The organism is Pseudoduganella sp. R-31 (assembly GCF_049913235.1).
Lineage (GTDB): Bacteria > Pseudomonadota > Gammaproteobacteria > Burkholderiales > Burkholderiaceae_D > Rugamonas.
Window position 1 is genome coordinate 3,056,869 of sequence record NZ_CP183986.1, and the last position, 57,671, is coordinate 3,114,539.

General features: G+C 64.0%; 44 protein-coding genes (2 of these 44 only partly in view). 31 read left to right on the forward strand and 13 right to left on the reverse strand.

From position 1 onward, the window contains the following. The 5 genes from ACN9MY_RS14110 to ACN9MY_RS14130 all read left to right on the forward strand — a co-directional run. On the forward strand, nucleotides 1–2,451 hold the 3' portion of the coding sequence (locus tag ACN9MY_RS14110) for a TonB-dependent receptor (RefSeq protein ID WP_426337493.1). The gene continues 708 nt to the left of window position 1, outside the view; 2,451 of the gene's 3,159 nt are visible here — the last part of the coding sequence; its start codon lies off the left edge, out of view; it ends in the stop codon at nucleotides 2,449–2,451. 50 nt (nucleotides 2,452–2,501) lie between these two features. Further along, nucleotides 2,502–2,864: a hypothetical protein gene (locus tag ACN9MY_RS14115; protein ID WP_426337494.1), complete on the forward strand. Its 363-nt coding sequence runs from the start codon at nucleotides 2,502–2,504 to the stop codon at nucleotides 2,862–2,864. Further along, complete coding sequence (gene lldD / locus ACN9MY_RS14120; protein ID WP_426337495.1) at nucleotides 2,864–3,994, forward strand: FMN-dependent L-lactate dehydrogenase LldD; 1,131 nt, start codon at nucleotides 2,864–2,866, stop codon at nucleotides 3,992–3,994. The genes ACN9MY_RS14115 and lldD overlap by 1 nt, the downstream gene beginning before the upstream one ends. 81 nt (nucleotides 3,995–4,075) lie before the next feature. Beyond that, nucleotides 4,076–5,713: an alpha-L-fucosidase gene (locus tag ACN9MY_RS14125; RefSeq protein ID WP_426337496.1), complete on the forward strand. Its 1,638-nt coding sequence runs from the start codon at nucleotides 4,076–4,078 to the stop codon at nucleotides 5,711–5,713. A 9-nt stretch (nucleotides 5,714–5,722) separates the two neighbouring features. Further along, nucleotides 5,723–7,078, forward strand: a complete 1,356-nt coding sequence (locus tag ACN9MY_RS14130; protein WP_426337497.1) for an alpha-L-fucosidase — start codon at nucleotides 5,723–5,725, stop codon at nucleotides 7,076–7,078. 3 nt (nucleotides 7,079–7,081) lie between these two features. Here ACN9MY_RS14130 and ACN9MY_RS14135 read toward each other — a convergent pair whose 3' ends face one another. From ACN9MY_RS14135 to ACN9MY_RS14155, 5 genes are read right to left on the reverse strand one after another with little or no spacing between them, the layout of a single operon-like run. Then, complete coding sequence (locus ACN9MY_RS14135; RefSeq protein WP_426323126.1) at nucleotides 7,082–7,783, reverse strand: FadR/GntR family transcriptional regulator; 702 nt, start codon at nucleotides 7,781–7,783, stop codon at nucleotides 7,082–7,084. Next, nucleotides 7,780–8,622 carry an amidohydrolase family protein gene (locus ACN9MY_RS14140; protein ID WP_426323128.1) on the reverse strand — a complete coding sequence of 281 codons (843 nt, stop codon included), beginning with the start codon at nucleotides 8,620–8,622 and terminating at the stop codon, nucleotides 7,780–7,782. Before ACN9MY_RS14140 ends, ACN9MY_RS14135 begins: the two co-directional genes overlap by 4 nt. Further along, entirely contained in the window at nucleotides 8,619–9,560 is a 942-nt protein-coding gene (locus ACN9MY_RS14145; RefSeq protein WP_426323130.1) for a sugar kinase, read from the reverse strand. Before ACN9MY_RS14145 ends, ACN9MY_RS14140 begins: the two co-directional genes overlap by 4 nt. Next, nucleotides 9,557–10,705, reverse strand: a complete 1,149-nt coding sequence (locus ACN9MY_RS14150) for a mannitol dehydrogenase family protein (protein WP_426337498.1) — start codon at nucleotides 10,703–10,705, stop codon at nucleotides 9,557–9,559. Before ACN9MY_RS14150 ends, ACN9MY_RS14145 begins: the two co-directional genes overlap by 4 nt. A gap of 3 nt (nucleotides 10,706–10,708) precedes the next feature. Continuing rightward, on the reverse strand, nucleotides 10,709–11,719 hold the full coding sequence (locus ACN9MY_RS14155) for a zinc-binding alcohol dehydrogenase family protein (RefSeq protein ID WP_426323754.1): 1,011 nt from the start codon (nucleotides 11,717–11,719) through the stop codon (nucleotides 10,709–10,711). A 115-nt stretch (nucleotides 11,720–11,834) separates the two neighbouring features. Here ACN9MY_RS14155 and ACN9MY_RS14160 point away from each other — a divergent pair, with 115 nt between their 5' ends. From ACN9MY_RS14160 to ACN9MY_RS14185, 6 genes are read left to right on the forward strand one after another with little or no spacing between them, the layout of a single operon-like run. Continuing rightward, on the forward strand, nucleotides 11,835–12,167 hold the full coding sequence (locus ACN9MY_RS14160; RefSeq protein WP_426323134.1) for a UxaA family hydrolase: 333 nt from the start codon (nucleotides 11,835–11,837) through the stop codon (nucleotides 12,165–12,167). Beyond that, entirely contained in the window at nucleotides 12,167–13,387 is a 1,221-nt protein-coding gene (locus ACN9MY_RS14165) for a UxaA family hydrolase (RefSeq protein ID WP_426323136.1), read from the forward strand. The genes ACN9MY_RS14160 and ACN9MY_RS14165 overlap by 1 nt, the downstream gene beginning before the upstream one ends. Before the next feature lies 1 nt (nucleotide 13,388). Then, the gene (locus ACN9MY_RS14170) at nucleotides 13,389–14,402 is read left to right on the forward strand and encodes an aldo/keto reductase (RefSeq protein WP_426337499.1); all 1,014 of its coding nucleotides are present in this window, start codon (nucleotides 13,389–13,391) and stop codon (nucleotides 14,400–14,402) included. 29 nt (nucleotides 14,403–14,431) lie between these two features. Beyond that, nucleotides 14,432–15,298, forward strand: a complete 867-nt coding sequence (locus ACN9MY_RS14175; RefSeq protein WP_426337500.1) for a fumarylacetoacetate hydrolase family protein — start codon at nucleotides 14,432–14,434, stop codon at nucleotides 15,296–15,298. 59 nt (nucleotides 15,299–15,357) lie between these two features. Beyond that, nucleotides 15,358–16,677 carry an L-fucose:H+ symporter permease gene (fucP, locus tag ACN9MY_RS14180; protein WP_426337501.1) on the forward strand — a complete coding sequence of 440 codons (1,320 nt, stop codon included), beginning with the start codon at nucleotides 15,358–15,360 and terminating at the stop codon, nucleotides 16,675–16,677. Continuing rightward, nucleotides 16,665–17,429 carry an SDR family NAD(P)-dependent oxidoreductase gene (locus ACN9MY_RS14185; protein ID WP_426337502.1) on the forward strand — a complete coding sequence of 255 codons (765 nt, stop codon included), beginning with the start codon at nucleotides 16,665–16,667 and terminating at the stop codon, nucleotides 17,427–17,429. The genes fucP and ACN9MY_RS14185 overlap by 13 nt, the downstream gene beginning before the upstream one ends. Nucleotides 17,430–17,441: 12 nt before the next feature. On the opposite strand, the gene ACN9MY_RS14190 is transcribed toward ACN9MY_RS14185, so the two are convergent. Next, entirely contained in the window at nucleotides 17,442–18,356 is a 915-nt protein-coding gene (locus tag ACN9MY_RS14190) for an FCD domain-containing protein (RefSeq protein WP_426171551.1), read from the reverse strand. A gap of 78 nt (nucleotides 18,357–18,434) precedes the next feature. Here ACN9MY_RS14190 and ACN9MY_RS14195 point away from each other — a divergent pair, with 78 nt between their 5' ends. Together ACN9MY_RS14195 and ACN9MY_RS14200 are read left to right on the forward strand one after the other, a co-directional pair. After that, a complete protein-coding gene (locus tag ACN9MY_RS14195; protein WP_426171552.1) occupies nucleotides 18,435–18,764 on the forward strand; it encodes an L-rhamnose mutarotase in 330 nt (109 codons plus the stop codon). 81 nt (nucleotides 18,765–18,845) lie between these two features. Next, nucleotides 18,846–19,604: a substrate-binding periplasmic protein gene (locus ACN9MY_RS14200; RefSeq protein ID WP_426171554.1), complete on the forward strand. Its 759-nt coding sequence runs from the start codon at nucleotides 18,846–18,848 to the stop codon at nucleotides 19,602–19,604. 81 nt (nucleotides 19,605–19,685) lie between these two features. On the opposite strand, the gene ACN9MY_RS14205 is transcribed toward ACN9MY_RS14200, so the two are convergent. Next, the gene (locus ACN9MY_RS14205) at nucleotides 19,686–22,055 is read right to left on the reverse strand and encodes a hypothetical protein (RefSeq protein ID WP_426323165.1); all 2,370 of its coding nucleotides are present in this window, start codon (nucleotides 22,053–22,055) and stop codon (nucleotides 19,686–19,688) included. 231 nt (nucleotides 22,056–22,286) lie between these two features. Here ACN9MY_RS14205 and ACN9MY_RS14210 point away from each other — a divergent pair, with 231 nt between their 5' ends. The 4 genes from ACN9MY_RS14210 (at nucleotide 22,287) to ACN9MY_RS14225 (ending at nucleotide 26,055) form a co-directional block, all read left to right on the forward strand. Next, on the forward strand, nucleotides 22,287–23,588 hold the full coding sequence (locus ACN9MY_RS14210) for a GDSL-type esterase/lipase family protein (RefSeq protein ID WP_426337503.1): 1,302 nt from the start codon (nucleotides 22,287–22,289) through the stop codon (nucleotides 23,586–23,588). A gap of 4 nt (nucleotides 23,589–23,592) precedes the next feature. Beyond that, complete coding sequence (locus ACN9MY_RS14215; RefSeq protein ID WP_426171559.1) at nucleotides 23,593–24,339, forward strand: GDSL-type esterase/lipase family protein; 747 nt, start codon at nucleotides 23,593–23,595, stop codon at nucleotides 24,337–24,339. Continuing rightward, nucleotides 24,336–25,259 (forward strand): alpha/beta hydrolase, encoded by a 924-nt coding sequence (locus ACN9MY_RS14220; RefSeq protein ID WP_426337504.1) that lies wholly within the window; start codon nucleotides 24,336–24,338, stop codon nucleotides 25,257–25,259. Before ACN9MY_RS14215 ends, ACN9MY_RS14220 begins: the two co-directional genes overlap by 4 nt. A 115-nt stretch (nucleotides 25,260–25,374) precedes the next feature. Continuing rightward, entirely contained in the window at nucleotides 25,375–26,055 is a 681-nt protein-coding gene (locus ACN9MY_RS14225; RefSeq protein WP_426337505.1) for a DsbA family protein, read from the forward strand. A gap of 1 nt (nucleotide 26,056) precedes the next feature. On the opposite strand, the gene ACN9MY_RS14230 is transcribed toward ACN9MY_RS14225, so the two are convergent. Further along, entirely contained in the window at nucleotides 26,057–28,189 is a 2,133-nt protein-coding gene (locus tag ACN9MY_RS14230; RefSeq protein ID WP_426323173.1) for a beta-galactosidase, read from the reverse strand. A 233-nt stretch (nucleotides 28,190–28,422) separates the two neighbouring features. Here ACN9MY_RS14230 and ACN9MY_RS14235 point away from each other — a divergent pair, with 233 nt between their 5' ends. From ACN9MY_RS14235 to ACN9MY_RS14265, 7 genes are all read left to right on the forward strand, one after another. Further along, entirely contained in the window at nucleotides 28,423–29,832 is a 1,410-nt protein-coding gene (locus ACN9MY_RS14235; protein WP_426323175.1) for a cellulase family glycosylhydrolase, read from the forward strand. Continuing rightward, nucleotides 29,829–30,929: an acyltransferase family protein gene (locus tag ACN9MY_RS14240; protein ID WP_426337506.1), complete on the forward strand. Its 1,101-nt coding sequence runs from the start codon at nucleotides 29,829–29,831 to the stop codon at nucleotides 30,927–30,929. The genes ACN9MY_RS14235 and ACN9MY_RS14240 overlap by 4 nt, the downstream gene beginning before the upstream one ends. A 70-nt stretch (nucleotides 30,930–30,999) precedes the next feature. Further along, nucleotides 31,000–33,249 (forward strand): glycoside hydrolase family 3 C-terminal domain-containing protein, encoded by a 2,250-nt coding sequence (locus ACN9MY_RS14245; RefSeq protein ID WP_426337507.1) that lies wholly within the window; start codon nucleotides 31,000–31,002, stop codon nucleotides 33,247–33,249. A 108-nt stretch (nucleotides 33,250–33,357) separates the two neighbouring features. Next, nucleotides 33,358–34,566 (forward strand): helix-turn-helix domain-containing protein, encoded by a 1,209-nt coding sequence (locus ACN9MY_RS14250; protein WP_426337508.1) that lies wholly within the window; start codon nucleotides 33,358–33,360, stop codon nucleotides 34,564–34,566. Nucleotides 34,567–34,884: 318 nt separating this feature from the next. Then, nucleotides 34,885–36,072, forward strand: a complete 1,188-nt coding sequence (locus tag ACN9MY_RS14255) for a XylR family transcriptional regulator (protein ID WP_426323183.1) — start codon at nucleotides 34,885–34,887, stop codon at nucleotides 36,070–36,072. 51 nt (nucleotides 36,073–36,123) lie between these two features. Continuing rightward, nucleotides 36,124–38,505 carry a VPS10 domain-containing protein gene (locus ACN9MY_RS14260; protein ID WP_426337509.1) on the forward strand — a complete coding sequence of 794 codons (2,382 nt, stop codon included), beginning with the start codon at nucleotides 36,124–36,126 and terminating at the stop codon, nucleotides 38,503–38,505. Nucleotides 38,506–38,697: 192 nt separating this feature from the next. Further along, nucleotides 38,698–41,046: a dockerin gene (locus ACN9MY_RS14265; protein ID WP_426337510.1), complete on the forward strand. Its 2,349-nt coding sequence runs from the start codon at nucleotides 38,698–38,700 to the stop codon at nucleotides 41,044–41,046. Nucleotides 41,047–41,057: 11 nt separating this feature from the next. Here the strand turns inward: ACN9MY_RS14265 and ACN9MY_RS14270 are convergent, their stop codons facing one another. Beyond that, nucleotides 41,058–42,614 carry a methyl-accepting chemotaxis protein gene (locus ACN9MY_RS14270; protein ID WP_426337511.1) on the reverse strand — a complete coding sequence of 519 codons (1,557 nt, stop codon included), beginning with the start codon at nucleotides 42,612–42,614 and terminating at the stop codon, nucleotides 41,058–41,060. Nucleotides 42,615–42,865: 251 nt separating this feature from the next. On the opposite strand from ACN9MY_RS14270, the gene ACN9MY_RS14275 reads away from it, so the two are divergent. Next, nucleotides 42,866–43,807: a substrate-binding domain-containing protein gene (locus tag ACN9MY_RS14275; RefSeq protein ID WP_426172197.1), complete on the forward strand. Its 942-nt coding sequence runs from the start codon at nucleotides 42,866–42,868 to the stop codon at nucleotides 43,805–43,807. A gap of 59 nt (nucleotides 43,808–43,866) precedes the next feature. Here ACN9MY_RS14275 and ACN9MY_RS14280 read toward each other — a convergent pair whose 3' ends face one another. Beyond that, nucleotides 43,867–45,546 (reverse strand): sodium:solute symporter family transporter, encoded by a 1,680-nt coding sequence (locus ACN9MY_RS14280; RefSeq protein WP_426171578.1) that lies wholly within the window; start codon nucleotides 45,544–45,546, stop codon nucleotides 43,867–43,869. Between the two features lie 341 nt (nucleotides 45,547–45,887). On the opposite strand from ACN9MY_RS14280, the gene ACN9MY_RS14285 reads away from it, so the two are divergent. Continuing rightward, nucleotides 45,888–46,721: a galactose-1-epimerase gene (locus ACN9MY_RS14285; RefSeq protein ID WP_426323193.1), complete on the forward strand. Its 834-nt coding sequence runs from the start codon at nucleotides 45,888–45,890 to the stop codon at nucleotides 46,719–46,721. Here the strand turns inward: ACN9MY_RS14285 and ACN9MY_RS14290 are convergent. Genes ACN9MY_RS14290 through ACN9MY_RS14300 form a run of 3 tightly spaced genes read right to left on the reverse strand, consistent with a single transcriptional unit; the run spans nucleotide 46,718 to nucleotide 51,577 of the window. Then, nucleotides 46,718–48,313: a family 43 glycosylhydrolase gene (locus ACN9MY_RS14290; protein ID WP_426337512.1), complete on the reverse strand. Its 1,596-nt coding sequence runs from the start codon at nucleotides 48,311–48,313 to the stop codon at nucleotides 46,718–46,720. The genes ACN9MY_RS14285 and ACN9MY_RS14290 overlap by 4 nt on opposite strands. Then, nucleotides 48,310–50,658 (reverse strand): TIM-barrel domain-containing protein, encoded by a 2,349-nt coding sequence (locus ACN9MY_RS14295; protein ID WP_426337513.1) that lies wholly within the window; start codon nucleotides 50,656–50,658, stop codon nucleotides 48,310–48,312. Before ACN9MY_RS14295 ends, ACN9MY_RS14290 begins: the two co-directional genes overlap by 4 nt. A 22-nt stretch (nucleotides 50,659–50,680) precedes the next feature. Next, on the reverse strand, nucleotides 50,681–51,577 hold the full coding sequence (locus ACN9MY_RS14300) for an alpha/beta hydrolase (RefSeq protein ID WP_426337514.1): 897 nt from the start codon (nucleotides 51,575–51,577) through the stop codon (nucleotides 50,681–50,683). A gap of 182 nt (nucleotides 51,578–51,759) precedes the next feature. Between ACN9MY_RS14300 and ACN9MY_RS14305 the strand changes: the two genes are divergently transcribed. The 5 genes in view from ACN9MY_RS14305 to ACN9MY_RS14325 are tightly spaced (at most 24 nt apart) and all read left to right on the forward strand, a layout consistent with a single transcriptional unit that may run on beyond the window. Next, the gene (locus ACN9MY_RS14305; RefSeq protein ID WP_426171583.1) at nucleotides 51,760–53,328 is read left to right on the forward strand and encodes a GH39 family glycosyl hydrolase; all 1,569 of its coding nucleotides are present in this window, start codon (nucleotides 51,760–51,762) and stop codon (nucleotides 53,326–53,328) included. Beyond that, on the forward strand, nucleotides 53,321–54,685 hold the full coding sequence (locus tag ACN9MY_RS14310; RefSeq protein ID WP_426337515.1) for a glycoside hydrolase family 27 protein: 1,365 nt from the start codon (nucleotides 53,321–53,323) through the stop codon (nucleotides 54,683–54,685). The genes ACN9MY_RS14305 and ACN9MY_RS14310 overlap by 8 nt, the downstream gene beginning before the upstream one ends. Next, nucleotides 54,685–56,649 (forward strand): sialate O-acetylesterase, encoded by a 1,965-nt coding sequence (locus ACN9MY_RS14315; protein WP_426337516.1) that lies wholly within the window; start codon nucleotides 54,685–54,687, stop codon nucleotides 56,647–56,649. The genes ACN9MY_RS14310 and ACN9MY_RS14315 overlap by 1 nt, the downstream gene beginning before the upstream one ends. Continuing rightward, complete coding sequence (locus ACN9MY_RS14320; RefSeq protein WP_426337517.1) at nucleotides 56,646–57,395, forward strand: polysaccharide deacetylase family protein; 750 nt, start codon at nucleotides 56,646–56,648, stop codon at nucleotides 57,393–57,395. Before ACN9MY_RS14315 ends, ACN9MY_RS14320 begins: the two co-directional genes overlap by 4 nt. 24 nt (nucleotides 57,396–57,419) lie before the next feature. Further along, nucleotides 57,420–57,671, forward strand: the start of a protein-coding gene (locus ACN9MY_RS14325) for a glycoside hydrolase family 97 catalytic domain-containing protein (protein WP_426171587.1). It continues 1,647 nt past the right edge of the window; only the first 252 of its 1,899 coding nucleotides appear in the window; the start codon lies at nucleotides 57,420–57,422; its stop codon lies off the right edge, out of view.

Genomic DNA, 57,671 nt, shown 5'->3' on the forward strand with positions numbered 1-57,671 from the left:
GCGCTGGTGGATCTGTCGTACGGCAAGACCACCAGCCGTTACGACTCGATCGACCAATCCGTCTATTACCCGAGGAGCAACCTGGTTCCCGGCCGGACTGTGTGGGTGCCGGTGGGCGCGTCCTGGGGCACCAGCACAGGCGAGACTGAACGCAAGGGCTTCTACGGCGCCCTGCAGTGGAAAAAGAACGGCAAGGAATCGTCGCTGACCTATTTCGACTCTGCGTTTCGTTCCACGAACTTCGGCAACAATATTTTTACCGGGGGCGAAGATCCCTACCTGACGAAATATGCGGACGCCAAGTACGACAGCAATGGCGTCTTCCAGTCCGGCATCCTGAGCTATCCGATCGGCGGCAAGGGCGCAAACCAGTTCGCCGAGGGCGGCCTGCGCATGGGCACTACCCGCAATTACAGCGACGTGAAAGGGCGCACGCGCGAGCTGGCCTGGAACTTCAAGTGGCAGGCCAACGAGCGCTGGTCGTTCCAGAACGACCTGCAGTGGGTCCACTCCACCAATTCGGGCGATTTCGGCATGATCAATCTTGGCACCTTCGTGCCGAGCATGGGTGTGGACGTTTCCGGTGCGCGGCCTGCGTTCAATTTCGATGAGAAGGCGCGCAACTTCCTGGCCGATCCCGCCAATTATTACTGGGACATTTCGCAGCCTGACGTCAACAAGGCCAAGGCGGACCTGTATGCGTGGAAGGTGGACGGCAAATATGTCTTCGACCACCCGGTCCTGCGCGACGTGCGCTTCGGCATGCGCCTGACCAAGCGCTCTTCCAGGAAAGACAAGAACGCCGGGACCGGCTGGAAGTCCTTCTCCGAGGAATGGGGCGTAGCGACCACCAAGGTGGCGGGGCAATTGCCCAACCCGGCCGACCTGGGCTGGCAGCGCAGCAACTTCGGCTACCTGAGCGACCCGCGCTATGCGGCGCTCGGCAGCGTCGAAACCTTCGCTTTCCCGAACTTCTTCAATGGCCGCATGAGCTCACCGCCGACGATCGTGGTGCCGACCCGGGCCCTGATCCAGGACAAGCCGGCCGCCTACCAGAAATTGTTGACCGCCCTGCGCTATAACTGCGAGGACGCCAATGCGATCAAGGGCACCAGCACCGATTGCTCGCAGATGGGCAGCGATTGGGTACGCGATAGCTTCAGCGACGAGCCGAAGTACGTCAGTGAGCACAGCGAAGGCACGCAAGCGCTGTATGGCAGCCTGCGCTTCGGCTTCGACGACTGGAAATATCCGGTGGAAGGCAATGCCGGCGTGCGCGTGATCCGTACCAACACGGTGGCGCATGGCTATACGGTGTTCAAGCCTAGTTATAGCGATTCGACCCCGCCAAGCCTGCCGCGCTTCGGCACGATCGACGAGCCGATGGACCTCAAGTCGAATCACATCGACGTGGTGCCGAGCCTGAACCTGAAAGCCAACCTGACGGACAAGCTGCAATCGCGCTTGGCGCTGTCGCGCGGTATCTACCGCCCCGGCTTCGACCAGCTGCAGGAGTACATCACCCTGAGCCAGAACGTCACCATGGACAGCGGCGGCAAGAACATCAGCATGGTCACCTACACCGGCAAGAACGATGGCAACGTGAAGCTGAAGCCGCTCAAGGCGAACAACGTCGACCTTTCGCTGGAATGGTACCCTCAGAACGGGCAGGCGCTGACCGGCGTGGTGTTCTACAAGAACGTCAGGGACATCATCATGTCCGAGACTTACACCCGGACGATCAAGGATACGGCCGGCAACGAGCAGGACTTCGAGATCACGGGACCGGCCAATGCCGCCAAGCTCTGGCTTGCCGGCGTCGAGATCGCGGGCCTGACCTACCTGGACAAGCTTCCCGTCCTGGCCGAGCGCTTGCCGGAGTGGGCGAAAGGGTTTGGCGTATCTGCCAACTTCACCTACACGCACGGCAAGCAGGAGCTGTATCACCCCTTCAATATGCCTTATTGCAATGCAGGCAGCCTGTCGATCGGCGGCAACCTGTATGGCTGCGACACCAACGGCTTGCCGTTCAAGGACTTGCCGGTGCCATACATGTCGAAGCGCGCCTTCAACGCGGCATTCATGTACGACCGCGGGCCGATCTCGGCGCGCCTGGCGTACAGCTGGCGTGACCGCACGCTGCTGGCAACCGGTGTGTACGGCGCTTCGGGCGACAAGGGCACCAGCGCCGATCCGGTGCGCATTGCCGCCAACGGCGGTGTCGCGCCGACGGACGTGGGCTGGGGCCTGCCGGTCTGGCAGGAGGCCGTGGGCCAGTGGGATGCCGGTATCAACTACCGCTTCGGCGAGCACTTGTGGGCCAGCTTCAACGTCAGCAACCTGACCAATGTCGTGACGCGGCAGACCAACCAGCAGGCCCCGGGCAACATGGGCCGCTCCTGGTACGACCCGGGCCGCAGCTATCGGGTGTCGGCAGGTTATACTTTCTGACGCTGATCGCCGCGCCGCCCTGGGCCGGCGCGGCTTCGAAAGGACACCTCATGAAAATTCGCACCTCGATGATCGCATTGGCCGCTGGTATTGGAGCGCTGGCCTGCAATGCCCAGGCAGCAGAAAAGGCGGGCAAGCAGGTTGCCGCTGCCGATAGCCAGGCATATTGCTTCTACCAGGACCAGAAGTTCTCGGAGGGTGCGGTGTTCAACGGGCGTGTGTGCAGCCGTTCGAGTGGCGGTAAAACAGCGGATCTCGTGTGGTTGCCGCAGGAGGGGACTGAATTGTCCGGCATGCTGCGCGAGCTTGATCAGGCCCGGTTGCAGACGCAGCTGCTGCAGTCCCGGACCATCCTGGCCGAGACAGAGGCGCGGTATAACGAAGCGGTCGTCAAACTGTCCGGCAAGAAGTGATGATCATTTCTTCTGCTACCGATTACCGGGAAGCGGCGCGGCGCAAACTGCCGCCGTTCCTTTTCCACTACCTTGACGGCGGCGCCGGCACCGAAACCACGTTGCGGGCGAACGTCGGCGACCTGCAGCAGGTGAACCTGCGCCAGCGCGTGCTGAAAGGCTCGGAGGAACTTGACCTGTCCACCGAATGGTTCGGCGTGAAGCAGGACTTGCCTCTGGCGCTGGCGCCGGTCGGCCTCACCGGCATGTATGCCCGGCGCGGGGAAGTGCAGGCGGCCCGGGTGGCGGCGGAACGCAATATTCCCTTTATCCAGTCCACGGTTTCGGTCTGTCCCTTGAAGGAAGTGGCGGAACAGTCTTCCAGGCCGCTGTGGTGCCAGTTGTACGTGCTGAAAGACCGCGGCTTCATGCGCGATTACCTGCAACGGGCGCGTGACCTGGGCATCAAGACCCTGGTGTTCACCGTCGACATGCCGGTGCCCGGTGCGCGCTACCGCGATGCGCATTCCGGCATGAGCGGCCGCAACGGCCCGCTGCGCCAGGTGCTGCAGGCCATGCTGCATCCGCGCTGGGCGCTGGACGTGGGCCTGCTGGGCAAGCCGCATGACCTGGGCAATATTTCGGCCTATCGCGGCAATCCCACCGGCCTCGCCGATTACCTGGGCTGGCTGGCCGCAAACTTCGATCCGGGCATCGACTGGAATGACCTGCAATGGATCCGCGACGAGTGGCAGGGGCCGATGGTCATCAAGGGCATTCTCGACGCGCAGGATGCGCGCGACGCCAGGTCCTTCGGCGCCGATGGCATCGTCGTCTCGAACCATGGGGGGCGGCAGCTCGATGGCGCCCTCTCGACGGCGCGGGCGTTGCCGGCCATCGCCGAAGCGGTAAAAGGGGACCTGACCATCTTCGCCGATTCCGGGGTGCGCACCGGCCTTGATGTGGTGCGCCTGCTTGCGCTCGGGGCGGACGGGGTACTCATTGGCCGTGCTTTCGTCTACGCGCTGGCGACCAGCGGTGCAGCGGGCGTGCGCAACCTGCTTGCCATCCTCGAGAAAGACATCCGTACCAGCATGGTGCTCACCGGCGTGAAGTCGGTGCGCGATATCGGCGCCGACATTCTCGCCTGAAGCGAAGCTGATTTGGCCGGCGTTGCTTTTTCACGAGTTGCGTTGTACAGTATATATGCAAAACATAATCCAGGAGGAATAGTGAAGAGACGGGAAATACTGAAACACCTGGGCGCGGCCATTCCCGCATTGGCCGTGGCGCGCTACGGCCAGGCGGCGGCTGGCAGTGCACCGCAACATGAAGCCATGGCGCGCGGACCCTTCAAGCCCGACTGGGATTCGCTGGCTGCCTACCGCACGCCGGACTGGTTCAGGAACGCGAAGTTCGGTATCTGGGCGCACTGGGGGCCGCAATGCGAGCCCGAATTCGGCGACTGGTATGCGCGCGGCATGTACGAAGAAGGCAGCGATGCCTACAAATATCACCTGAAGAAGTACGGTCATCCATCGCAGTTCGGCTTCAAGGACGTCATCCACCAGTGGAAGGCGGAGCGCTGGGACCCGGACGCGCTGGTTTCCCTTTACAAGCAGGCCGGCGCCAGATATTTTGTGGCGCTGGCTAACCATCACGACAATTTCGACCTGTATGCCAGCAAGCACCAGCCGCAGTGGAATTCGACCCGGCTGGGTCCGAAGAAGGACCTGATCGCGGGCTGGGGCGCGGCTGCCAGGCGCCACGGCTTGCGCTTCGGCGTCAGTGTGCACGCGGCGCATGCCTGGACCTGGTACGAAACTGCGCAGGGCGCCGATAAAACCGGCCCATATGCCGGCGTCCCCTACGACGGCAAATTGGCTAAAGCGGACGGCAAGGGCAAGTGGTGGCAGGGACTGGACCCGCAAGCCTTGTACGCGCAGAACCATGCTTTGAGCAAGACCCGCCATACCCACGAACTGTGGGATTGGGGGAACGGCGCCTCGGTTCCCGACCAGGCTTACTGCGAGAAACTGTATGACCGCACCGTTGAACTGATCAACAACTACGACCCCGACCTGGTGTACTACGACGACAGCAAGCTGCCGCTCTGGCCGGTCAGCGATGTCGGCCTGCGCATGGCGGCGCATATGTATAACCGCAGCATCGCCAGGAAGGGCAAGCTGGACGCCGTCGTCAACGGCAAGATACTCGATGAACAGCAGCGCAAGACCATGGTGTGGGACATCGAACGGGGCCAGAGCAATGTGATCGAGCCGTTGCCCTGGCAGACCTGCACCTGCATCGGTAGCTGGCATTACGATCGGCGCGTGTACGACAACAAGGCTTACAAGAGCGCGCAAACCGTGGTGCATACCCTGATCGATGTGGTCAGCAAGAACGGCAATTTGCTGCTGAGCGTTCCGGTGCGCGGCGACGGCACGATCGACGAACTGGAACGCGCCATCGTCGAGGAGATCGGCCGCTGGCTCGCAGTCAATGGCGAGGCGATCTACGACACGCGGCCATGGTCGGTGTTTGGCGAAGGGCCGTCGCTGGCCGAGTCGTCGCCGCTCAGCGGGCCTGGCTTCAATGAAGGCAAGAACAAGCCGTTCACTTCGGACGATATCCGCTTCACGACCAAGGGCGATGCGGTGTATGCCATCGTTATGGGCTGGCCGGCCAGCGGCAAGGTCGCCATCAAAGGCATGCAAAGCGGCAGCCCGCAGATGACGAAGGCGGTATCGCAGGTTGAACTGGTGGGCGGGAGCGCGCTGGCCTTCACGCAAGGGCCGGATGGTTTGCAGGTAGCCTTGCCGGCCAATGCGTCGGCGCTGCCATATGCCTTCGCGCTGAAAATTACCTGAAGGGGAGGTATGAAGAAAGGTCTATTGGCTGCGGCTTGCCTGCTGTCGCTGCATTGTGCGCAGGGCTTGGCCCAGCAGGCGCCTGCGAACGCCACGGATGAAGAGCGCTCGGCGCTGAAGTCGAAGTCCGATTCGGGCAAGTTGGCTCCGGAATTGCGGCTGCCTGCGGAAGACATGCGCTGGTGGCAGGATGCGAAGTTCGGCATCTTCATTCACTGGGGGCTGTACGCCATTCCGGCCAAAGGGGAATGGCATATGCACAACGACAAGGTCGATCCCCAGGAATATGCCAGGCTGGCGAATCAATTCAAGCCAAAGCATTTCAATGCGGACAGCTGGGCACAGCTGGCCAAGGATGCGGGCGCGCAGTACATGGTGATGACGGCGCGGCACCACGACGGCTTCGCCATGTTCGCCAGCAAAACGAGCTACCGGAATTACGACTCCGGCCACTCGGCAGCGCACAAGGACTTCATCGCCGACTATGTCGCAGCGGTGCGGCGGCGGGGCATGCGTGTCGGCATCTATTATTCGCCCATGGACTGGCGCTTCCCCGGCTATTTCGATCCCAAGGGATTGCCGGACAACGCGGCCCTGATGAAGAAGCAGGGGTATGGCCAGGTGCGCGAATTGATGTCCAACTACGGCAAGATCGACATCCTCTGGTACGACGGGGGCTGGCTGGCGCATCGCGGCAGCGATGCCGATGCGGCCTGGTTCTGGCAGCCGGAGATCCTGAATGCGCAAGTGCGCAAGCTGCAGCCCAAGGTCGTGATCAATCCGCGTTCGGGGTGGCAGGGCGACTTCGATACCGAAGAAGGCGGCCAGCCGGTCACCGGACCGATACGCAAGAAACCCTGGGAGAAGACATTCTCGATCGGGCCGGCATGGGGTTACGTGCCGGGCGATGCAATGGAGCCGGGCCAGGTGATCCGCCTGGTGGTAGACGCCGTGGTAAGGAATGGCAATGCCCTGGTCAATATCGGGCCTGATGCGGACGGCCGGATTCCGGACAACCAGGCGCGGACGCTGCAAGGCATCGGCGTCTGGATGCGCGTCAACGGGGAGAGCATCTACAACACGCGGCCGGGACCTTTCCAGCCTGTTGACGGCGTCTATGGCTCGACCATGCGCGGCAAGAACGTCTATGTCCACGTGCTGTCCTGGCCTGGCGAGAGCCTGAAGCTTCCTCCTTTGCCAGGAAAGGTGGTTTCGGCCAGCACCCTGGCTGGTGCGCCGGTTCGCTTCAGCCAGAGCGGCAGCGGCATCGTCGTCAGCATGGACGCCGCCAGGCGCGATGCTGTCGATACCGTCATCAAGCTGGAAACCGATGCCGAGCCTGGCATGGTCGCCGGCGCCGACTGACGATCAGGCGCTGCTGCCGGCGAAGGTGCGGCTCACCCGTTGCAGGTGCGTGCGCATGGCCTTGCGCGCATCTGCGGCATCGCGCGCGGCGATGGCGTCGAAGATGGCGCGGTGGTCGAGCAGGGTGGCTTTGCGCAGTTCTTCGGTTCGGTAGTGTTCCTTGAGGCGATGCCACAGGTTGCTGCGCTGGCGCCAAAGATAATCGATGACGCCGACCAGCGCTGCATTGCCGCTGGCGCGCGCAATCGCAAGGTGGAAGTTGCGGTCCGCCTGTTCGTTGGTGGCGCGGTCTTCGTGGCTGCGCTCCATCTCCAGCATGGCGGCCAGGATGGCATCGAGCGCCGCCGCGCTGGCGTTCTTCGCCGCCATGGCGGCCACTTCGGTTTCGATGACGCTGCGGGCGGACAGCACCTCGAATGGTCCCGGGCCGGCTTCCGGTACGGCGGCCGGCGATGCCGCATCCTGGTTGACGTAGACGCCCGAGCCGCCGCGCACTTCGACTACGCCGCCCAGTTCCAGGGCAATCAGCGCCTCGCGCAGGGACGCGCGGCTGACTAGCAGCATGGCGGCCAGCTCGCGCTCGGGAGGCAGGCGTGCTCCGGCGGCGATACCCTGTTGCCGGATCAGTTCCTGGATGCGTTCGGCGACCACCCGATACATGCGGGTTTCCGGCTGGCGCGACGTCGATGGCTGCATGTCGGTCATGTCTTCATTCCTTCGATTCGGTAGAAGCGGCGGGCGTTGTTGCCGAACACCGCTGCCCGCTGCCGTTCATCCAGGCCGGACAGCAAGGTTTCGCTGGCGTCGACCCAGGCCGCATAGTCGGTTGCCAGCCGCAGCACCGGCCAGTCGCTGCCCCACATCACGCGCTCCGCGCCGAACACCTGCAGCGCGTGGTTCGCATAGGGTTGCAGCTGCTGCACGGTCCAGCCCGGGCCGGCTTCGGTGACCATGCCGGACAGTTTGCACTCGACTTGCGCCAGGACGGCCAGGCGGGCCAGGTCGCGCAGCCATTGCGCATCCGGCATGCCGTCCATGGCCGGCTTGGCCAGGTGGTCGATCACGATTGGCAGCGCGGGGTAGCGCCGTGCGAAAGCGTATAGCGCAGGCAGCTGGCGCGGCAGCACCAGCGCATCGAAACCGAGGCCGTGGCGCAGCATGGCTTCCACCGCGGGCGCCAGGGCAGGATCGTCGATCCAGTTGTCGTCGGCCAGGTCCTGCAGCATGGGACGCAGGCCGCGCAGCCTGGGGTGGGCCGCCAGGGCGGCAATGCGCTGCGGCGCATCGGGCGCTTTCAGGTCGGTCCAGCCGACCACGGCCTGCACGAAATTGTGGCGGTCGGCCAGGTCCAGCATGTAGCGCGTGTCGGCCTCGTTGGGCATGGACTGCACCAGCACTGTGCCGGCAATGCCGCTTTCGCGCAGCAGGGCGGACAGGTCTCCGGGATGGAAGTCGCGGTGGATGGGCGCAAGCCCGGGCGGCGGCCAGGCGCCGTTGCGGGCGGCCAGTTGCCAGAAATGCTGGTGGGCGTCGATGCGTGTCATGATCCGGAGTTTAATGGGTCGGGGAGGAACGGCATGGCGTGCGCCGGAATGATGGCGCCGTGGTGCATGACGACGGTGGCGGCAAGGGCGCAGGCGAATTCCGCAGCCTGGATGTGATTTGCGCCAGCCAGCCGCCGCGCGAGATAGCCGGCATTGAAGCTGTCGCCGGCGGCGGTGGTGTCCAGCGCCTGGACTTGAACTGCAGGGACGTGCGCAGCACGGCCACAGCAACCGCCAAGCAGGCAGCCGCCGGCGCCGAGCTTGAGCACTACCTCCGGCACGCCCAGCGATTCGATGCGCTGCAACGCCCGCGCCGGATCGGCTGCTCCGTGCAGGACCACTTCGTCGTCAAGGCTGAACAGGGCGTGGGTGCTGAGGCGTGCGGCGCGGTCCATCCATTTGGCGGCGGTGGCGGCGTCCCACAGGGCGGCGCGGTAATTGTTGTCGAGAGCAACCCAGCCGCCAGCGGAGCGCACTGTTTCGGCCAGGGCCAGCAAGGCCGTGCGGCGGTCATCGTCCAGGATCGCCAGCGTGATGCCTGTTACCAGCAGGACGCGGCATTGGGCCAGCGCCGCGCCAAGTTGCGCCAGGTGCGCGGCGGACAGCATGGAGCGTGCCGCCGACTGGGCGCGCCAATAGGCGAAACGGCGCTCGCCGCCGGCGTCGGTCTCGATCGCATACAGCCCGGGCGTGCCGCCTGGCCGGGTTTCGACCAGGCTGTCGTCGATGCGCTCGGCGTGCATGTGGTTGCGGATCAGGATGCTCATCGCGTCGTCGCCCAGTGCGCTGACATAGCGCACCGGCAGGGCAGGGACCAGCCGCTTCATGTAGACCGCCGTGTTGTAGCTGTCGCCGGCGGCCGCGTGGAGGATCGTACCGTTCGGCTGTGGGCGCAGCTCGAGCATGCATTCGCCGGCCGACCAGAGTTCGCCGTTCACGCTGCGTAATCCGTCACAGGCCGCGCAGCGGCAATGCGCAACGCTGCTCGCAGGCGCGGCTGGGCCAGCGGCAATTGCATCCGGTTGGCCAGCGCGAGCACGGGCAGCAGGCGGCGCCGCTTCTTCTCCTCGTGGTTCTGCGCGATATCGGCAAGGCGGTGGGCCAGGAAGGGATTGTTGAAGCGGTCGCGCACCTGCGCCAGGTAGGCGCGGGCGATATTGCCTTCGTCCCGCGCCTGGAACACGGGCAGCACTTCCTCTTCCCAGAGCGCCTCCAGTTCCGCACGCAATTTTGGATCGGACATGGCCTGCAGCACGGTTTCATCGTCGGGGCGGCCCCATTGCAGCCACTGTTCGGCCAGGAAGGTGTGGCCCAGGTTCAGCAGGAAGAGCTTACGCCGTTCATGCGGTTCCAGCTTGTCGGTCAGCACGATCTGGGGATGAGTGCAGGGCAGCACCATGTTTTCCTGCGCTTCGATGACCCAAATGGCATAGGGTTCGGCCACCGCACCGGCCGGCTCGATCGGCTCGGAGACAATGCGGTCGACCAGCGAATTGACCCACACGCAAGTGTCCTCCAGGTAGGCCAGGAAGGCGTCGCCAAGCTGCCACTCGCGCGCCAGCTTGCAGACCAGGCCGCGCAGCACGCTGCCGTTATTGGCCACCAGTTCGCAAGGATACAGCGTGAGCGGCGCCGCGCCGTGGCGGTAGCGGTGGTACAGCAAGTCCAGCAGCTTGGCGGGGTAGCTGCGAGGCGGCTTTTCAGCGCCGAGCATTGCCGGGACATCCTGCCCGGACAGCTCGTAGCCACGGTCGCCCGTGTTGGAGATGATGACCTGCACCGGTCCAGCAGCCAGCGCCCGGACTGCCGCCCAGTCGCGGTCCGCGTGCAGGCCTGCTGCGATGGAAGTGACGCGGTGCTCCTGGTCGACCACGGCGCCGCCTTCGAGGCCGCGAATGCGCACCGGGTAGCCGCCGGGCGCGTTGAACGCCGACAGCCGCTGCGCGCTTTGGACGCTGCCGGTGGTCTGCACCACGGTGATCTTGCCAAGCGCCCGCTGCTGGTCCAGCGCCTGGTGCACGAACAGGTCGACGTGCGCCTGGAGGAAGCGGCTGGTGCCGAATTGCAGGATTGGAGTCGACATGGCTTATACCTCGACGATGGCCTTGATCACGCCGGCGGCGGGATCCATCCATTGCGGCAGCACGTCCACGAAATCGTCCAGGGTGGTGCGGTGGGTATTCATCAAGCCGGTCGGAATCAGTCCTGCCTTCATTGCCGCCAGCACCGTGCGGAAGTCGTCCGCAGTGGCGTTGCGGCTGCCCAGCAAGCTGGTTTCGCGCTTGTGGAATTCGGGATCGGCAAAGGAGATCCGGTCCAGCACGATCGACACCAGCACATAGGTGCCGCCGTGGGCGACGAACTCGAGGCCGCGTTCCATCGCCTTTACATTGCCGGTGGCGTCGAACACGACGTCATAGAAATCGCCCTTGGTAAGGTCCGACAAACGGGCCTTGTCTTTCTCGCCGACGGTGACCGTGTGCGGCACGTCGAGGGCCTTGCTGCAGAACGCCAGGCGGTCTTCGCGCGCATCCAGTACGGTCACCTTGCCGCCCTGGAGCTGGGCGAACAGGGCGGCGGCAATGCCGATCGGACCCGCACCCACCACCAGCACATTCTGTCCGGTACGGATATTGGCGCGGCGCACGGCGTGCGCCCCGATCGCCAGGAATTCCAGCATGGCGGCGTCGTCGAGGGAGATGCCGTCGGTCTTGAACACGAAGCGCTCCGGCAGCGCCAGGTACTCGGCCATGCCGCCGTCCCGGTGCACGCCCAGCACCTGGATATTGGTGCAGCAATTGGTCTTGCCCTGGCGGCAGGCGACACAGGCGCCGCAGGACAGGTAAGGCATCACATAGACCTGGTCGCCGGGCGCCATTTCGCTGCCGGCGGGCGCGCTGACCACTTCGCCCGACAGTTCGTGCCCCATGACCCGCGGGTACTGGAGGAAGGGCTGGGTGCCGCGGAAGATATGCATGTCGGTGCCGCACAGGCCAATGCGGCGCACGCGCAGCAGCACCTCGCCTTCGGCGGGCTGGGGCAAGGGACGCTCGACCAGTTCCAGTTCGCCCGGCGACTGGCATACGACGGTTTTCATCATGGTTCTTTTTTCCGTATCGAAGTTTGGATGTGCTTGCATTGTACGGCATATATGCCATACAATCGAGTCGTCAATGCAGCGATTTTGCCTATTTCTCCCGTAAGGAATTCTTATGCCTGACCCGACGCCCGCGGCGCCGCGCCTGCTGTTGATGGCTCCCGAAGACAACTGCCTGATTGCGCGCATGCCGCTGGCTGCCGGCGAGGCGCTGGAGATCGATGGCGCGCCCGTCACCCTGCCGGAAGCTATTCCGCTTGGCTACAAGGTGGCGCGCCGCGCGCTCAAGGCCGGCGAGAAGGTGTTGCGCTATGGCGCCATCATCGGCACCGTGTCGGCCGACGTTGCGCAGGGCGCCATGCTCCACACGCATAATGTGGCCAGCGATTACATTCCAACCTATACACTGGCGTCGGACGCCCATTCTTTCATCGGGAGCACCCACTGATGCCGAACGCTTCACCGCCAGCATTGTCCGGATACCTGCGCGCCGACGGCCGCAAAGGCATCCGCAACGTCGTCGCCGTTGCCTACACCGTCGAATGCGCGCACCACGTGGCGCGCCTGGTCGTCAATGCATTCCCGGGTCAGGAAGTGCACCTGATCGGCTTCCCGGGCTGCTATCCGAACGACTACGCCGACCGCATGATGAAGCGCCTGGCGACCCACCCCAACGTCGGCGCCGCGCTGATCGTGTCGCTGGGCTGCGAGAGCTTCAACCGGCGCGGCCTGGAAGAGGAGGTTGCCGCCAGCGGCCGCCCGGTGCATACCATCACCATCCAGCAGAACAGCGGCACCCGCACCAGCGTTGCCGACGGTATCGAGTGGGTGCGGTGGGCGCGCCAATCGCTGGATGCGCAGGAACGCGTGCCGATGGGACTTGATGAACTGGTGGTGGCCACCATCTGCGGCGGCTCGGACAGCACCAGCGGCATCACCGCCAACCCCGCTGTCGGCGTGGCCTTCGACCAGTTGGTGGCCGGCGGCGCAGCCTGCATCTTCGAAGAGACAGGGGAATTGGTGGGTTGCGAATTCCATATGAAGCGGCGTGCCGCCACGCCTGCACTGGGCGACGCCATCGTCGCCTGCGTAAACAAGGCAGCCCGCTACTACACTGTTCTCGGGCACGGCAGTTTCGCCCCTGGCAATGCCGATGGCGGCCTGACGACGCAGGAAGAAAAATCGCTCGGCGCCTACGCCAAGAGCGGCGCATCGCCGATCAGCGGCATCCTGAAACCGGGCGACCAGCCCGGCGGCGGCGGCCTGTACCTGCTGGACGTGGTGCCTGATGGCGAGGTGCGTTTCGGCTTCCCGAATATTTCCGACAATGCCGAAATCGTCGAACTGATCGCCTGCGGCGCCCACCTCACGCTGTTCACCACCGGGCGCGGCTCGGTGGTCGGCTCGGCGATCGCACCTGTGATCAAGGTGTGCGCCAATCCCGATACTTACCAGCGCCTGTCTGAAGACATGGACGTCAATGCCGGCCGCATCCTGAGCGGCGAGGCATCGCTGGAGCAGGTCGGCACGGAAATCGTGCAACTGGTGGCCGAGGTGGCCGGCGGTGCGCAAAGCTGTTCGGAAGCGCTGGGGCACCAGGAGTTCATCCTCACCTATAAGCAGTTCGAGCCGTCCGGCCCCGGATGCTTTCCGTTGAAAGCGGCATGAGATGCAGGCGTACGACAAGCGCAGCCTGCCGCGCAGCGGCCTTTCGCTGAGCAGCCTGGGACTGGGCTGCGCCCAACTGGGAGGCCTGTACCAGGCGATGGACGACGCCGAGGCGCGCGCCATCGTCGATACCGCCTGGGACCTTGGCATCCGCTATTTCGATACCGCACCATACTATGGCTACACGCTGTCGGAACGCCGGCTGGGCGCCGCGCTGCGCGAGCGGCCGCGTGACAGTTACGTGGTCAGTACCAAGGTGGGCCGGCTGCTGCTGCCCGACGCCGGCGTACAGCCCGGCGAAAACGGCTGGGCAGAACCGTTGCCGTTCCGTCCCCATTTCGACTACTCCTACGATGGCGTCATGCGTTCGCACGCTGATAGCTTGCAACGCCTCGGCATGGACCGGATCGACATCCTGTTCGTGCACGATATCGGCCGGGTCACGCATGGCGAAAAACATGCCCATTACTGGGACCAGTTGACGCATGGCGGCGGCTTCCGCGCACTGGCCAGGTTGCGCGAGGAAGGCAGCGTCGCCGCCATCGGCCTGGGCGTCAACGAATGGGAAGTGGTAGTGGACGCGATGCGGGCCTGCGATATCGATTGCGCATTGCTGGCGGGACGCTACACCCTGCTCGAACAGGCTTCGCTGGCGCCGCTGCTGGACCGCTGCGTCGAGCGCGGCATCGGTATCGTGATCGGCGGGCCGTTCAACTCCGGCATCCTGGCAGGGACCAGGAAATTCAATTACGAGGACGCGCCAGCGCACATCGTTGCGCGCGTCGAGGCCATTGCCGCTGCCTGCGCCCGGGCGGGGGCGTCGATCCAGGCGGCCGCGCTGCAATTTCCGATGGCGCATCCGGCCGTCGTGGCCTGCATTCCGGGCGCGCAAAGTCCGGCGCAACTGCGCCAGAACGCGGAATGGTTCGCGCAGCCTCTGCCTGCCGCATTGTGGGAAGCCCTGTCGCAGGCAGGCCTGATCGACAGCCGCGCGCCGACGCCGCACGGCGCCTGACAATTTTGATAGACGTGTGAAGGAATGAAATGAAGCTGTTACGTTTCGGCCCCAAGGGCCAGGAAAAACCCGGCCTGCTCGATGCACAGGGCGTAGTACGCGATTTGTCCGGCCTGCTGCCGGACCTGACTTCGGCCCATCTCGGCAAGGCGTGGCTGGACCGCCTGGCTTCCGTTGACCCGGCGCAGCTGCCGCGAGTAGAGCAGCCGGTGCGTTTCGCGCCTGTCGTGGCCGACATCGGCAAGCTGATTTGCGTGGGCCTGAACTACTCCGACCACGCCGCGGAATCGGGGATGGCGGTGCCGTCCGAACCTGTGCTGTTTGCCAAGGCGACCAGTTCGATCATTGGCTGCAACGACCCGGTCGTACTGCCGCGCGACTCGGTCAAGAGCGACTGGGAAGTAGAGCTGGGCGTGGTGATCGGCACCCGGGCACGCTATGTCGACATCGACAACGCGCTCGATCACGTGGCCGGCTATTGCGTGGTCAACGACCTGTCCGAGCGCGAATACCAGCTCGAACGCGGCGGCCAATGGGACAAGGGCAAGGGCTGCGACACCTTCGGCCCGGTCGGCCCCTGGCTCGTCACCGCCGACGAAGTGCCCGATCCGCAAAATCTCGACATGTGGCTGGACGTGAACGGCAAGCGCTACCAGGCAGGCAATACGCGCACCATGGTGTTCACGGTAGCGCACCTGGTCAGCTACATCAGCCGCTTCATGACGCTCAACCCGGGCGACGTGATCAGCACCGGCACCCCGCCTGGCGTCGGGCTGGGGCAAAAGCCGGAGCCGGTTTACCTGAAGCCGGGCGACCGCATGGCGCTGGGCATTGAAGGCCTGGGCCGGCAGGACCAGACCGTGCATGCCTGGGACCCTGCCTTGATCGATGGTTGAACGGCTGCTGGACCAATAAAACACCAAGGCGCAGAAAAAGCGCCGCACATGGAGACACCATGGCACCGACCGAACAAGCTGGCGGGCAATCCTGCAGGTTTGCCTTTGTGATGATCACCACGCTGTTTTTCATGTGGGGCTTCGTCCATAATCTCGACCCGATACTGATTCCCCACCTGAGGAAGGCATTCAGCCTGACCATGCTGCAGTCGGCGCTGGTCGATTCGGCGGTGTTCATTGCCTACTTCGTGATGGCGCTGCCGGCCGGCCTGCTGATCCGCAAGGCCGGCTACAAGAATGCCATGCTGTGCGGCCTGGGCCTGTTTGCGTTCGGCGCGCTGCTGTTCGTGCCTGCCGCCCAGACGCAGCGCTATGCCTTCTTCCTCGGCGCGCTGTTTATCATCGCTTGCGGCCTGACTGTCCTGGAAACGGCCGCCAATCCCTATATCACGCTGCTGGGACCAGCTGAAAAAGCTACGCAGCGTCTCAACCTGGCGCAATCGTTCAATGGCCTGGCCGCCACGCTGGCGCCGATTGTCGGCGCCCGTGTCATCCTGGCCGGCGGCAGCAGCGAAGAGCAACTGCAAGCCATGTCCGACAGCGCGCGCCAGGCTGCGCTGGCGGCGGAAGCGGCCAGCGTCAAGGCACCCTACATCTGCATCGCGCTGGTCATCATGGCGATCGCGCTGGTGTTCTATTTCCTCAAACTGCCGGCCGCCGGCGCCGGCGCCGGCGAGCGCGCGCAGGGGGCGCCCGGCAACGGCGCCATCCTGCGAGCCTTGCAGCGGCCATCGATCCGGCGCGCCGTGCTTGCCCAGTTCTTTTATGTCGGCGCCCAGGTCTGCGTATTCAGCTTCTTCATCCTGTACGCGGTGAAGTCGGCCGGCATTACCCAGGTCCAGGCGGCAGACTACCTGGGCTGGGGTTGCGGCGCGGCCTTCGTGGTCGGCCGCTTCGCCGGCACCTGGCTGATGCGGTTCTTCACACCGGCGCGCCTGCTGCTGGCCTATGCGCTGGCCAGCATGGCGCTGTCGGTCGTGGCTATGGTCTCCGGCGGCCTGGCGAGCCTGGGCGCGGTGATCGGCATTGCGTTCTTCATGTCCATCATGTTCCCCACCATTTTCTCACTCGGCATCCGTAATGCCGGCGCCGACACCGAAATGGGCAGCAGCCTGATTATCATGGCCATCGTCGGCGGCGCGGTACTGCCGCTGCTGTTCGGCTTCATCAGCGACGCCACGCAAAACCTGCAATACGGCTATGCCGCACCGTTGCTGTGCTTCATGGTGATCGCCTGGTTTGCACGTGCCGAACTGAAGGAAGCACGCGCGGCAGCCACCATCACATCCACAGGGAGTGTAGAAGCATGTTTGAATTGACCGGCAAGAAGGCAGTCATCACTGGCGGCGGCAGCGGGATCGGCAAAGCCATTGCCATGCTGTTCGCGCAGCGCGGCGCGGAAGTTCACCTCCTTGATATCAGCGAAGCCGCCTGCGCGCAGGTGGCGCGCGAAATCCAGGAAGAGGGCGGCCGGGCTACGGCGCACGCCTGCGATGTGACGCGCCAGGCCGACGTGCATGCTTGCCTGGGCGAGATCGGCCCGCTTGGCATCCTGGTCAACAATGTCGGCATCGCGCACGTGGGCAAGGCCGACAACACCGCCGAGGAAGACTTCGACCGGGTGATGAGCGTCAACGTGAAGGGCGCCTACAACTGTCTGCATGCCGCCATCCCGCTGCTGAAGGAAAACGGCGGCGGCGTGATCCTCAACATGGCGTCGGTAGCGGCCTGGGTGGCGGTGCCGGAGCGGTTTGCCTATTCGGCAGCCAAGGGCGCGCTGATGGCAATGACGCTGTCGGTGGCCAAGGACTACCTGCAGGACGGCATCCGCTGCAACTCGATTTCGCCGGGGCGTGTGCATACGCCCTTCGTCGATGGTTTCCTGGCGAAGAATTATCCTGGCAGGGAAGCGGAAATGTTCGAACGGCTGTCGCAAACCCAGCCGATCGGGCGCATGGCGCGTCCCGACGAAGTGGCGGCCCTTGCCTTGTACCTGTGCAGCGAGCAAGCCTCGTTCATCACCGGCAGCGACTATCCGATCGACGGCGGTTTCATCAAGCTGAACGCCTGACGCGCCGCGCGCTCAATCCTGCTGCGCCATGTTTTCCCGATAGTGCAGGGCGTTGAGCATAGTGGAGCGGGAAGAGTGCAGGTGCGTGCGCATGGCCGCCAACGCCGCCGTTACGTCGCCTTTGACGAGCGGCCGCAGGATGGCCAGGTGCTCCTGCACTGCGTACTGGTTGCGCGGCAGCTCGTCGCGCTTGTCCCACTGGTAGTGGTAGTGGTACACCATTGACACCGCTTCGTTCAGGCCTTCCGCGAAGCGGTTGTCCAGGAGGCTGATCAGGAAGGTATGGAACTCGCGGTCGAGCGCGGGGAATTCAGCGTGGCTCTCGGCTGATCCCTTGCCCAGGGCTTCGTGACGCGCCAGCAGCTCTTTCAGGCGGCCGAATGCCGGATCGCCCGGCGGCAGGGCGGCAATGCGTTCAATGGCCTTCAGCTCGAACATTTCGCGCACTTCGCCCAGTTCTTCGGCGTACTTGGTGTCGAAGGCGCATAGGCGCCAGCTGCCGCGCGGGGTTTTTTCGATCAGGCCATTGCGTGAAAAACCGATCAGGAATTCGCGCACGGCGATCGTGCTGACGCCGGCTGCGCGCGACAACTCGACCTCGGTGAACTCGGCACCAGGCGGCAGGTCGCGCTCGTAAATGCGCTCCATCAGGATTTGCTGCAGTTGCTCGGTGGCGCTGTGCAATTCCGCCACGTCGAAGTAGTCGGCAGCCTTTGGCTTGCGCAACAGGTGCCGTTCCTTCATGCCGGCGATCAACCCATGCTCCGCGAAATAAGCCAGGGCGCTGCGCACTACGGTGCGGCTGCTCTCGACGATTTCTGTCATGCGCATTTCAGTGGGCAGGGCGTCGCCGACCTTCAGGTTCCTGGAAACGTGGTCCAGCAGGAGGTTGATGCTGCGCCGGGTAGTGATTGGAAGTTTGGCCATGAAGCTATTTTACCTGCTCATTGAAGGTATTGAATATATACGATACACTGGGTTTTTCAAAAGAGTTGGGGATGGACAATGGAACGCATGGGCATGGTAATCGGGATCAAAGCCGGGAAGATCGATGAGTACAGGGCCTTGCATGCCGCTGTGTGGCCGGCCGTGCTGGCGAAGCTATCTGCCGCCAATGTGCGCAATTACACAATTTTCCTGCGGGAGCCGGAGAACCTGCTGTTCGGCTACTGGGAGTACCACGGCACTGACTTTGAGGCGGATATGCGCACTATCGCGGCCGACCCCGAAACCCGGCGCTGGTGGACGTTCTGCGGGCCTTGCCAGGAGCCGCTTGCCAGCCGCGCCGATGGCGAACACTGGGCGATGATGCGTCCCGTATTCCACATGGATTGAGCGCTTGCAGGGGATGCGTCCCGCTTCCTGCCAACTGCCTATAATTATGGGATTGGCACGAATAGCGATACGGGAGGGGACATGCGTCTGGCGGCACTGGGCATTTTTCTTGCCGGTTGCCTTTTCTCGTCCGGATGGGCTCAGGCAGAAGCGATCACCATTGCCACTGGTGAGTTTCCGCCCTGGACCTCTGAAAAAGAGAAGCATGGAGGCTTCGTCAATCGCGTCGTGGCCGAAGCGTTTGCGCGCGAGGGCATCCAGGTCAATTTCGTCTACCTGCCCTGGAAGCGCGTCGAAGCCGAAACAAGGCTGGGACGCTATGCCGCCAGCTCGTTCTGGTTTACCGGGCTCGGGCCGGAAGCCGATTTCCTGGTCAGCGATCCAATTTCCAACCATCGCGAGCTTCTGTTTCGCCTGAAGGAGCGGCCGCTTCCCAAATGGCGAACGCTGGCCGACCTGCGCGGCCGGAAGTTCGGTGCCACGCTGGGTTACACCTATACCAGTGAGTTCTGGAAAATGGCGAGGTCAGGGAAAATCAATGTCGAAGTGGCGTCGCACGACGAACTGAATTTCAAGAAGGTGCTGGCCGGGCGGATCGATGCCTTTCCGATGGAAGAAGTGTCGGGATGGATGCTGCTTGCAAACCCGGAGGCCTTCCCGCCCGGTACCAGGGAGCTGTTCGTCACCGAACAGCGGCCGTTGCGCGTGACCGAAGGGCACCTGCGCTTTCCCCGTCGCCTGGCCGGCTCGGCCACGCTTGCCGCCAGGTTCAACGCCGGCCTGGCCGAAATGAAAAAAGACGGAACCTACGACCGGTACCTGCAGGACTTGGTCAAATAACCCCTGGCCCGGATATCCTTGATGCGCGTTGCGCTGTATATCAAGCCGGTCGCATGGTACCTCAAGGGCGCGAGCCCGTTGCTATTGCAGGTCGCCGACGATCACGCCGCCGCGGTTGGCGCCGATGTAGACCCGGCCGAAGATGCGCATATCGCCGGTTACATAGTTGACGCCGCCCCACTGGTGCTTGTCGTCGTTGATCCTGGCCCACGTGGCGCCGCCGTCGAGCGACTGGTAAATGCCGTACACATTGTTGATTTTGGCGGAGATGTAGACGGCTGGATAAGTCTTGCCGGCTGCAGCCTTGCCGAAACCTACACCGTACGCCGCCTGCACGTTGGCGATCTTCGCCGGCGCGGCGCTCGCACCATTGATGTGCCACAGGCCGTTCGGCGTCGCCAGCCACAGGTCTCGGCGCACGCTGCCCGGGACGGAGGCCAACTGGTGCTGGGAGGAATACGACGGCAGGATGTCCAGGCCCTGGAAAATGGCCGTGAAGTCCTTGCCATTGTTGGCGCTCTCCAGGATGGTTCCCTTGGAGAAGTCATAGGTATAGAAGTAGCCGTTGGCGACCTTGTCGGCAACCGGATTGAAGAAGCTGCCGGAATCGACCGCGCCCGTTACCGGATAGCCGGTCGAGCCGTTCCAGCTTGCACCGCCATCGGTCGAATAGAGGGCCGAAAGCCCACCCGGAACCCATAGCAGGGCGCTGCCGGCAGCCGATACCGCAACGCGGCCGGCATCGTAACCGGCGACGCTGGCCGCCTGGCGCCAGGTAACGCCATTATCCGATGAGAGCATGAGCGCACGGTTGTTGGCGGTTGTGCGCGCCACCACATTGGTGTTGAGGTCCGCTACATCGACGCTGTAATTGGAGTTATTCGGGCTGCTGTAGTAGCCGCTGATGCCGTTGAAGTTGGTGTCGTAGCGAGCCCCGGCCATGTCGCCAAGCGCGGTGAACAGGTGCGCGCCGCTGCTCGGGGAAACCAGCGGAGAATACAGGCCGCTTTCTTCGATGCCGTTGACATTGAAGCCCCATGCCACGCTTGCGCTGCCCAGGTTGTTGCTCTCCCACAGGCCGTAGCCGGTGTTGTACATGATGTTGTTGGAGTTGAACGGGTCGATGTCGACGTCGCTGATCCAGTGTCCCATCTTGCCCGCCAGCGAGCCGCCGTAATACGCCGTCATCCAGGGATATCCGGGCGCCGCGTGCGTGCTGATGGCGTTAAGCCCGGTCCAGGTGGCGCCGCCGTCGGTGGACTTGTACAGGTCATCGCCGGTAGACCAGCGGTCGATGGTCGAGACCACGATGGTATTGGGATTGCGGACATCGAGCGCCAGGCCGCCATAGCCGAACTGCCAGGAAGCGGTCGGCGCAGCAGGCGTGATATTGGCCCAGGTATTGTTCGCCGTCGTCAATTTGTAGACGGCACCGGCAGTGATGCCGTTCGGGCCCAGGCCATTGGCGTAGGTCAGCACCAGGCGACCGCTGCCATCCAAGGCGCCTTGCACCGGCATCAGGCCGGCCGGGCCGCCAGGTACCGGCGCCCAGGTCGTGCCGCCGTCGGTCGAGCGGTACAGCGTCTCGCCGCTGGTCGCTGCGACGCCGACGTACAGGGTCTTGCTGGCGATGCCGTTGCTGCCGCTGGCCTTGTCGAACAGGACGAAAGTGGTGCCGGCAGTGGTCGGGAAGCCGGGGACCTGCGACCAGGTCACGCCGGAATCTGTCGATTTGTACAGGCCATCCTGGTTGGTGCCGAGGAACAGGATCGAGCCTTTGTTCGGGTCCACCTGCAGCCGTTCGCCGGTGCCACGGCCGTCGGAGTTGCCGCCCAGGCGGATCGGCAGTTCGGTGCGCGACCATGTGGCGCCGCGGTCGCTGGAGCGCAGGATGGCGGCATTTCTGCCCCACGACGGCAGGTACATGCCGGCGGCCACATAGAGTTGTTGCGGGTTGTTCGGATCGAGGGCGATCGATTCGCCGCCATTTAGCTGGTTGTCGTCGCGATTCAGGTCGTCATTGAGCGGGATCCATGTCGAACTGCCTGGGTCGCGCCGATATACGCCGCCAACGTCGGTGCGGATGTAGGCCAGTCCCTGGACTGACGGATGATAGACGATGCCGGTAATGTAGCCGCCGGCGCCGAACAGCGCCGTCGACCAGGCATAGGCGCCGGTATTGGGCGAGGATGGCGTGGTTGTGCCGCCGGAGGCTGGCGGAGCGGTATTGCCGTCAGTGGGCGGCGCCGTCGTATCCGCTGTGGGCGGGGCGGTATTCCCGGTGGACGGCGTGGCGGGATTTCCGTTGGGCGGTGTTACCGTGACCGCGTTGGATGGCACTGCCGCATCATTGGCCGGATTGCCTGGCACACCCCTCCCACCACCGCATGCTGCCAGGGCAAGCGGCAGCATGATGATGCCGAGGAGGGCGGGATTGCTTGGCTTGTTCATTTCGTTGTCCTGCGCAATTCTAAAGGTCGGCATCTTGCCTGATATGTTTCCATGTGGCAATTATGAAATTTGCTAAACGCCGTTATATTTCCGCCTATTCGAAAGGGGTCCTGGTGACGTGGGACGAAGAAAACAGCGGACCTGGCCTACTGAATTTCGTTCACCAGCCTGGCGGATTTCGTAATTGCCCGGCCTGTACCACGGCTGCAAAATCAGGTGATGAGGAATTTCATGCACCTATTCGCAGGCCTCACCCTGGCCGCGGCATCCGGGGCGACGCTTGCCGCTGAGCGCGAACTTATCCTCCACGGCGCCAGCACCTTGCCGTCCTGGCGTGTCACCATCGCGGGGTTCGAGGGGCCCGGGCAGGTACTGCAAGGTGATGCCGTCACGATTCCCAAGCCAGCGAATTCGCAGGTGCCCGGCGGTTCGGTGGGGGCGCACTCAGGCGAAGTGGCAGGCGTGCCCCAGGCACTCACCTTGCTATGGAAGGACGCCTGGTTTGCAGGCCTGCGGTTCGATGGCGCGTCGGCGCTGGATTTGCGGGCCTACGCAGCAGGCGGTACGCTGGAATTCGACCTCAACGTGCTGGACCTGGACCAGGGCGGCATCTATTTCAGCATGCGCTGCGGCCAGGAGTGCTACCGCAAGCTGCCTTTCGTAGCGGCGGCGCGCAGCATGCAGGGCAAGGGCTGGCAGCATCTGTCGTTCTCGCTGGCCTGCTTTGCGCGGGCCAACGATGACTTTGGCAAGGTGCCGGTTCCGTTTGCGCTGGAGGCGAACGGCAGCGGCCAGGTCGCCGTGGCCAACGTCAAATTCGTCAAGGGAGGCGAGCCGAATGCGGCCTGCCCGGATTACCGAACGCAGGCTGTGACACCGGAGCCGCTGTCCCATGCCTGGGCCTTGCCCCACTGGCTGCCGCGTCACCAGTTGAAACTCGAAGAAAACCACAAACTGAAAGAGGCCGGGAAGAATCCGCAAGTGGTCTTCATCGGCGACTCGATCACGGAAGGCTGGGAAAAGGCCGGCAAGCGGGTGTGGCAGCGCTACTATGCGAACTACGATGCGGTGGCCCTCGGCTTCGGCGGCGACCACACGGAGAACGTGCTGTGGCGCTTGCAGCACGGCGAAGTAGACGGCCTGGCGCCGAAGGTGGCAGTGCTGATGATCGGCACCAATAATGCCGGCGACCGCAATGACGAGCCCGAGGCGGTTGCGGCCGGCATCAAAGCCATCATCGATGATTTGCGCAAGCGTTTGCCTGAGTCGAAGGTACTTCTGCTTGCGGTGTTCCCGCGCGAAGAGCAACCGGCTGCGTTCCTGCGGCGGCTGAACGACAAAGTGAACACCCGTATCGCCGGATTTGCCGATGGACGCCACGTATTCTTTGCCAACCTCAATGCATCCTTCCTGAATCCCGACGGCACGCTGTCGCGCGAGGTGATGCCGGACCTGTTGCATCCAGAGGAGAAGGGATACGAAATATGGGCGCGCAGCATGGAACCGATCCTGCAAAAACTGCTAACGGAGTAGGCACGTGAACAAATCAAAGACGATGGCATGCTTCGCCGGGGCGCTTGTGTTGTGCGCCAGCGCTTCGCAAGCCGCCTTCGCGGCCGCATGCGCCACCACGGCGGCGCCGCGCGCGGTCGAGTATCCCTGGATGTCTGTTGAGCGCTGGCGCCAGATGCATGCCGAGCAGGTGGTGCGGGCGGCGAAGGGCGACATCGACGTGATGTTCCTTGGCGATTCATTGACGGAGATGTGGCCCAAGCCGCTGTGGGAACGCAATTTCGGCAGCCTGAAAGCCGCCAACTTCGGCATCGGTGGTGACCACACCGGCAATGTGCTGTGGCGCTTGCAGGAGCCTGCAATCGCCGGCATCAAGCCCAAGCTGGTGGTCCTGATGATCGGCGTGAACAACATCAACCTTTGCAAGGAGCGCGCCGACGACGTGTTCAGCGGCATCCTGCTTGTCGTGGCAAGGCTGCGCGCGCAGTACCCGGCGGCGCGTATCCTGCTCAACGCCGTGCTGCCGGAAGGTGCACCGGATTCGGACGAACGCCGCCGCATCCTGGCGCTGAACCAGAAAATCAGGACAATGGACGATGGCAAGACGATCTTCTTCCATGATTACGGATCGCGATTCATGGATGCCGATGGCGTCTTGTCGAGGGAACTGCAGCCGGACCTGTTGCATTTTTCCGAGAAGGGCTACGGCATCCTGGCCGATGCGATCCGCCCCGATATCGAACGCTTGCTTGGGAAGGCGGCGCGCCCATGAAGCGCCGGTTCTTCCTTGCCTCCGCAGTGGGCGCCCTGGCAGGCGAGGCGGCGGTGCGCACGCTGCATGCAGCGCAGGCCTCCGACGATCCGGAACTGCGCGGTACAGCCAAGCCAGGCATCGCACTGGCGACGGACGACGTTGCCGCTTTCCCGGCCCCGCCAGCTGGATTCGATGACGAGCGCTCAGGCATTGCGCGCGGGGACGTCGTGGAGTTCAGCTACGCGTCGGCGGTGACTGGCACGCGGCGCAAGGCGCGCGTCTACCTGCCGCCCGGTTATTCCGGGAAACAGCGTTACCCCGTGCTCTATCTGTTGCACGGGATCGGCGGCAACCAGGACGAATGGCGTGGGTACGTGCGCGCCAATGTCATCCTCGACAACCTGCTGGCCGATGGTGCCGTGGTGCCGATGATCGTGGTGATGCCGAATGGCCGTGCGCTGGCGGATGACCGCGTGCCGCCTGCGGAGAAAACCTTCACGCCGGAGCATCTCGCCGGCTTTGCGCAGTTCGAGCGCGACCTGCTTGAATCCTTGATTCCTGCCATCGATGGCGCCTATCCGACCATGGCGGAACGCGGCAAGCGCGCAATTGCCGGACTGTCGATGGGCGGTGGCCAGGCCCTGAATTTCGGCCTTGGCCATCTCGATACGTTCGCCTGGGTTGGCGGTTTTTCTTCGGCGCCGAACACGCGGGCCGGCACTGAATTGCTGCCCGATCCCGCCGCGGTGGCGCGCCGCCTTCAACTGCTCTACCTCTCGTGCGGCAAGAAGGACGGCCTGATCGGGACCTCGCAGGGCTTGCACCGCTACCTGCGGCAGCACGGGGTCAGGCACGTCTGGCATGTGGACGAGTTTGCGCACGTGAGGGAAAGCTGGGCAGAGAACCTGGCCCACTTTTCCAAACTGCTTTTCCGTTAGCAGCTGGGACCGGGCGATTCGCCCGCCCTGTGCAACAGACTGTGTACCAGAAGTTCATATATCCGCGCGCCTTGCGCGAATAGAATCGGTGCTCCATCTTCAAGGAAGCACCGCAATGCAATCTGCCAGGTTGAAATACATATTTGATCCGCTCTGCGGCTGGTGCTATGCCAGCGCGCTTGCGTTGGAAGCCCTGTCCGAAGCGTATCCGGACCTGCTGGAGCTGATGCCCAGCGGCCTGTTTTCCGATGCGGGCGCACGCGTCATGACGCCGGAATGGGCGCACCATGCCTGGAGCAACGACCAGCGCATCGAGGCCATGACCGGCCAACCGTTCAGCGCCGCCTACCAGCGCAACATCCTGCAAGGCCCGGGCACGCGCTTCGACTCCGGCGCAATGAACCGCGCCCTGACGGCAATCCATGCGCTTGACCCGCTGCTTGAACCCTGGGTGCTGCGCCGTTTGCAGTGGGCGCGCTACGTTGACGGCCTGGACACTTCGAACGCCATGGTTGTGGCGGCGGAATGCGCCCGCCAGGTCGCAGGTCTCGACGCCATCGAACTTGCCGGCCGCCTTGAGCATGACGCCGAACTGGCGCTACAGGCCACGGCCCGCATCAATGCAACACGGGACCTGATGCGTCGTGCGGGCGTGAACGGCGTGCCTGTCTTGCTGCTGCAAGGCGGGGAGGGCGAATACATCGTGAGCGGGGCGGCACTGTATGGGGACGGGGCGGAGCTGGTGAGCGGGATTGCACGGCTGCTGGCCGCGCCGTCCCCGGCCCGGGCCCGCTAGGTCAGCGGCCTTCTTCCACGATCGCCAGGTCCCATGGACCGAGATACAGTGTGTCGTCCGCCTTCACCTGGCGCGACGTCAGCAGGTCGGCGCCGGGCTTGTACTGGTACTTGAAGTTGACCGGCGCTGCGGAATAATTGAAGTAGTAGCGCACGTTGCGGCCGAAATCGTTGACGCCCTTGCGCGTGTGGACCTGCGGCGGCAACTGCTGGTCGGGACCGGCCAGGCCGGCCTCCCGCACCGCCGCCTGCAGCACTGCCTTCTGCAGCTTGTCAGACAGGTAGGTGCCTTCATAGGTCACCTTGCCGGCGCCGTACTGGTTCTGCGTGATGGCCGGCCAGCGGCCGAAGAAGTGGTGGTCGTAGTAGGCCAGGGCTTTGGCGGTATCAAGTTGCAGGAACTCGGCCCAGTACTGCACCTTGTTGTCGCCGCCGGCATTGTATGGATCGCCTTTCAGCGTCAGCGGTTGCGCGAGATTGGAGAACTCCTGGTAGTGGAAACCCAGCGCTTCGCGCAGCGGCCCGGGCGCCATGGTCCAGCGCACCGCCGTATTCTCGTTGGTGAAACCGCTCTTGAAAGTCATCACCACATGGCCGCCTTTGCGGATGTACTCCGAAATGCGCTTCAGCAGCGCATCGTCGGCCACGTACAGGGCCGGGACGATCAGCAGCTTGTATTGCGAGAAGTCCTGCACTTCAGGGAAGACGAAATCGGTGCCGACGTTCATGTCGTACAGTGCGCGGTGCATCTGCCTTACCAGGCTGCCGTAATCAGCCTTGCTGCCGTCGCCGCCCCATTGCGAATTCTTCGCGAACGGCATGTCGTTCAGCGCATTCAGCGAGTCGCGGCTCCAAAGGATGGCAACGTCGTTCTGCAGCTTCAGGTTCACCAGGCGCGGGCCGATCTTCTGCAGCTCGCGTCCCGTGTGGCTGATTTCGGCGTAGGCGCGGTTGGGTTCGAGGTCATGCGAGAGCACCCCTTTCCAGTAGGTCTCCTGGTTGGCATGGATCGAGGACCAGTGCCAGTATTCGACCATGTTGGAGCCGTTGGACAGGTGGGTGTAGACGTCTTCACGGAACTGTCCGTCATACGGCGGGTACTGGAATGAGGAGCTCCAGTCGGTCGACTGGGCATTGGTTTCCGTGACCAGGAAGTTGTTGCGCTTGAGCGAGCGGGTGAAATCAGCCTGCAAGGTCTGCTCGGCGCCATTATAGTACTCGCGCTGGCCCCAGTGATAGATGTTCACGGCCGGCATGTCGAGGGCGGCCGACACGGCTTCCTCGTTGACGTCGGCGTGCATCGAGCCGGCAAAATCGTGCGTGACGAACTGGCGCGGCGAAGCGTTCTCGCGCACCAGCCTGGCTTGCCAGTGCAGGAAGTTGGTTACGCGCATCTGGCCCCAGCGCGACCATTCCAGCTTGTAGCCCGTGCTCTGGGCGCCGTCCGGGCGCGGCAAGTCGGTCCAGGAATGCAGGTCCTGGCCCCAGTAGTTCAGGAACCAGGCTTTGCTCAGGTTCTCCGGCGTGCCGAATTTCTTCTCAAGGTGGTGCTGGAAGCGTACAAAGACATCCTCATTGGCCGCGCCATAGCTGCCGGTCTCGTTGTCGACTTGCCAACCGATGACGTTCGGGTTGTCCTTGTAGCGGCTGACGATCTTGCGGATCAGGCGCTCCGCGTAGAAGCGGTAGGCGGCCGAATCGGTGTTCATGTTCTGGCGCATGCCGTACATATTCTGTGCGCCATTGAACTTGCGGGCCAGGATTTCGGGGTTCTGCCTGGCCATCCAGGCTGGAATGGAGTAGGTGGGCGTGCCCATGATGACCTTGATGCCGGCCTTGCCCATGGCGTCGACCACGCGGTCCATCCAGGCGTATTCGAAGCGGCCATCCTCGGGCTCCCACAGGCTCCAGGTCGATTCACCCAGGCGCACCACGTTGAAGCCCGCGGCCTTCATCATTTGCACGTCCTTTTCCAGGCGCTCCGAAGGCATGTATTCATGGTAGTAGGCGGCGCCGTACAGGATGGTCTGCAGTGGCGGAACGGCCGTGGCGGGCGCTCTGTCGGCCGCCATGGCGCCGGTGGCAGCAGCGAGGGCGCAGGATAGTGCGCTCGCGAGCAGGGTGCGTTTCAGCATCGATTATTCCTTGGTTTTTTGACAGTGCCCCATTGTGCATAGCGACTGGCTGTGCGGGCAATGGCTTGCATGGAGGCTGTGCAATTTCATATTCCGCATTGGCGGTTTTTGCAATTGCGGCGCCGGGTTGCAGCTTCCACAATGCGTCCTATAAGAAAGCTGGTTGCCAACACTCCCAACCGCCCACCCACGGAGGAGACGCCGTGCGGGCACCTTCAAGGAAAGGTAGAACAATGAAGCCTGTGTTGATCAAGACCGTTCTGTCATTGGCGCTGTGTGCGGCGCCGTTTGCGCAGGCGCAGAATTGCGGCAGCGGCGGCGGCGCCACCGTCTGCCTGAGCGCCAGCGGTACCGGTAGCGACGTGCGTTTGAGCTGGACTGTCAGCGGCAGCGTGAGCGGCCTGCAGGTGTATCGCGACACCGACAGCGATCCGAATGGGCGCAGCCGGCTGGCGGTGCTGGGCAAGACCGCAACCAGCTACACCGACAGCAGTGCAAGCCCGGGGACGGTCTATTGGTACTGGGTCAAGTTCAGCGCAGGCGGCGGCAGCTTCAACTCGGGTACGGCGCACGCGGTGCGCGTAGGCGTGATGCGCAATATGACGAGCATGCAGATGTCGGGGCAGATGGCGCCGGGATGGAACCTGGGCAACTCGCTGGAAGCGACCGGTTCCTACGTCTGGGGCAGCACCAATTTCAACGAAACGGCATGGGGCAACCCGAAGGCCAGCCAGGCCCTGTTCAACAGCATCAAGGCGGCAGGTTTCAAGAGCGTGCGTATTCCGGTTGCGTGGAAACAGTATGCCGACGCCAACGACAACATCAGCCCGCAATGGATGGAACGCGTGACGGAAGTGGTCAACTATGCCCATAACGCGGGGCTGGTCACCATGATCAATATCCACTGGGACGGCGGCTGGATGCAGCCGACCTATGCCCAGCAAGGCGTGGCCAATGCGCGGCTGACCAAGTTCTGGACCCAGATCGCCAACAACTTCAAAAACCACGACGACACCCTGCTGTTCGCCGGCACCAATGAAGTCATGGTTGACGGTAACTACAACCCTCCGACTACCGAATACTGCGACGTGCAGAAGGGTTTCAACCAGGCCTTCATTTCCGCAGTGCGGGCTACCGGCGGCAACAACAGCAACCGCCACCTCGTGGTGCAGGCATTCAACACCAACATCGATAACTCCATCAGCTGCAATGCGACCATGCCAAGCGACTGGGTGGCCAACCGCATGATGATGGAGATCCATTACTACGATCCGTACGACTTCACGCTGGACGCCAACAGCTCTTCGTGGAAGTGGGGCCAGGCCGCCAACCCGTCGGGATGGGCCAACGAATCCTACACCGATGGCCAGTTCCAGAAGATGAAAACCGGCTTTATCGACAAGGGCGTGCCGGTGCTGATGGGCGAGTATGCCGCCATCCTGCGCACCGAATACGATCCGGCCGGAACTTACCGCAAGCTGTGGGACCAGTACATTACCCGTGCATCCTTTACGCGCGGCATCGTGCCGATGTACTGGGATAACGGCTACGCCGACAACCATCAGATGGGCCTTTTCAACCGCAGCACCGGTGCGCAAGCCTTTCCTGACGTGATCAGCACCATTGTGAACGCCGCAAGATGAAATCGCACTACCACGTACTGGACGGCTTGCGCGGTACCGCTGCTTTCAGCGTGTTCGCCTTCCACATCCTGGAGATGCTGGTGCCAAGCCTGGAGCGGAATCCGATGCGGCATACGCATCTTGCAGTGGACTTCTTCTTCGCGTTGTCCGGTTTCGTGTTGGGCCATGCCTACGATGGCCGCGGCCTGGCGCCGGCGCAATTCTTTGCGCGGCGCCTGGTCCGGCTGCATCCGATGGTGGTGGTGGCGATGGCGGTGGGCCTGCTTGGCTACCTGCTGGACCCGTTCGTCGGCGATGCCCAACAGGTGGGCGTGGCGCTGTCGCCGGGCCGCCTGGCGCTGACGTTCTTGCTTGGCCTGCTGCTGTTGCCAGCGGCGACCCTGCCCAATTATTTCGGCGAGACGCACCCGGTCAACGGCCCGTCTTGGACCCTGTTCCAGGAGTACATCGCGAATATCCTGTTCGGGCTGTTTGCGGCACGCCTGGGGCGCCGCCTGCACATTGTCCTGTGCGTGGCCAGTGCGGGGGCACTGCTGTGGACCGCGAAAAAATTCGGGAACCTGGGCTTTGGCTGGGGCTGGGACCACTTCTGGGTGGCGCCGGTGCGCCTGGCTTGCTCCTTCCTGCTTGGCTTGCTGGTCTACCGCATGCGGCTGCGCATGGCGCTGCCAAGCCCGTTCATTGCATTGTCGCTGCTGCTGTTGCTGGTGTTTGCGGCGCCCGGCTTCGGCGCGGCCAACTGGCTGTTTGAGGCGCTGGCCGTGATCGTGGTCTTTCCCCTGGTGCTGGCGGCCGGCGCCGGCTCGCGTCAACCGGAAGGCCGTGCCGGGATGGTGACGCGCCTGGTGGGCGAGCTGTCCTACCCTGTCTACATTGTGCATTACCCGTTTATTTATGTTTTTGCGCACTGGAACTGGTCGACGCACCCGTCCAGGCCCGAGCTGTCGATAGCCATCGTTGCGATCTACTGCGGCGTGCCCCTGTTTGCACTGGCGCTATCGCGCTGGTACGACAGGCCGCTGCGCGCCTGGCTGTCGCGAACCTTGTTTGAACGTCCGGCAGGCCAAGGCCAGGCGAGCGTTCAGCCGATGCTGTAACCTGTAGTCTCCTCTACCTTTTCCGGTAGTTTTCGGGGCGGCCAAAGCCGCCCCTTTTTTCGAGGAAGCGATGAAATTGAAGAAAACGATCAGTCTCCTGTCCGCCGCAGTGGCAATGTGCTGCGGGACCGCGCTGGCCGCGCCTGATGGCAAACCCTGGATGAATACGCAGCTGGGCGCGGCGGAACGCGCCAGCCTGGCTGTGAAGGAAATGACGCTGGATGAAAAACTGAAGCTGGTCTTCGGTTACATGGGCGCGGACATGGAGCACAAGAAGTACAAGCGCCCCGAGGAATCCCACGTGCAATCGGCCGGCTTCGTGTACGGCGTGCCGCGCCTGGGCATTCCCAACCTGTGGGAGACCGATGCCGGCATCGGCGTGGCGAGCCAGGCCGGCCCGCACGCGCGTCCGGGTACCGCGCTGCCGTCTGGCCTGAATACTGCCGCCACCTGGGATGTGCAGACCGCCTACGCCGGCGGCGCCATGATCGGGGCCGAGGCGCGCGGCTACGGCTTCAACGTATTGCTGGCCGGCGGTGTGAACCTGATGCGCGACCCGCGCAACGGCCGCAATTTCGAGTATGGCGGCGAAGATCCGCTCCTGGCCGGCAAGATGGTCGGCGCCCAGATCAAGGGCATCCAGTCGCAGCGCGTGGTTTCCACCCTGAAGCACTTCGCCCTGAACGACCAGGAAACCGGCCGCACCACGCTGGACGTGAAGATCGACGACCAGTCGGCCCGCATGTCGGACCTGCTGGCCCTGCAGATCGCCAAGGAGGAGGGCAATCCCGGCGCCGTCATGTGCTCCTACAACCGCGTCAACGGTGTGTATGCCTGCGAAAACACCTACCTGCTGACCGAAGTGCTGAAAAAGGACTGGGGCTTCAAGGGCTGGGTGATGTCGGACTGGGGCGCGACCCACAGCACGATCCCGGCCGCCAATGCGGGCCTGGACCAGCAATCCGGCATGCCGTTCGACCTGGCCGACTATTTTGGCCCGCCGCTGAAAGAAGCCGTGATGAACGGCTGGGTGCCGCAAGCCCGCCTGGACGACATGGCGCGCCGCGTGCTGCACGCCATGTTCGAGCACGGCGTGGTGGACCACCCGGTGAAGGCTGAACCGGACAAGATCGAGTTCAATGCCCATGCCGCGGTGTCGCTCAAGGACTCGCAGGAGGGCATGGTACTGCTGAAAAACAGCGGGGCGGTGCTGCCGCTGGATAAATCCGTCAAGCGCGTAGCGGTGATCGGCGGCTATGCCGACAAGGGCGTGCTGGCGGGCGGCGGCTCGTCGCTGGTGTACCCGGCCGGCGGCAATGCGGTGCCGGGCATGGAACCGAAGACCTGGCCGGGCCCGGTCATGGTCTACCCGTCCTCGCCGCTGAAAGCGATCCAGAAACGCCTGCCGTCGGCGACCGTTTCCTTCAACGACGGCGCCGACAAGGCCGCAGCCGCCAGGCTGGCGCAGGAAAGCGACGTGGTGCTGCTGTTCGCCACCCAGTGGACCGGCGAAGCCTTCGACGTGCCGAACCTGTCGCTGCCGAACAAGCAGGATGAACTGATTGCGGCGGTGGCCGCGGCCAATCCGAAAACCGTGGTGGTGCTGGAGACCGGCGGTCCGGTGACCATGCCGTGGCTGCCGAAGGTGCCGGCGGTGCTGGAAGCCTGGTATCCCGGCACCAGCGGCGGCGAAGCGATTGCCAGCGTGCTGTTCGGCGAAGCCAATCCTTCCGGCCACCTGCCGGCTACTTTCCCGGCTTCGGAGGCGCAGTTGCCGCGTCCTGCGCTGGACGGCTATCCGGAAGTGGAGAACAGGCGTTTCGAGGTCAGCTACCGCGAAGGCGCAGCAGTCGGCTACAAATGGTTCGACCAGAAAGGCCTGAAACCGCTGTTCCCGTTCGGCCACGGCCTCTCCTACACCGAGTTCGGCTTTTCCGGCCTGTCCGCCGGCGTGAAGGGCGGGATGCTGCAGGTCTCGTTCACGGTGAAGAACACCGGCCGGCGCGCCGGCAAGGAAGTGGCCCAGGTCTATGTCGCGCCGCTGAAGGCAAAGTGGGAAGCGCCCAAGCGCCTGGCCGGTTTCCAGAAGGTCGACCTGCAGCCGGGCGCCGAGGCCAGCGCTTCGGTCACGGTCGATCCGCGCCTGCTGGCCATGTACGACTCGGCCAGCAAGACCTGGAAGGTCGCCAAGGGCGACTATAAGCTGATCCTGGCGGCCGACGCGGCCGAGGCGGCCGACAACAAGGCGCTCAGCACGGTCGTGCACCTGGAGGCCGCCGCCTATGATGTGAACGGCAAGCCACTGCACCCGGCACGCTAGGGCGGGGCGGGGCGAACGTGCCCCCCTTTCACTGGTTGAACTGTTATGATGCAACGAGCAAGCCCGGCAAGAGGTGTTGCAGAGAGACAGTTCAACCATCCTTAGACAATGCAACAGTTTTTCAAAAAAGCGCTTCTGGCGCTGATCGGCCTGGTCATTGCGGACGCATTGCTGGCCTTTTTCATGATCTACAAGAGCTACCTGTCCGTCCCGCTGCTGGCAACGTCCAGGCCCGGGGCTGGCTGGCACTACATAACGAATTCGGATGTGGAAATTGGCGGCACGTCGACCGTTCGTATTCCCGACCGCCAGCGCGAGCAATTGCGCGTCGAGTTCAAGCTGACCGAAGTCGGCAAATACCCCTTCGCTTCCGCCGGCATGGCGATGCACGATGCGAAAAGCCGGCCGGCCCTGGTCGACTGGTCCAAGTACTCCGACGTCACTTTTCTTGCCAAGTGCAAGCCGGCGAATTCCATGGTGTTCGGCATTTCGACCTTCGATCCCAAGATTTCCAAGGTCGGGGATTACCTGACTTACCGCTCTCCCGTCACTTATTTTTCGTGCAATGAACGCGGCGTCCCGGTCTCGCTGGACCTGACCAGGCTGGCCATCCCCGATTGGTGGTTCTACCAGGTCAAGCTGGACCTGTCGCACCAGGGTTACGACCTGAGCAAGGTTTCGAAGTTCGTGTTCGGGTCCAGCAGCCAAAGCCCGCTGAATGTCGACTCCTACCTGGAGGTCAGCGAACTGATGCTCAATGGCCGCGACTATCGCTACATCGCGGCGCTGGTGCTGCTCCTGCTGGCGAGCTGGGTGGCATTTGCCTGGGCCTTCTTCCGCGCCCACGCACGGGCGCTGACCGCCAGCCTGAATTCGAGGATGAAAAAAGACCTGCCCCTGGTCGCTTATCGCCAATTAACCCTGGAGCCATATAAAGATAAGGAAAAGGCAACGGTGCTGCGTTATATCGCCACCAATTACACCGATACTGAAATCGACCTGGAATCGGTGGTTTCTGCCACCGGAACCAATCGAAACAAGGTCAACGAAGTTTTAAAAACAGAGCTCGGCATGACATTTACGAGTTACCTGAATAAACTGCGGCTGACGGAAGCGGCAAGGTTATTGGCGGAGAAAAGCGGCGCCGCCATCGCTGAAATTGCCTATTCGGTGGGATATTCAAACGTTTCCTATTTTAATAAGCTGTTCAAGGAAGAATACGGCTGCACGCCCAAATCCTTCCGTTCCCTCGCGACCCAGCAGGATTCCCCCGCCGAGCCGGTCCCGGCCGAGATTTCCGGTAGCGAAGCCGGCTGATCCACTTGCACTCCCAGCAGAACTAATCGCAATTTCTGCATTTTGCTAGAAATTTCCCGCCTCGCGCTACCGTGCGGTAGCGCTCTCTCCCTATCCTAGTGCCCATGGTAGCTTAGCTTCCGCTAGCCACTGCGCTGCGGCAAATTTTGAAGTGACCCAGACCAGGGGGCGTATCGCGCCACCCCGGCAAGACGGAGACAAAATGATGAAAACCATGTTTGGCATTATTGCCTGCAGCGCAATGCTGCAGGCGCGTGCAATTCGGTTCGATTTCGAAACGCCGGCTGGCATTTTGAATACTGCCTGGTGAGCCGGTTTATGAATACTTCAAAAGCGCACCGTATTGCCCTGTTATTCAACGCTAACAAGAGTTTTGACCGCGAGGTTATTTCCGGGGTCGCCGCATATCTTGGCAGCACGCGGGCGGCCTGGGATTTATTTCTGGAAGAAGATTTTCGCCTGCGCCTGGCCGGCATTGAGAATTGGCAGGGCGATGGCATTATTGCCGACTTCGACGATCCGGCAGTGGCGGCCGCACTGTCGCGCTGCAACGTGCCGGTGGTGGCGGTCGGCGGCTCCTACGCCGACGAGGCGGAGTACCCGCGCGGCATTCCCTACGTGGCGACCGATAACTTCAAGCTGATCAAATTGGCGCGCGACCACCTGATCGACGTCGGCCTGCACCGTTTTGCGTTGTTCAGCCTGCCCAAGGCCAGGGAAAACCGCTGGGCCCAGGAGCGCGAGACTGCGTTCCGCAGCCTGATGCAAGCCGATAGCATGGAGCCCGAAATCTTCCGCGGCTGCGAGACCAGCGCCTCGGCGTGGGACGAGTCGGTGGAGGGGCAGATCGCCTGGCTGCGCAGCCTGCCGAAGCCGGTCGGCATCATTGCCGTGACGGACGCGCGTGCGCGCCAGCTGCTGCAGGCTTGCGTCATCGCCGGCATTGCGGTGCCGGAGCAGGTGGCCATCATCGGCATCGACAACGACCCGCTGGTGCGCATGCTGACCCGCATCCCGCTCAGTTCCGTGATCCAGGGCGCGCAGGAAATGGGGCGCACGGCCGCCCACCTGCTGGACCAGATGCTGCATGGCGTGCGCCTGTCCAATACCCGCATCCTGATGCCGCCGGCCGGAATCAATGTGTTCGCATCCAGCCAGCACCAGGCGGTGCGGCACCCCCATGTCGCCCGGGCGCGGCATTTCATCCGCCAATACGCCTGCCAGGGCATCAAGACGCACCAGGTGGCCGAGTATGTCGGCGTCTCGCGTTCCTCGCTGGAAGCCTATTTCCGGCAGGAGCTGGGCTGCAGCGTGCATGACGTGATCCTGCAGTTCAAGCTCGATGCCGCCAAGGCCGGGCTGGAATGCGGCGAACGCAGTATTGCCGATGTGGCGCTGGAGTGCGGCTTTACGTCGACCCAGTACATGCACCTGGTGTTCAAGCGCGAACTTGGCTGTACGCCGAGGGCTTACCGCGACAGGGCGCTCGCGGTGGAGCCGCAGTAAGCCAAGGGCCTTCGGGCCCTTTTTTCAGGAAGTCCATTTTTTGAGATAGACATGAAACAGAAGAATATCTTTGCATTGACTGCAATTGCAGCTAGCCTGCTGGCCGCGTGTGGCGGCGGCGGATCGGCAGGGACGGCGCCCGCGTCCGCGCCGCAAACCACGGCACCGGCACAGCAGCCGCCGGCGAACCCGCCGGTGAATCCACCAGTGAACCCGCCGGCAGATCCTCCGGTGAATCCGCCGGAAGCGCCGGCCACTGGCGCAACCACCTGGTCGAGCGTCAAGTTCGGCGGTGGCGGCTACGTCACCGGCCTGGTCTTCCACCCGACGACTGCCAACCTGCTGTACGCCAGGACAGACATCGGCGGCGCCTATCGCTGGAACCAGGCTACGTCGTCCTGGACCCCGATCACCGACGGCCTGGGCTTCGGCGCGACCGAGAGCCGCTTCCATGGCATTGAAAGCATCGCCCTCGATCCGAACAACGACCAGCTGGTCTACATGGCCACCGGCATGTACACGTTTGAAGGCAACGGCCGCCTGTACATCTCCAGCGACCGCGGCGCCACCTGGACCCATGTCGACCTGCCATTCCCGCTGGGCGGCAACAATCCCGGCCGGGCCATGGGCGAACGCCTGATGGTTGATCCGAACAAGCCGTCCACGCTGTTCTTCGGCTCGCGCACGGCCGGCCTGTGGACGAGTGTCGATTCCGGCAAGACATGGGCGCAGGTCACCTCGCTGTCGCCGGTCAAAATGACCGCCGACCAGATCAGCGCAGCCGGCGGCGGAATGGGCGTTGAACTGGTGGTCTACGATACCGGGACCAAGGGCACCGGCACGGCGACCCAGACCATCTACACCGCCATCGCTCCGGACTATGCCAGCGTGGCGGGCCTGGGTTCGAACATGTACAAATCCATCAATGGCGGCGCGACGTGGACGCCGGTGGCAACGCCGGTATCCGGCTACCACATCCCGCACATGGTGCGCGCCGATGACGGCATGTTCTACGTGGTGTTCACCAAGGATACGGGCCCGGGCGCGGGCGGTCCCGGGCGCCTGTACAAATTCGACGGCTCCAACTGGACCCTGCTCAAGAGCGTCGATCCGCAAACCGGCACCAACTTCGGCCTGGGCGGCGTGTCCGTCCAGGGCAGCGGCGCCACGACCCGCATCGCACTGGGCGTGACCAACTCCTGGGGCAACTGGAACGGCCAGCAGATCGTCCAGCTGTCGGACGACGCGGGCAAGAACTGGCGCGAAATCGAAGCGACCATGCCGGGCGAAGTCGCATCGGGCTGGGTCGACGACGTCGAGATCGACCCGGCCAACCGCGACCACATCCTGCACGTGCACGGCGGCGGCATCGTCGAGACCAGGAACGCATCCTCGTCCACGCCAAGCTGGCAAGGCGTCATTGGCGGAATCGAGGAGACCGCCACGCTGTCGCTCGCGACACCGCCGGCCGGCGCGCCGTACATCCTGATCAACAGTGCAGGCGACGTCGGCACCTGGGTCGACACGAACCTCGCGGCCACGCCAACGCTCAATCCTGGCCTGGGCTGGAGCAACGGCAACGCGGCCGACATGGCGTGGGCCGATCCGCTGTACATCGCCGGCATCGGCGTGGTCAATTCGACCAGCACGGCTGCCGGCTTCTGGTCGGGCGATGGCGGCAAGACCTGGTCCAGGTTTGCGAGCCTGCCCGCTGGCGCCGCGCAGAACACCAGCAGCGAAGCGAGCGTCGCGGTCACCGTGCGCAACAAGGCGGTCGTGTCACCGGCCAATTCGGTGCCGTCCTACACCACGGATAACGGCGCAAGCTGGAATGCGACCAACCTGCCGCCGCTGCCCAATGTGGCGCCAGGCTGGAACCGCGGCTACCACCTGGCTGCGGACCGCAAAAACCCGAACAAGGTCTATGCCTACGATTCGGGCGGCGCAACCTGGGGCACGGCGGGCAAGGTCTACGTCTCGACCGACGGTGGCCACAGCTTCACGCTGAGCCAGGGCTCGGTGGATGCCAAGCTTGGTCCTAACAGCTGGGGGGCAACGTCGTTGGCGGTGAACCCCAACGCAGAGGGCGATATCTGGCTGGCGGACGGCAGTGCCCTGTACCACTCGCTGGATTCCGGGGCCACCTGGACCAAGCTGGCGGCCTTCACGCCCGCAGCGGGTGCACAAGGCGCCACCCTGGTTGCGCTGGGCAAGGCAGCGAGCGGCGCCAGATATTCGGCGGCGGTATACGTGGTCGGCGTGGTCGGCGGCGTATGGGGCGTGTACCGCTCCGACGACGGCGGCGCCAGCTGGAAACGCTTTAACGATGACGCGCACCAGTTCGGCGGCATCGGCGTGATGGCGGCCGACCAGAACATCTACGGCCGGATCTACGTCAGCGGCACCGGGCGTGGCCTGATCTACAGTAACTGAAGGAGCCGGGCCGGCGGCTGGCAGCTGCCGCCGCCCGCCCGGAATAACACTGGCACGCCGACTTCTTCAAATTTCAGCAGAACACAAGCGCTCGACACGAAACTTCTATTCGAAAAAAACTGCTCTCAGTAGTCTGGGTTGGCCGCTATCGGCCACATTCAACCACAAATCCATTTCTTGGAGGAGCAGACAATGAAAGTGCATTGCAAGAAGTATTACGCCGGGCTCGCGCTGCCGGCCTTGTTGGCGACGCTGCTGGCCGGCTGCGGCGGCAGTCAGGAAAGCGGGACGCCTGCGGTCAGCACCGCGGCCACCAGCCAGGTCTCGGCAGCCGGCCTGGCTGCCGCCAGCTGGACCAGCGTCAAATGGGCCGGCGGCGGCTACGTCACCGGCCTGGTCTACCATCCGGTCAACTCAAGCCTGCTGTACGCCCGCACCGACGTTGGCGGCATCTACCGCTGGAACGCCAGCGATTCGCGCTGGATACCGCTGACCGACGGCATCGGGTTCGGCGGCGGCGACAGCCGCTTCCATTGCGTGGAGAGCCTGGCCCTCGACCCGAGCAACGACCAGCGCATCTACATTGCCACCGGCGACACCACCAGGCAGGGCGCCAATGGCCGCCTGTACATTTCCAGTGACCGCGGCAACAGCTGGACCTGGGTCAGCCTGCCGTTCATGGTGGGCGGCAACGATACCGGCCGGGCGATGGGCGAGCGCCTGAAAGTCGATCCGACCAATCCATCGATTCTGTTCTACGGCACCCGCACTGCGGGACTGTGGCAGAGCAGGGACGCGGGCCGGACATGGGCCCAGGTCACGGGGCTGTCGTCCACCACGATCAGCGGCAGCAACCCGCCGATCGGGGTCGAGCACCTGATGTTCGACAACTCGAAAGTGGGCGGCGGCGAGACGACCTGGATCATGTACGCCGCCATCGCGCCCGATTATGCCAACGCGGCGGGCCTGACCTCGGTCCTGTACAAGTCCGTCAACGGCGGCTTCTCGTGGACGCCGGTCCCGGTCCCGGCCCCGGTGGCCGGCTACCACATCCCGCACGTGGTGCGCGCCGCCGACGGCAACTACTATATGGTGTTCAACAAGAACGCCGGCGAAGGCCCCGGCGGGCCGGGCTACCTTTACCGGTTTGGCGGCGTGGTCTTCAACGAGAACTGGACCCTGCTCAGCAGCAGCACCACAGGCGGCTATAGCGGCGTCTCGGTCCATGGCACGGGGCCGAACGCCCGTATTGTGCTGGGTGTGACCGGCACCTGGGGCGACAATCCCGGCCAGGTCACCCAGCTGTCCGACAACGGCGGCAGCACCTGGCGCGAAATCGAGGCAAACATGCCGCATCTGGGCTCCACCGGCAACGGCTACTCGGGCTGGAGCGATACCACCGTGATCGACCCTGCCAACCGCGACCACATCATGCACGTGCACGGTGGCGGCATCTGGGAAACCACCAACGCTTCCTCGGCAACGCCAAGCTGGAGCGCCAAGGACAATAACCTGGAGGAGACCGCGACCCTGGCCCTCGTCACGCCGCCGGCCGGCGCGTCCTATAAGTTCATCAACAGCGCGGGCGATATCGGCACCTGGATCAATACCGACCTGGCGGCGCGGCCGACCAAGGGGCCCATGAACTGGTGGAGCAATGGCAACTCGGCCGACATGGCCTGGTCCGATCCGCAATACATCGCAGCGAACGGTGTCGACAATGCGAACAACCACGTCGGCGTTGGCCACTGGTCCGGCGACGGCGGCAATACCTGGGCGAAGTTTGCAACCTTGCCTGCCGGCGCTACGACCGGTACCGACAGTTCGTCCAACCTCGCCGTCACCACGCGCAACAACGTGGTCTGGGCGCCCAACGACGCGGTACCTTCCTACACTACCAATAACGGCGCAAGCTGGACTGCGACCAACCTGCCGGCGAAACCCGCAGTCGGGGTCCCGCGCAGCTACCTGCTGAAGGCCGATCGCAAGAACCCGAACAAGGTCTACGCCTATGATTCGGGCGGCGCCTGGTGGAACCAGTGGTCGGATAGCGCGCACTTCTGGTATTCAAGCGACGGCGGCAAGACGTTCACCGAACGCGCCGCGTTCAAGGCGGCCAGCCCAATGCTGACGTCCTTCAACAATACGTCGATGGCAGTGAACCCGAACGCGGAAGGCGATGTCTGGCTGGCCGACGGCAATACGGTGTACCACTCGCTCGACGCGGGCGCCAGCTGGACCAAGCTGACCGCCTTCTCTTCGATCTGGGGCAGCAACCAATGGCCCGACGTGCAGGGCGCCACCGTGGTAACCCTGGGCAAGGCGGCTCCCGGTGCGTCGTATTCGGCCGCGGTCTACGTGGTGGGCGTGATCAATGGCGTGTGGGGCGTGTACCGCTCCGACGACGCCGGCGCCACCTGGTCGCGCTTCAACGACGACGCGCACCAGTATGCCGGCATCTTCCACATGGCGGGCGACTGGAACACTTACGGGCGCGTCTACGCATCCGGCAACGGCCGCGGCGTGTTGTACACCAACTAAGCTGCCAGGCCCTAGTGGCCGGACGCCGAACGGTAGCCGATGCGGAACCCGCCCCAATGCCTGCCGTTGACGTAGATCGGGGCGGACAAGTCGTGCATCACCTCGCCGGTGTCGCGCTTGTAGGTCTGCAGCAGGTAAGGCTTGGTGTTGGCCCCGCAGCGCGAGCCGGTGCGGTCGTTGAAGATGCGCTTGGTGCGGTTGTTGACAAGGTCGGTGGCGTAGTCGCCGGTCAGGGGCTGCGAAAACTTCTTGTTGTGAGTCGGGAAGTAGCCGTTGTTGTCGACCGCGCCGGCAAAGGCCAGCTGCGGCATGGCCTTTAATAGCGCCTCCTGCAAAGCGGGCAAGACGCGGTCGGTGAACTTGTCGAAGGCGCTATGGTGCTTGGGCGGGTTGGTATCCGGGATTGGAACGTAGCGGCGGTCGAACAGCGCAGCCTCGCTGATCTCGCTGCTGGCGATGGCTTTTTCGAACAGTTTGCCGACATCCCTGGCAGCTTGCTGCGCGACGGCGCGGATCGCGTCATGCGCGGTGGCGGCGTTGCTTTCCGTGGTGGCTTCGAACAAGGACTCGGCGCGTTCGGCCAAGGCCTGCGCGGAGCTGGCCGCGCGCGGCAACTCGGCCTGCATGCCCAGCATGCCGTCGCGGATCTGGCCGATGGCCTCGGCAATGTGGCGCGTCGATGCGGCATGCTCGCGCGAGGCCAGCGCGATCTTGTGGATTTCGCCGTGCGATTCGGCGGCGCAGCGTTCGATCGTGCTGAAGCTGGCGTGCACGCGTTCCACTTCCACCGCTGCTTGGGCGACCTTGCCTGTGAGCGAGGCCATGCCGGACGAGGCCCGCTCGGCCTCCGCCAGGATCGCGGTCACCTTGTGGCCGATGTCGGCCGTGGCTTCGGCCGTGCGCTGGGCCAGCTGGCGCACTTCGCCGGCTACCACCGCGAAGCCGCGGCCATGCTCGCCGGCGCGCGCTGCTTCGATGGCCGCATTGAGCGCCAGCAGGTTGGTGCGCGTCGCGATTTCGGTGATCACCGCCGTGATGCCGTGGATGCTGCGCGATTTTTCCTGCAGGGCATCCATCAATTGTGAGGCAGCCTGCGCGTTGCCGCGCGCATCGCTGATCTGTTGCAACCCCTGGTCCACCGCGCCGCGCCCGGCCACGCTCTCGCGCCGCACCATGGTGGCGACCTCGGATGCCCGCTCGGCGTTGGCTGCGATTTCCTCCATTTCGCTGGCGCTGGACGCGGACCGGGCGGCGATCTGGTTGGTCGACTCGACGTCTCCGGAAATCCGCTTCCTGATCGAATCGACGAAGTAGGAGGTCTCTGCCGCACCGATCATGATGGTGTCGATTTCGCCCGCCACCTTTCCTGCCAGCGCATTCTGCTGCGTGCTGCCGTTGCGCAGCAGCAGCACGCTGGCGCCGGCACTGCCCAATGCCGCCAGGCTGGCCAGGGGGAGGGGCGCCAGTGCGGCGCCGGCCGCCCAAAAGCAGGCCATGGCGGCGGCAACGCCTGCAAGGGTTGCCACGGCGGGTGCGCCGATGCGGTGAAGCGGGAGGGGATTGTTCATGGCTATGCCGCGCTATCGGTTGTGGTTTTTATGGACGGACCTGTCTCTATCTTCATTTTCGGGACGAAACTTACGGTGTCCTTACATCATTGAAATTTGTATTGCCGTAAATACATGAGCGACCGGGGAAACGGTCTGTTTGCTCGCTCGACGGCTGGCTATGGCGCCCGCCAATGTATAGACTTCAAGAGTACGCAACGTGAACGGCAGGATGTATGGGATTGCCAATGCGGAGACGGTGCTTGTCGCTTGTGCTTGGGATGGCGGTTGCGGCCGCTTGCCTGGCCGAAGGCGCCTGGGCGGCTGGCGCGGAAGTCAACGTCGTGTTCATTCCCAAGTCGCGCGACCAGGAATTCTGGACCTTCATGCGGGACGGCGTGGACCGGGCCATCCGCGAGGCGGACGGCGTCAAGGTTGCGTTGACCTGGCGCGGGCCAGCCTACAACGACCAGGTCGATGTGCAGATCAAGCTGCTGCAGATGTACACCTCGCCGACGGTCGATGCGATCGTCCTGGCGCCGACCGATCGTGTTCGGCTGGTGGAGCCGGTCAGGCGGGCGGCAGCCATGGGAATCAAGGTGATTGTGGTCGATTCGGCGCTCGATGGCCGCGACTACCAGAATTTCATCGCGACCGACAATCACGCGGCCGGCGCACTGGCTGCGCAGCGCCTGGCGGCATTGCTTGACGCGCAAGGCGAGGTACTGATATTGCGAACGGTCGCCGGCAGCGCGTCGACCGACCAGCGCGCCGATGGTTTTGTGGAGTATCTGAGGAAGCATGCGCCGAAGGTCAGGATTGTCGCGGACGAATATGTCGGCGCCAGCCGCGGCAAGGTGTTCCACGAAGCAGGGCAGCTGTTGCAGCGCTTTCCGGCGGTGGACGGCATCTTTGCCGTGAACGAATCGTCGAGCGACGGCATGCTGCGTGCGTTGCGCCAGGCGGGCCTGGCCGGCAAGAAGAAGTTCGTAGGCTTTGACTCGACCACCTTCCTGCTGGATGGCCTGGAGCAGCAGGAAATCCACGGCCTGGTGGTCCAGGACCCGCGCCGGATGGGATATATGGGGCTCAAGGCGGCGCTGGCTGCGGTGAATAAAACCCCCATGGAGCCGCGCACCATTCTCATCGACGGGGTCATGGTGACCCTGGAAAATTACCGGAAGCCGGAAATTCGCGCGCTGCTGGTGCCGTGACTGCCAGTAGGCCGAGACCCAGGGTGTGCACCCAAGGGGTGCGCACCCCGGAGCCGGTGTTACCACCAGGCGCCGTAGATGGTTGCCAGTGCCACGCAGATGACGGCGGAGCCGAGCGTGAATGCACCGTCAACGCGGAACAGGGACGTATCGACATGCAGGTGGTGCTGGTGCGCGCCATCGCGCTTGGCTTCGGCCATCTTGCTGATCACCACCATGCCGGCGATCACGAACCAGAACACGATGAACATGCGGTCCAGGAACGGGATTTCAGGAATGCCGGCTGCGTTGGCCTTGGCAAAGCCGATCGGCACCAGGAAGGACAGGTTCATCATCTCCGGCAGGAACTTGAGGATGATCGAGCCCACCAGGCCGCCCAGGGTGGCAAACATCGCCGCACCGGAGGTGGTTTTCTTCCAGAAGAAGCCCATCAGGAACATGGCCAGGATGCCAGGCGAGACGAAACCGGTGTATTCCTGGATGTACTGGAAGCCGCCTTTCTTGTCGATGCCCAGCAGCGGGGCGATCAGCACGGCCAGGGCCATGGCCACCACCACGCTGACGCGGCCGATCCACACCATGCGCTGCTCGGTGGCCTGCTTGTTGAAGGTCTTGTTGTAGATATCCAGGGTGAAGATGGTGGCGATGCTGTTTGCCTTGCCGGCCAGCGAAGCCACGACAGCGGCGGTCAGGGCGGCAAACGCCACGCCTTTCAGGCCGGGCGGCAGCAGGTTAAGCAGCACAGGATAGGCGCGGTCCGGATTCAGCTCGCCGCCCTGGCGCATGGCGTCGCCCAGGGCGCCGGACTTGTCCAGCGCATAAGCGGCAATACCTGGCAGCACCACGATCACCGGCATCAGCAGCTTGAGGAAGGCGGCAAACAGCAGGCCTTTGCGGGCCGTCGGCAGGTCGGCGCCCAGGGCGCGCTGGGTGATGTACTGGTTGCAGCCCCAGTAGTTCAGGTTGACGATCCACATGCCGCCCAGCAGCACGGACAGGCCCGGCAGGTCCATGTAGTTCGGGTCATCGCGCTTGAGCACCATGTTGAAGTGCTCGCCGGCCCGCACGAACAGGTCGGAGAAGCCCGCCATGGCGCCTTGCTTGCCGCCCAGTGCCGCCACCAGGTCGAGCGCCAGCCAGGTGGTCACCAGGCCGCCGACCACCAGGCAGGCCACCTGCACCACGTCGGTGTAGCCGATCACCTTCATGCCGCCCAGGGTGATGATGGCGGCGAATACGGCGAGGAACAGCATGCAGGGCAGCAGGGCGATGCCGGACAGGCTGGAGATCGCCAGGGCGCCGAGGTAGAGGATGGAGGTCAGGTTGACCACCACGTACAGGCCAAGCCAGAACAGGGCCATGGTGGTGGCGACCGCCTTGCCGTAGCGCTGTTCGAGGAACTGCGGCATGGTGTAGATGCGGTTTTTCAGGTACACCGGCATGAAGAACACGGCCACGATCACCAGGGTGGCGGCCGCCATCAGCTCGTAGACCGCGATGGCCATGCCGATCTTGTAGCCGGAGCCGCTCATGCCGATGAACTGCTCGGCCGAGATGTTGGAGGCAATCAGCGAAGCGCCGATCGCCCACCAGGTCAGCGAGCCTTCCGCCAGGAAGTAGTCATGCGAAGCCTGGCCGGAACTGTTTTGCTTGCGGCGGTAGATCCAGATGCCGTAGCCGGCAACGGCAATGAAGTAAATCAGGAAGACGATCAAGTCTACGGTTGAAAAGGTACTCATGCGGTGCTCACAAAGTAGGTTGTCTCTGGCCTGGCGCGCGTGGGCGGCGCACCGGCCTGTTTTTGGAATCGGTATCGGAAGATCGTAGGCGAAGGGGCCTTGCCATTTCCAATAACACTTTTGCGTTCAGCTATATCAAATTTGACATATGACGGCGGATCTTGCCCGTCTCCCCGAGGCTGCGCTGGCATTATTGCCGATTCCGGGGCGCCGGAAACCCCCTTGCAGCGCTCTTGGCCAGAATCGTTCGATGGCTTGGTGATTTTAGTAATTGAATCGCCATGCGCCGGATTGCAGAATGGCATGGTGCCAATGGTGTGCACAGGAAGCCCGATCTTTTAATGATGACCAAACGTTTTTCAGGCACCGCGCCCGAGGCGGACGAATACCGCTTGTTTACACTCAGGAACGCCAGCGACATGGTGGCGACGATTACCGAACGCGATGCCGCCTTGTGGTCCTGGCGGGCGCCAGACCGCTATGGCCGCATGGCCGACGTGCTGCTGGCGCCCAAGGGCGCTGCCAACCCGGTGCTGTGGCAGGGACGCCACGCAGACGGCGGCGTGACGCTGTTGCGCACGGGAGGCGGCGGCGCGGTGGCCCAACTGGCGAAATACCGGCTGGACGATGACGGCTGCCTGAGCGTGGAGCATGAAGTGGTGGCCATGGCGCCCACGCCGCTCGACCTGGCAGCCTGGCCGACCTTCAACCTGAACGGCGGCATCGCCGATGTCGGCGACCATATGGTGCAGATCGATGCCGACTACTACGTGGAGGTGGACGCGGACGGCATGCCTTCCGGCGTGGCGGCGGTGGCCGGGACGGCGTTCGACTTCCGCCAGCCGGCGCCGATCGGGGCGCGCCTGCGCTGGCCCGACAGCCAGATCTGCGGGCGGGGCGGTTTCAACCATAGCCTGTTCGTGCGCAGCCATTTTGCCGGCGGCCAGGGGCCGCTGCGCACCGTGGCCCGCATCGTCGATCCGGGATCGGGGCGCTGCCTGCAGGTCCAGACCACCGAGGCTGCCGTGCAGTTCCGCGCCGGCCACCAGGGCGGTTTCAGCGTCGAGGCGCAAGCCCGTCCCGAGCTTGCCAGCGCGGCCTGGCCGCACGTGATCGTGTCGCCAGGGCAGGTCTACCGGCAGACCACGGTCTACCGGCTCACGCTGCAGGCCTAGGCCGGTTTCAGGCCGCGGTAGGTGAACTGCCGCGCCCTGACTTCGCCGGCGCCGGCGCTGTAAATGCCGACCTTGAGACTCATGAAGCCGCCGAACACATTGTGGTGGAAGCCCGACACTTCCATTTGCCATGGATGCCGGGTCCAGGCCACGCCGTCGCTGGAGTAGTGGAAGGTGATGATATTGGCGCGGTTCGCCAGCCGGATGTGGATGGTCCGCGCCGCGATTTTCTGCCGCATCCAGCGTTGCTCTTCGCTGTAGTGGTGGGTGAACATCTCGGTGGGGCTGAAGCCGATGCCGCAGTAGCCGCGCTGGCTGTAGTACAGCAGCAGGCCGCCTTGCCCGCCTTCCGCAATATCGAGCACCACCGACACTTCGTAATCGCGGTCGCCGACGATGCAGGTGAGGGGCGAGCAATCGGCCGGCGAACTGCCCTTGCCCTTGATGACCAGCCCCTTGCCGTCGTACCGGGCGCGCCGCATTTCCTCGGGGCCGGGCGCGAAGAAGCTCCACTGGACGCCGAACCTGTTGCTGGAAAAGTCGTCGGACAGCGCCTGGCCGGCCGGCGAGGCGCTGCCGCCTTTCGGCTTGTGCAAGGGCTTGTCCAGCGAGCCGCCGCGTGCACGGAACCAGCCGTCGCCGGTCCATTCAATGGGTTCGAGGATGGCCTGCCGGCCCAGCGTGCGGAAGCCGTTTTCGTAGGCGTGGTAAATCATCCACCAGTCGCCGCCAGGTCCTTCGACAATGCTGGCATGGCCGCGCGACCACCAGGGTTCGTCGGCGCTGCGGGTGCGGACGATGGGGTTGCCGGGGCAGTCCTGCCAGGGACCGTGGATGGAACGCGAGCGCGCCACCGTGACCATATGGCTGGTGGGCGGGCCTGAGGTGCCGCCGACGGCGGCCACCAGGTAAAACCATTCGCCGCGCCGGAACAGCTTGGGCCCCTCGGGAGCGAACATCTCCACCACCCAGTTTTCCGGATAGCGCCAGGGATGGTAGACGTGTTCCAGCGCGCCGACTGTGGACAGGCCGTCGTCCGCCAGCGCGATGCGGCGCACGCCGTTGAAGAACAGGTAGCGCTTGCCGTCTTCGCCGACCGCGTGGCCGGGGTCGATGCAGCCTTGCAGCCTGAGGTCGACGGGGTCGCTCCAGGGGCCGCGGATATTGTCGGCATGGATCACGAAGATCCTGTCGTCGGCCGGGATGTACAGGAAGTAGCGGCCGCCATGCTTGACCAGGTCCATTGCCCACACCGAGCCGATCGGCCTGGTCAGCGCGGCGCAGATGGGCGCCCAGTTGACCAGGTCGCGCGAATGCCAGATCACGGCGCCGGGGTAGGAGTAGAAGGACGAAAACGTCATGTAGTAATCGTGGCCGTCCTTCAGGATGGTGGGATCGGGGTGGTCGCCGGGCACGATCGGGTTGATGAACAGGCCGTTGCCAAGGTCCGCCTTGCGCTGGCCTTCGGTGCCGTAGGCGGGCTGCAGGGCCGAGCCGGGGCGGCCGCACGGCGCCGCGCCGGCCAGGGGCGCGGTTGCCGCGCCGGCCCCGGCCAGGGCCAGCTTGAGCAGGCTGCGGCGGTCCCGGCTCATTTGCCCACTACTTTGGTGATGGCCGGCGACTTGCGCGACAGCTCGCTGTCGCCGCTCACGGCCAGGCGGCCGGCCGCGTCGTTCCATGCCAGTTTCGCCAGCATGCCCTTGCCTTTTTCGTAGTCGTACGAGACGCCATCGTCGTCATACAGGGCGAACTGGCCATCCTTGCCGGGGTATACCCGGATTTCGGCGATCGCCTGCTTGCTGGCGGTGGACTGGATGTCGGAGCCCAGCGGCACGATGGAGCCGGCGCGCACAAAGACCGGGATCTGGTCGATCGGCGCGGCGACGCGCACCCAGCGCCCGCCGGCCAGCTTCTCGTTGGTCCAGAAGTTGTACCAGTCGCTGCCGGCCGGCAGGTAAACGTCTTTCTCGGTCTGCCCCTGCTCGGTCACCGGGGCGACCAGGAAGGCGGGACCGAACATGTACTGGGTGCCGATATTGGCCACCTGCGGGTCGCTCGGGAAGTCCATCCACAAAGGGCGCATGAACGGCGCGCCGTTGTCCCAGGTGGCTTTGGCCTGGCTGTAGATGTAGGGGATCAACTGGTAGCGCAGGCGGTCGTAGCGCGCCATGATGGTTTCGGCCTGCTGGCCGAACTCCCAGATTTCCGCGTGCTTGCGGTCGCCGTGCAGGCGCAGCGTGGGCAGGAAGGTGCCGTACTGGAACCAGCGGGTGAGCAGTTCCGGATAGTCGTGGTTCTGGCCGATGGTTGCTTCCGCGCCGCGCGGATCGACCAGCGGCGCCCTGGTGGCCTTGGTCGATTGCGGCAGCCATTGCCAGCCGCCGATGTCGTTGCCCCAGTAGGCGATGCCGGAGGCGGTCATGTTCAGTCCCGTCGGCACCTGGCGCGCCAGGGCTTCCCACGAGGGGTGGATGTCGGAGGACCAGAACAGGGCGCCGGTGCGCTGCGAGCCGAGGTAGGCGGCGCGTGACAGGATCAGGGCGCGCTTGTTGGGCTGCCAGGCGCGCATGCCTTGCTGTACGCCTTCCACGTGCAGCAGCGGGAACAGGTTGCGATAGCGGTCGCCGCTGCCGATCGAGTAGAAGAAGCCATCCGGCACCAGGTCCGGTTCGGTCTCGTCCAGCCATGGGTAGTCGAAGCCTTGCGACAGGATGTTGTCGCGCACGCGCTCCCAGAACCACTGGCGCGCGGCCGGGTTGGTGGCGTCGATCAGGGCGCCGGTGCGGTCGGAGCGGAAGGGCAGGCCGTCGACGGTCTTGCCGTCCTTGTCCTTCAGGAAGTAACCCTTGGCATCGAGTTCATTGAAGTAGCGGCCTGAGGATTCGAAGCGCGGCCACACCGAGACGATGGACTGCATGCCCAGGTCGTGCAACTCCTTGTTCATGGCGGCAGGGGCCGGGTACTGCGCCGGGTCGATGTCGAGCTGGCCCATGCGGGTCCAGTAGAACCAGTCGACCACCATGATATCGAGCGGGTATCTCTTCTGGCGATAGGTGTTCGCCACGCGCAGCACTTCCTGCTGGCTGTCGTAGCGGGCCTTGGACTGGATCAGGCCGAAAGCCGCCTTGGGCGGGATCGGGGTCTTGCCGGTGACGCGGGCGTAGCCGGAATAGATTTCCTCCGGCGTGCTGCCGGTGATGACGAAGAAGCTGACACGTTCGCCGACGTTGGACTGGAAGGAGGTGCGGCCGTTGACGCCGGCGACGAAGCGGGTGGCCGAGGGGTTGTCCCAGACGATGCCGTAGCCCTTGGACGAGACCATGAACGGCACGCACACGGTTTCGCCGGCAGGGGCGTCATACCAGTGCTTGCAGTCGAGGACGCGGCCGCGCAGGTCCAGCGGGCCGGTCGACTCCTGGTTTTGGCCCATGCCGTAGTAATGCTCGTCGGCCGGGGCGCTGAAGCTGGCGCCGGCCTGGTAGGTCTTTTCGGTGTTGACGGTCTGCGGCGACAGCTCCCAGCCAGTCATGTCGAGCACCAACTCGCCCTTTGCGTTGCGGACCTGCAGCGCCACCGGCGCCAGTTGCGGCGCGAAGTATTTTTCCGACTGGGACGGCACGCGCGGCGGCGGCGCCGGGGCGATGCGCAGGTTCAGCGCCGGGGAGGTGAAGCTGTCGCCGTCCTTGCCGCTGGTATGGCGAAAGGCTGCATTGTCCGCATTCCTGGGCAGGATGCCGAAGCCGGGGCCTTTCAGCGCCTCGGCCTTGTCGGCGGCGATGGTGATATGGACGACGTTCGGGCCGTAGGCTTCTACCGAGACCCAGGCGCCATTGCGGTCGAGGGTGGTGATCGGCGCTGCGGCGGCCATGCCGGCGGCGCCGAGTGCGGCGGCGGAAACTGCGGCCGCCATGGTCCGGCGCTTGTAATGCACGTTCATTGATGCTCCTGTGTTGTCGATGTTATGGAATCAGTTTCCGGTCGCGCAGCCATTCTTCGGCGCGGCGCGTCCAGTTGGTGGCAGTCCCGTTCCCGGTGCGCATGGCCATGCCGTGGCCGCCGTGTTCGAAGATGAACATTTCGGCCGGCACCTTGGCGCGTGTCAGGGCCTGGAAGTACAGGATGCTGTTGTCGGCCGGGACCAGGCCGTCATCCTGCGAGTGAATCAGCAGGGTGGGCGGGGTCGCGGCGCTGACCTGTTTTTCCACCGACATGAGCTGGACCATGGCTGCGGATGGCTTGGCGCCCAGCAGGGCGTCGCGCGAGCCGGCGTGGACAGCCGGCGCTTCCATCGTGATCACGGGGTACATCAGGATGGCGAAATCGGGACGGGCGCTGACGGCATCGAGGGGGCCGCCGGTACGGCCGGCAGGGTGGTTGAACAGGGTGGAAGCGCTGGCGGCGAGGTGTCCGCCGGCCGAACTGCCCATCACGCCGATGCGGTCCGGCGCGATGCCGTACTTCGCCGCCTGCGAGCGCACCAGGCGGATCGCGCGCAGCACGTCCTGCAAGGGGGCGGGGTGGCCGTAGTCGGCCAGGCGGTACTTCAGGACGAAAGCGGTGATGCCAAGGCTGGACAGCCACTGGGCATACTGCTGCCCTTCGCGCGTATTGGACAGGAACTGGTAGCCGCCGCCGGGGCAGATGATAACGGCGGTGCCTGAAGGTCGGTCGAAGGCGGCTGGGTAGACGGCCAGCGTAGGCTGGCTGACGTTGCTGATGCGTTCGCCGTCGACCTTCTCGGGGCCGGCCTGCGCGCGCGCGTTGGGGACGCCTTCCGGCCAGACTGGAATGACGCTGGTTTGCGCGAACGCGCCGTTTGCGGCCACGAAGAACATGGCCATGATCCAGGATCGCATGGTCTTTTTATCCTACGTTGTGATAAACCAGGCCATCTTTGCAGACTGCCCGAGGCGCTGCAATTATGAAAATCACCGAGCCGCTGAATGATTTACCGCAAGAGGCGTGCCAGCTGTTCCCGCGACGATTTTGCAGTGCTAGCATCGCCCGGTCTATCAGTCGAAATGAGGAGCATGGAAGGATGAATCACCTGCAACGTATAGGTCTCGCAGCACTGGGCGCGGCCTGCTTTGTCACCACCGCTGCCAGCGCGGCGCCGCGCAAGGTGGTGCTCGATGCGGCGAGGGCGGAGCAGCCGCTTGACCGCTTCTTCGACCTGTCGGTCGGTTCCGATTACCCGGGCACGCTGCGGCGCGACGACAGCATGGCGCAGCTGAAGACCCTGGTGGACGAAACCGGCTTCCGCTACATCCGCTTCCATGCCATCTTCCACGACGTGCTGCAGACCGTGAAAAAGGAGAATGGAAAGCTGGTCTACGACTGGAGCGGCATCGACAAGCTGTACGACGACCTGTTGGCCCGCAAGATCAAGCCTTTCGTCGAACTGGGGTTCACGCCCAAGGCGCTGGCCACATCGAACGCGAAGATCTTCTACTGGGAAGGCAATACCTCGCATCCCGAGCTGAAAGGCTGGCGCGACCTGGTGACGGCGTTCGTCAAGCATTGCCAGCAGCGCTACGGCGAAGCGGAAGTGCGCAGCTGGTTCTTCGAAGTGTGGAATGAGCCGAACCTGGACGGCTTCTGGGAGCACGCCGACCAGAAAGCATACTTCGAGCTGTACGACGTGACCGCAAAGGCGATCAAGGCGATCGATCCGGCCCTGCGTGTGGGCGGCCCTTCCACCGCAGGGGCGGCCTGGGTGCCCGAGTTCCTCGACCATGTTTCGAAGAGCGGCGCAGCAGTCGATTTCGTGACCACGCACACCTATGGCGTGGACAGCGGCTTCCTGGACGAGAAGGGCGTGGAGGATACCAAGCTGTCGCCGTCGCCCGACGCCATCATCGGCGACGTGCGCCGCGTGCGCGGGCAGATCGCCGGGTCGAAGTATCCGCAGCTGCCGCTGTATTTCACCGAATGGAGCACCAGCTACAACCCGCGCGACAAGGTGCATGATTCCTACATCGGCGCCGCCTACATCCTGAGCAAGCTGAAAGGAACCAAGGGCCTGGTGCAGGGCATGAGCTACTGGACCTACACCGACCTGTTCGAGGAACCGGGGCCGCAGAACAAGCCCTTCGACGGCGGCTTCGGCCTGATGAATCCACAAGGCGTGCGCAAGGCGCCGTACTTCTCGTACAAATACCTGCATGCCTTGAGCGGCAAGGAGATTCCGGTCAAGGATGGCCAGGTGATGGCGGCCACCGACGGCAAGGCAATGCGCGCCGTTGTCTGGGACTTCCAGCAGCCGAAGCAGGACTTGAGCAACCGCTCCTTCTACAGCCGCGTGCAGCCGGCCAAGCCATCGGAACCCGCCGAGGTGCAGTTCCGCCATGCGCAGTCTGGCAAGTACCGCCTGCAGGTGCGCCGTACCGGCTTCAAGGCCAACGATGCCTATACCGCCTACCTGGAAATGGGCGCGCCCGACAAGCTGACAGCGGCGCAGCTCGAACAACTTAACACCCTGACCAAAGACGCGCCCGAGACCGACCGAGTGGTCACGGTCGGCAAGTCAGGTTCTTTCAATTTCAAGGTACCGATGCGCAGCAATGACGTGGTACTGGTGACGCTGGAGCCTATTACCCATGATTGACCTGTCCCGCCGCACACTGCTGGCCACTTCCGTTGCCGCAGCAGCTTCGGCTGCACTTCCCGCCGTGGGGTTCGCGGCTGTTCCCCAGGCCGTGCGCCGCAAACCGCTGGCGCCGACGCCGCCGATGGGCTGGAACAGCTGGAACTCTTTTGCCACCACCATCACCGAAGCCCAGGCCCTGGAAAACGCTCGCATCATGGTGCAGAAACTGCTGCCGTCGGGCTACGACATCTTCACGGTCGATATCCAGTGGTATGAACCGAACGCCAACAGCTATGAATACCGCAAGGACGCCGAGCTGACCATGGACGAATACGGGCGCCTGCTGCCTGCTCCCAATCGCTTCCCGTCGGCGGCGCAGGGCAGGGGCTTCAAGGCCCTGGCCGACCAGATGCACCGCATGGGGCTCAAATTCGGCATCCACGTCATGCGCGGCATCCCGCGCCAGGCCGTGCGCAGGAACACCCCGATCCTCGGCACGCGCTGGCATGCGCAGGATATCGCCGACACCAAGGCTGTCTGCGAATGGAATGGCGACATGTACGGTATCGACATGAGCAAGCCTGGCGCGCAGGAATACTACGACTCGATCTTCAAGCTGTACGCCTCGTGGGGCGTGGATTTCGTGAAGATGGACGACATGTCGCGGCCCTATGACCGCAACTGGCCCGAAGTCGAAGCCGCGCACAAGGCCATCCAGGCTTCCGGACGCGGCATCACGCTCAGCCTGTCGCCCGGCGAGATGGACCTGCGCTGGGCCGCCCACGTTCCACACTACGCGCAAATGTGGCGCATTTCGGACGACTTCTGGGACGAGTGGAAGCTCCTGAAAGAACAGTTCCAGCGCCTTGAAAACTGGAACCCGACCATGGCGGAAAATTCCTGGCCCGATGCGGACATGCTGCCCCTCGGCCGGCTGGCGATGAATACGCGCGACACGAAGTTCACCCCGGACGAGCAGCAGACGCTGATGACACTCTGGAGTATCGCGCGCTCACCGCTCATCATGGGCGGCGACCTGCGGCACCTGGACGCGCCGACGCTGGCCTTGCTGACCAACCCGGAAGTGCTGGCTGTGAACCAGAAGAGCCGCGACAATCGCCCGCATCGCGCCGACGCCGGCACCCGCATCTGGACCGCCCGGCCGAATGGCTCCGACCGCGCTTGGTACCTGGCCCTGTTCAATACGGAAGATGCCCCGGTGGAGATTGACTTCGACCTGTCCCGCCTGGACCTCGGCGGCAAGAGCGTCGCAGTGCGCGACCTGTGGCGGCGCGCCGATCTCGGGCAGGTGCGGGGGCGTATCCGCCAGGCCTTGGCTCCGCATGCGTCGGTATTCCTGCGCGTGGGTGCCTGATGAAAGCTCCCAGCTTCAAGCTGCTTGCAAGCATAGGTGCGATGGCGCTCGCAGCAGGCGCTCCAGCGCTTGCGGAGGCAGCGGCGCCGGCTTTTGCCGGGATATTCAGCGACCACGCGGTCCTGCAGCGCGGCCAACCGGTTACGGTGTGGGGTAAAGCCGACCCCGGGGCCCTACTGACGGTACGGCTGGGCAGCCAGGCGGTGCAAGCCAGCGCGGACAGCGCCGGCAAATGGCGCGCCGAAATGCCGGGCATGGAAGCCGGCGGCCCCCATACGCTGAGCGTGAGCTCGAACGGCGGCGGCAGCACCCTGGACGACATCATGATCGGCGATGTCTTCCTGTGCGGCGGCCAGTCGAACATGGAACTGGCGGTGGCCAATGCCACCAATGCGCCGATGGACATTGCGTACTCCGCCAATCCGAACATTCGCTTCGCCAATATCGTGCGCCACAGTTCCGCCGTCCGCGTCGACGATTTCAGTGAAGCCCCGAAGTGGCAGGTGGCGGGACCGCAAAGCACAGGCCAGGCCTCCGCGGTATGTTATTACATGGCGCGCGCGCTGCAGCGCCAGTACAGCGTGCCGGTGGGCTTCGTCAACGCCAGTTGGGGCGGCAGTTCGATCCAGAGCTGGATCAGTGGCCCGTCGATGGGCAAGTTGCCCGCATACCGCCAGGCGCTCGATGTGGTCGCCGCTTACGGAACCGATGTGGCGGCGGGAATGAAGGCCGAGGAGCAGCGCCAGGAGGCGTGGTGGGACAAGGCAGATCCGGCTGCGCGCGCACAGCGCGCGTGGTCCCGGCCCGGATTTGACGACAGCCGTTGGCCGGCCATGGAAGTGGGGCGGCGCTGGAGCGAGTCCGGCATCGACGCGATCAGCAAGCATCGCGGCGTGGCCTGGTTCCGCACCACGGTCGAACTTGATGCGCGGCAGGCCGGCGCAGTCACGCAGCTGCTGCTTGGGCAGATCGCCACGGCCGACACGACCTGGGTCAACGGCGTGCGGGTCGGCGGATTGACCAACTGGTGGGCGGGGCGCGAATACGCCGTGCCGAAGGGCGTGCTCAGACCCGGCAAGAACGTCATCGCGGTACGGGTGTTGGACGACGATAATGGCGGTGGCCTGGTCAGCCCGCCGGACCAGCGCATGCTGCGCACGGCGGACGGCGCACGGATTCCCTTGCCTTTGCGCTGGAAGTACCAGCTTGGCTCCCACGTGAACGCATCGCAGCCGCCAACGCCGTGGGAGCCGCCGACCAGCCTGACAACCCTGTACAACGGCATGATCGCACCGCTGCAAGGCTACAGGTTCAAGCTGGTTGCGTGGTACCAGGGCGAGGCGAACGCCGGAGCAGCCCAGGAGTACCGCACTTTGCTGCCGCTGCTGTTTGAGGACTGGCGCCGGACGTTTTCCCAGCCGCAGTTGCCATTCCTGGTCGCCCAGCTGACTGCATTCGGATCGGTGTCAACCAGGCCGGGCAATTCGGGGTGGGCCGAGCTGCGTGAAGCGCAATCGGTGGTGGTACGGAACGACCATCACGCAGGGCTGGCAGTCACGTTCGATTATGGCGACCGCTCCGATATTCACCCGGCGCAGAAAAAGATCGTCGGGGAGCGCCTGGCGCGGGCCGCCCGGGCCGTTGCCTATGGCGAGAAGGTTTCGCCAGGCGGACCGGAGGCGGTGTCGGCCAGCCGCAGCGGAGCCGACATCCTGGTCCGCTTCGTCAACACCAATGGCGGCTTGAGGACATACTCCTCCGACACCGCAATCGGCTTTGAAGTGTGCGGGCCGGCGGCGTGCCGGTATGCGCAGGCGACGGCAGAGGGCGACACGGTGCGGCTGAAGGACGCCGCGACCGCTGCCGTGAACAAGGTGCGCTACGCCTGGGCTGATGCGCCTTTCGTCAACCTGTTCAGCGCTGACGATATCCCCGCCAACGCCTTTGAAATGGAGCTCCAATGATGCGCGCCGCACTTCGGGCCGTCCTGCTGCTGTGGGCCGCCGCCGGGACGGCGTCCGCCTGCGCACCGGATGCCCTGGGCACTGCGCGCGTCCTGACGCTCAAGCGCGAACATGCGCGCTACGGGACGGCCCAGTACGGTCCCTTGCCTTTGCAGAAGGGCGAAGTGGTCCTGACCTTCGACGACGGCCCGGTGCCTGGGGCAACCGACAAGGTATTGCAGGTGCTTGCGCAGCAGTGTACCCAGGCGACCTTTTTCATGACCGGCGCCAACCTGTCGAAGTATCCGGAACTTGGTTTGCGCGTCGAGCGTGCCGGCCATGCCGTGGCGCTGCACAGCTTTGCCCACCCGTCGCTGAAATCGATGACCGGCGCCGAGCAACTGGCGGATCTTGAAAAGGGGACGCAGGCTTTTGCACGCGTGTTCGGCCATGAACCTGCGGCATACCGCTTTCCATACCTGGAAGAGACGCCGCCTATCCTGGCTGCCCTCAAGGATCGTGGTGTGACGGTGGCATCGGTCGACCTGGGCATTGATGACTGGGCGCCCAATGACATGCGCGTCGATTCCATGGTGGCGCGGCTGCTGGACCGCCTCAAACAGGCCGGCGGCGGCATCATCCTGATGCATGACGCGAACGGGCCAACGGGCGAGGCGCTGCCGGCGATGTTAAAGGCAATCCGTGACAACGGCTACAAGGTCGTGTCGCTGCGCTGGGAAGACAGCGCAGGCTTATCTACTCCTTAAAAAGTGTTCATGATGATGAAGAAAATGAGTATCCTGGCAGCCCTGGCGGTAACCAGCGGCGCCGCGGTCGCGCTCGAGAGCCCGAACAAGCAACTGGATGTGTCGGTGACCGTCAATCCTGACCAGACCCTGTCGTATACCGTCAAGCGCAATGGCCAGGTAGTGCTGCTGCCATCGCCGCTGGGCCTTACCCTGGCCGGCGAGGATTTTTCGCGCGGCCTCAAGCTGGTGGCGACGTCGCCGGTCAAGCCGGTGTCGGAACAATACACAATGGCA

Coding starts and splice junctions, on each gene's coding strand:
- ACN9MY_RS14295 (WP_426337513.1), bottom strand. CDS start 50,658: ATGAACGTGCATTACAAGCGCCGGACCATGGCGGCCGCAGTTTCCGCC.
- ACN9MY_RS14240 (WP_426337506.1), top strand. CDS start 29,829: ATGAAATCGCACTACCACGTACTGGACGGCTTGCGCGGTACCGCTGCT.
- ACN9MY_RS14200 (WP_426171554.1), top strand. CDS start 18,846: ATGCGTCTGGCGGCACTGGGCATTTTTCTTGCCGGTTGCCTTTTCTCG.
- ACN9MY_RS14195 (WP_426171552.1), top strand. CDS start 18,435: ATGGAACGCATGGGCATGGTAATCGGGATCAAAGCCGGGAAGATCGAT.
- ACN9MY_RS14250 (WP_426337508.1), top strand. CDS start 33,358: ATGCAACAGTTTTTCAAAAAAGCGCTTCTGGCGCTGATCGGCCTGGTC.
- ACN9MY_RS14160 (WP_426323134.1), top strand. CDS start 11,835: ATGCCTGACCCGACGCCCGCGGCGCCGCGCCTGCTGTTGATGGCTCCC.
- ACN9MY_RS14170 (WP_426337499.1), top strand. CDS start 13,389: ATGCAGGCGTACGACAAGCGCAGCCTGCCGCGCAGCGGCCTTTCGCTG.
- ACN9MY_RS14245 (WP_426337507.1), top strand. CDS start 31,000: ATGAAATTGAAGAAAACGATCAGTCTCCTGTCCGCCGCAGTGGCAATG.
- ACN9MY_RS14300 (WP_426337514.1), bottom strand. CDS start 51,577: ATGCGATCCTGGATCATGGCCATGTTCTTCGTGGCCGCAAACGGCGCG.
- ACN9MY_RS14255 (WP_426323183.1), top strand. CDS start 34,885: ATGAATACTTCAAAAGCGCACCGTATTGCCCTGTTATTCAACGCTAAC.
- ACN9MY_RS14235 (WP_426323175.1), top strand. CDS start 28,423: ATGAAGCCTGTGTTGATCAAGACCGTTCTGTCATTGGCGCTGTGTGCG.
- ACN9MY_RS14165 (WP_426323136.1), top strand. CDS start 12,167: ATGCCGAACGCTTCACCGCCAGCATTGTCCGGATACCTGCGCGCCGAC.
- ACN9MY_RS14280 (WP_426171578.1), bottom strand. CDS start 45,546: ATGAGTACCTTTTCAACCGTAGACTTGATCGTCTTCCTGATTTACTTC.
- ACN9MY_RS14220 (WP_426337504.1), top strand. CDS start 24,336: ATGAAGCGCCGGTTCTTCCTTGCCTCCGCAGTGGGCGCCCTGGCAGGC.
- ACN9MY_RS14175 (WP_426337500.1), top strand. CDS start 14,432: ATGAAGCTGTTACGTTTCGGCCCCAAGGGCCAGGAAAAACCCGGCCTG.
- ACN9MY_RS14210 (WP_426337503.1), top strand. CDS start 22,287: ATGCACCTATTCGCAGGCCTCACCCTGGCCGCGGCATCCGGGGCGACG.
- ACN9MY_RS14140 (WP_426323128.1), bottom strand. CDS start 8,622: ATGACACGCATCGACGCCCACCAGCATTTCTGGCAACTGGCCGCCCGC.
- lldD (WP_426337495.1), top strand. CDS start 2,864: ATGATCATTTCTTCTGCTACCGATTACCGGGAAGCGGCGCGGCGCAAA.
- ACN9MY_RS14320 (WP_426337517.1), top strand. CDS start 56,646: ATGATGCGCGCCGCACTTCGGGCCGTCCTGCTGCTGTGGGCCGCCGCC.
- ACN9MY_RS14135 (WP_426323126.1), bottom strand. CDS start 7,783: ATGACCGACATGCAGCCATCGACGTCGCGCCAGCCGGAAACCCGCATG.
- ACN9MY_RS14190 (WP_426171551.1), bottom strand. CDS start 18,356: ATGGCCAAACTTCCAATCACTACCCGGCGCAGCATCAACCTCCTGCTG.
- ACN9MY_RS14305 (WP_426171583.1), top strand. CDS start 51,760: ATGAATCACCTGCAACGTATAGGTCTCGCAGCACTGGGCGCGGCCTGC.
- ACN9MY_RS14270 (WP_426337511.1), bottom strand. CDS start 42,614: ATGAACAATCCCCTCCCGCTTCACCGCATCGGCGCACCCGCCGTGGCA.
- fucP (WP_426337501.1), top strand. CDS start 15,358: ATGGCACCGACCGAACAAGCTGGCGGGCAATCCTGCAGGTTTGCCTTT.
- ACN9MY_RS14290 (WP_426337512.1), bottom strand. CDS start 48,313: ATGAGCCGGGACCGCCGCAGCCTGCTCAAGCTGGCCCTGGCCGGGGCC.
- ACN9MY_RS14205 (WP_426323165.1), bottom strand. CDS start 22,055: ATGAACAAGCCAAGCAATCCCGCCCTCCTCGGCATCATCATGCTGCCG.
- ACN9MY_RS14315 (WP_426337516.1), top strand. CDS start 54,685: ATGAAAGCTCCCAGCTTCAAGCTGCTTGCAAGCATAGGTGCGATGGCG.
- ACN9MY_RS14285 (WP_426323193.1), top strand. CDS start 45,888: ATGATGACCAAACGTTTTTCAGGCACCGCGCCCGAGGCGGACGAATAC.
- ACN9MY_RS14265 (WP_426337510.1), top strand. CDS start 38,698: ATGAAAGTGCATTGCAAGAAGTATTACGCCGGGCTCGCGCTGCCGGCC.
- ACN9MY_RS14225 (WP_426337505.1), top strand. CDS start 25,375: ATGCAATCTGCCAGGTTGAAATACATATTTGATCCGCTCTGCGGCTGG.
- ACN9MY_RS14185 (WP_426337502.1), top strand. CDS start 16,665: ATGTTTGAATTGACCGGCAAGAAGGCAGTCATCACTGGCGGCGGCAGC.
- ACN9MY_RS14155 (WP_426323754.1), bottom strand. CDS start 11,719: ATGAAAACCGTCGTATGCCAGTCGCCGGGCGAACTGGAACTGGTCGAG.
- ACN9MY_RS14310 (WP_426337515.1), top strand. CDS start 53,321: ATGATTGACCTGTCCCGCCGCACACTGCTGGCCACTTCCGTTGCCGCA.
- ACN9MY_RS14115 (WP_426337494.1), top strand. CDS start 2,502: ATGAAAATTCGCACCTCGATGATCGCATTGGCCGCTGGTATTGGAGCG.
- ACN9MY_RS14130 (WP_426337497.1), top strand. CDS start 5,723: ATGAAGAAAGGTCTATTGGCTGCGGCTTGCCTGCTGTCGCTGCATTGT.
- ACN9MY_RS14260 (WP_426337509.1), top strand. CDS start 36,124: ATGAAACAGAAGAATATCTTTGCATTGACTGCAATTGCAGCTAGCCTG.
- ACN9MY_RS14150 (WP_426337498.1), bottom strand. CDS start 10,705: ATGTCGACTCCAATCCTGCAATTCGGCACCAGCCGCTTCCTCCAGGCG.
- ACN9MY_RS14230 (WP_426323173.1), bottom strand. CDS start 28,189: ATGCTGAAACGCACCCTGCTCGCGAGCGCACTATCCTGCGCCCTCGCT.